The organism is Xanthomonas sp. BRIP62411 (genome assembly GCF_003993525.1).
Lineage (GTDB): Bacteria > Pseudomonadota > Gammaproteobacteria > Xanthomonadales > Xanthomonadaceae > Xanthomonas > Xanthomonas euroxanthea.
The window spans coordinates 1-50,329 of record NZ_QEZI01000004.1 but is presented as its reverse complement, the minus strand read 5'-3'; the positions used below and the strand labels follow the sequence as shown (position 1 = coordinate 50,329).

Annotated in this window: 40 protein-coding genes; 12 read left to right on the top strand and 28 right to left on the bottom strand. The window is 67.4% G+C overall.

Going from position 1 to position 50,329, the window contains the following annotated elements:
• Positions 1-192: 192 nt before the first annotated feature.
• The 3 genes from EO139_RS01915 to EO139_RS01900 form a co-directional block, all read right to left on the bottom strand.
• Positions 193-1,194 (bottom strand): arabinogalactan endo-1,4-beta-galactosidase, encoded by a 1,002-nt coding sequence (locus EO139_RS01915; protein ID WP_126969162.1) that lies wholly within the window; start codon positions 1,192-1,194, stop codon positions 193-195.
• Positions 1,195-2,229: 1,035 nt separating this feature from the next.
• Positions 2,230-3,552, bottom strand: coding sequence for an XVIPCD domain-containing protein (locus EO139_RS01905; RefSeq protein ID WP_126969160.1), 1,323 nt, complete (start codon positions 3,550-3,552; stop codon positions 2,230-2,232).
• Positions 3,549-4,148, bottom strand: a complete 600-nt coding sequence (locus EO139_RS01900; RefSeq protein WP_164739677.1) for a hypothetical protein — start codon at positions 4,146-4,148, stop codon at positions 3,549-3,551. The genes EO139_RS01905 and EO139_RS01900 overlap by 4 nt, the downstream gene beginning before the upstream one ends.
• 296 nt (positions 4,149-4,444) lie before the next feature.
• Here EO139_RS01900 and EO139_RS01895 point away from each other — a divergent pair, with 296 nt between their 5' ends.
• The 4 genes from EO139_RS01895 (at position 4,445) to EO139_RS01880 (ending at position 8,100) form a co-directional block, all read left to right on the top strand.
• Positions 4,445-6,397: a SpoIIE family protein phosphatase gene (locus EO139_RS01895; protein WP_208415359.1), complete on the top strand. Its 1,953-nt coding sequence runs from the start codon at positions 4,445-4,447 to the stop codon at positions 6,395-6,397.
• Complete coding sequence (locus EO139_RS01890) at positions 6,394-6,825, top strand: ATP-binding protein (RefSeq protein WP_104649290.1); 432 nt, start codon at positions 6,394-6,396, stop codon at positions 6,823-6,825. Before EO139_RS01895 ends, EO139_RS01890 begins: the two co-directional genes overlap by 4 nt.
• Entirely contained in the window at positions 6,822-7,241 is a 420-nt protein-coding gene (locus EO139_RS01885; protein WP_005923815.1) for an STAS domain-containing protein, read from the top strand. Before EO139_RS01890 ends, EO139_RS01885 begins: the two co-directional genes overlap by 4 nt.
• Before the next feature lie 238 nt (positions 7,242-7,479).
• Entirely contained in the window at positions 7,480-8,100 is a 621-nt protein-coding gene (locus EO139_RS01880; protein WP_126969158.1) for an HAD hydrolase-like protein, read from the top strand.
• 166 nt (positions 8,101-8,266) lie between these two features.
• Here the strand turns inward: EO139_RS01880 and EO139_RS01875 are convergent, their stop codons facing one another.
• The 9 genes from EO139_RS01875 to mdcA all read right to left on the bottom strand — a co-directional run bounded on the left by EO139_RS01875 (position 8,267) and on the right by mdcA (position 17,489).
• On the bottom strand, positions 8,267-8,986 hold the full coding sequence (locus tag EO139_RS01875; protein ID WP_126969157.1) for a GntR family transcriptional regulator: 720 nt from the start codon (positions 8,984-8,986) through the stop codon (positions 8,267-8,269).
• A 79-nt stretch (positions 8,987-9,065) separates the two neighbouring features.
• Complete coding sequence (locus tag EO139_RS01870; RefSeq protein ID WP_039523211.1) at positions 9,066-10,421, bottom strand: SLC13 family permease; 1,356 nt, start codon at positions 10,419-10,421, stop codon at positions 9,066-9,068.
• A 154-nt stretch (positions 10,422-10,575) separates the two neighbouring features.
• Entirely contained in the window at positions 10,576-11,496 is a 921-nt protein-coding gene (gene mdcH / locus EO139_RS01865; RefSeq protein WP_126969156.1) for a malonate decarboxylase subunit epsilon, read from the bottom strand.
• A gap of 178 nt (positions 11,497-11,674) precedes the next feature.
• Positions 11,675-12,487: a triphosphoribosyl-dephospho-CoA synthase MdcB gene (mdcB, locus tag EO139_RS01860; RefSeq protein WP_241235890.1), complete on the bottom strand. Its 813-nt coding sequence runs from the start codon at positions 12,485-12,487 to the stop codon at positions 11,675-11,677.
• A 362-nt stretch (positions 12,488-12,849) separates the two neighbouring features.
• Positions 12,850-13,491, bottom strand: coding sequence for a malonate decarboxylase holo-[acyl-carrier-protein] synthase (mdcG, locus tag EO139_RS01855; RefSeq protein WP_126969154.1), 642 nt, complete (start codon positions 13,489-13,491; stop codon positions 12,850-12,852).
• 2 nt (positions 13,492-13,493) lie between these two features.
• On the bottom strand, positions 13,494-14,198 hold the full coding sequence (mdcE, locus tag EO139_RS01850) for a biotin-independent malonate decarboxylase subunit gamma (RefSeq protein ID WP_126969153.1): 705 nt from the start codon (positions 14,196-14,198) through the stop codon (positions 13,494-13,496).
• Positions 14,189-15,109 (bottom strand): biotin-independent malonate decarboxylase subunit beta, encoded by a 921-nt coding sequence (locus EO139_RS01845; RefSeq protein WP_126969152.1) that lies wholly within the window; start codon positions 15,107-15,109, stop codon positions 14,189-14,191. The genes mdcE and EO139_RS01845 overlap by 10 nt, the downstream gene beginning before the upstream one ends.
• Before the next feature lie 406 nt (positions 15,110-15,515).
• Positions 15,516-15,833 (bottom strand): malonate decarboxylase acyl carrier protein, encoded by a 318-nt coding sequence (gene mdcC / locus EO139_RS01840; protein ID WP_104649296.1) that lies wholly within the window; start codon positions 15,831-15,833, stop codon positions 15,516-15,518.
• A 9-nt stretch (positions 15,834-15,842) separates the two neighbouring features.
• Positions 15,843-17,489, bottom strand: coding sequence for a malonate decarboxylase subunit alpha (gene mdcA, locus EO139_RS01835; RefSeq protein ID WP_126944791.1), 1,647 nt, complete (start codon positions 17,487-17,489; stop codon positions 15,843-15,845).
• A gap of 190 nt (positions 17,490-17,679) precedes the next feature.
• Between mdcA and EO139_RS01830 the strand changes: the two genes are divergently transcribed.
• Positions 17,680-18,222: a PadR family transcriptional regulator gene (locus EO139_RS01830; RefSeq protein ID WP_126969163.1), complete on the top strand. Its 543-nt coding sequence runs from the start codon at positions 17,680-17,682 to the stop codon at positions 18,220-18,222.
• Between the two features lie 358 nt (positions 18,223-18,580).
• Positions 18,581-19,369, top strand: a complete 789-nt coding sequence (locus EO139_RS01825; protein WP_126969151.1) for a siderophore-interacting protein — start codon at positions 18,581-18,583, stop codon at positions 19,367-19,369.
• A 233-nt stretch (positions 19,370-19,602) separates the two neighbouring features.
• On the opposite strand, the gene EO139_RS01820 is transcribed toward EO139_RS01825, so the two are convergent.
• Both EO139_RS01820 and EO139_RS01815 read right to left on the bottom strand, forming a co-directional pair.
• Complete coding sequence (locus EO139_RS01820) at positions 19,603-20,331, bottom strand: YceI family protein (RefSeq protein ID WP_104583572.1); 729 nt, start codon at positions 20,329-20,331, stop codon at positions 19,603-19,605.
• 231 nt (positions 20,332-20,562) lie between these two features.
• A complete protein-coding gene (locus EO139_RS01815) occupies positions 20,563-21,153 on the bottom strand; it encodes a malonic semialdehyde reductase (protein ID WP_126944795.1) in 591 nt (196 codons plus the stop codon).
• A 136-nt stretch (positions 21,154-21,289) separates the two neighbouring features.
• Here EO139_RS01815 and EO139_RS01810 point away from each other — a divergent pair, with 136 nt between their 5' ends.
• From EO139_RS01810 to EO139_RS01790, 5 genes are all read left to right on the top strand, one after another.
• The gene (locus EO139_RS01810) at positions 21,290-22,237 is read left to right on the top strand and encodes an ELM1/GtrOC1 family putative glycosyltransferase (RefSeq protein WP_126969150.1); all 948 of its coding nucleotides are present in this window, start codon (positions 21,290-21,292) and stop codon (positions 22,235-22,237) included.
• Positions 22,238-22,286: 49 nt separating this feature from the next.
• Positions 22,287-23,150 carry a DUF2145 domain-containing protein gene (locus EO139_RS01805; RefSeq protein WP_126969149.1) on the top strand — a complete coding sequence of 288 codons (864 nt, stop codon included), beginning with the start codon at positions 22,287-22,289 and terminating at the stop codon, positions 23,148-23,150.
• Positions 23,147-23,650, top strand: coding sequence for a hypothetical protein (locus EO139_RS01800; RefSeq protein WP_126969148.1), 504 nt, complete (start codon positions 23,147-23,149; stop codon positions 23,648-23,650). The genes EO139_RS01805 and EO139_RS01800 overlap by 4 nt, the downstream gene beginning before the upstream one ends.
• A gap of 134 nt (positions 23,651-23,784) precedes the next feature.
• Positions 23,785-24,060 (top strand): hypothetical protein, encoded by a 276-nt coding sequence (locus EO139_RS01795; RefSeq protein ID WP_126969147.1) that lies wholly within the window; start codon positions 23,785-23,787, stop codon positions 24,058-24,060.
• 118 nt (positions 24,061-24,178) lie between these two features.
• A complete protein-coding gene (locus EO139_RS01790; protein WP_119130455.1) occupies positions 24,179-24,736 on the top strand; it encodes a VUT family protein in 558 nt (185 codons plus the stop codon).
• A gap of 144 nt (positions 24,737-24,880) precedes the next feature.
• Here the strand turns inward: EO139_RS01790 and glnE are convergent, their stop codons facing one another.
• The 9 genes from glnE to EO139_RS01740 all read right to left on the bottom strand — a co-directional run bounded on the left by glnE (position 24,881) and on the right by EO139_RS01740 (position 39,878).
• Positions 24,881-27,712 (bottom strand): bifunctional [glutamate--ammonia ligase]-adenylyl-L-tyrosine phosphorylase/[glutamate--ammonia-ligase] adenylyltransferase, encoded by a 2,832-nt coding sequence (gene glnE / locus EO139_RS01785; RefSeq protein ID WP_126969146.1) that lies wholly within the window; start codon positions 27,710-27,712, stop codon positions 24,881-24,883.
• Positions 27,713-28,132: 420 nt separating this feature from the next.
• The gene (locus EO139_RS01775) at positions 28,133-28,483 is read right to left on the bottom strand and encodes a DUF3325 domain-containing protein (RefSeq protein ID WP_126969145.1); all 351 of its coding nucleotides are present in this window, start codon (positions 28,481-28,483) and stop codon (positions 28,133-28,135) included.
• Positions 28,471-28,794 (bottom strand): hypothetical protein, encoded by a 324-nt coding sequence (locus tag EO139_RS01770; RefSeq protein WP_115675858.1) that lies wholly within the window; start codon positions 28,792-28,794, stop codon positions 28,471-28,473. Before EO139_RS01770 ends, EO139_RS01775 begins: the two co-directional genes overlap by 13 nt.
• Entirely contained in the window at positions 28,791-30,413 is a 1,623-nt protein-coding gene (locus EO139_RS01765) for a PepSY-associated TM helix domain-containing protein (protein ID WP_126969144.1), read from the bottom strand. The genes EO139_RS01770 and EO139_RS01765 overlap by 4 nt, the downstream gene beginning before the upstream one ends.
• A gap of 40 nt (positions 30,414-30,453) precedes the next feature.
• Positions 30,454-32,973, bottom strand: a complete 2,520-nt coding sequence (locus EO139_RS01760) for a TonB-dependent siderophore receptor (RefSeq protein ID WP_126969143.1) — start codon at positions 32,971-32,973, stop codon at positions 30,454-30,456.
• Between the two features lie 118 nt (positions 32,974-33,091).
• Positions 33,092-34,141 (bottom strand): FecR domain-containing protein, encoded by a 1,050-nt coding sequence (locus tag EO139_RS01755; protein ID WP_126969142.1) that lies wholly within the window; start codon positions 34,139-34,141, stop codon positions 33,092-33,094.
• A gap of 9 nt (positions 34,142-34,150) precedes the next feature.
• Entirely contained in the window at positions 34,151-34,660 is a 510-nt protein-coding gene (locus tag EO139_RS01750) for a sigma-70 family RNA polymerase sigma factor (protein ID WP_104534532.1), read from the bottom strand.
• 419 nt (positions 34,661-35,079) lie between these two features.
• Positions 35,080-37,494 carry a hypothetical protein gene (locus EO139_RS01745; protein WP_126969141.1) on the bottom strand — a complete coding sequence of 805 codons (2,415 nt, stop codon included), beginning with the start codon at positions 37,492-37,494 and terminating at the stop codon, positions 35,080-35,082.
• A 206-nt stretch (positions 37,495-37,700) separates the two neighbouring features.
• A complete protein-coding gene (locus EO139_RS01740; protein ID WP_126969140.1) occupies positions 37,701-39,878 on the bottom strand; it encodes a hypothetical protein in 2,178 nt (725 codons plus the stop codon).
• A 387-nt stretch (positions 39,879-40,265) separates the two neighbouring features.
• On the opposite strand from EO139_RS01740, the gene EO139_RS01735 reads away from it, so the two are divergent.
• The gene (locus tag EO139_RS01735; RefSeq protein WP_104583558.1) at positions 40,266-41,780 is read left to right on the top strand and encodes an acetyl-CoA hydrolase/transferase family protein; all 1,515 of its coding nucleotides are present in this window, start codon (positions 40,266-40,268) and stop codon (positions 41,778-41,780) included.
• Here EO139_RS01735 and EO139_RS01730 read toward each other — a convergent pair.
• From EO139_RS01730 to EO139_RS01710, 5 genes are all read right to left on the bottom strand, one after another.
• Positions 41,744-41,923 carry a hypothetical protein gene (locus tag EO139_RS01730; RefSeq protein WP_126969139.1) on the bottom strand — a complete coding sequence of 60 codons (180 nt, stop codon included), beginning with the start codon at positions 41,921-41,923 and terminating at the stop codon, positions 41,744-41,746. The genes EO139_RS01735 and EO139_RS01730 overlap by 37 nt on opposite strands.
• Before the next feature lie 701 nt (positions 41,924-42,624).
• Positions 42,625-43,698 (bottom strand): 3-deoxy-7-phosphoheptulonate synthase, encoded by a 1,074-nt coding sequence (locus EO139_RS01725; protein ID WP_104583556.1) that lies wholly within the window; start codon positions 43,696-43,698, stop codon positions 42,625-42,627.
• A gap of 733 nt (positions 43,699-44,431) precedes the next feature.
• Positions 44,432-47,323 (bottom strand): TonB-dependent receptor, encoded by a 2,892-nt coding sequence (locus EO139_RS01720; RefSeq protein WP_126969138.1) that lies wholly within the window; start codon positions 47,321-47,323, stop codon positions 44,432-44,434.
• Positions 47,324-47,855: 532 nt separating this feature from the next.
• Positions 47,856-49,496 carry a chaperonin GroEL gene (groL, locus tag EO139_RS01715; protein ID WP_011035771.1) on the bottom strand — a complete coding sequence of 547 codons (1,641 nt, stop codon included), beginning with the start codon at positions 49,494-49,496 and terminating at the stop codon, positions 47,856-47,858.
• 147 nt (positions 49,497-49,643) lie between these two features.
• Complete coding sequence (locus EO139_RS01710) at positions 49,644-49,931, bottom strand: co-chaperone GroES (protein ID WP_003483210.1); 288 nt, start codon at positions 49,929-49,931, stop codon at positions 49,644-49,646.
• Positions 49,932-50,329: the final 398 nt, after the last annotated feature.

Sequence of the window (50,329 nt, the reverse complement as noted above, 5' to 3'; positions counted from 1 at the left end):
GGGGGGGGGCGGCCGGCGGTCTCTGGCAGGGCATCCGGCCATCCGCGCTGGCGGGCAGGTGCCGTCGAGGTAGCGATTGCGCGGCCAGGTGGCATTTCTGCACGCCCAACCGTAGGAGCGCACCGGGGCGCGACGGGCTTTCCCGGTAACGCCCGTCGCGCCCAGGTGCGCTCCTACGAGTTGGCGGGTTGGTCAGAACGCCTGCAGGGCTTCGGTCAGCTGGCCGTTGGTATTAACTGCGCCCATGGTGTAGCCCTGCCAGCCGGGGTAGGCGTTGGGCTCCCAATAGAACACGCCGAGCACGCGCGCGCCGATGGCATTGCTGCGGCTGAGCAGGTTGGTGAGCATGGCGCGGGTGGTGGCGGCCTGCTGCCAGTCCATGCCGACCTCGGCCACGATCACGTCGCTGCCGTAGCGGGAGATCATGTCGCGCATGTTGGTGTCCAGGCGGGTGTTGTAGTCCTGCCAGCTGCCCACCGGCGGGTAATGCGACATGCCGATGACGTCCCACTTGCCGCCGGCCGAGCGCAGGTTGTCGAAGAACCAGCGGAAGTTGGCGTTGTCGTAGCCGTTGGCCAGATGCACGATGACCTTGGCGTTGGGGTACACCGCCTTGGTGGCGTTGTAGCCGCTATTGATGAACTGGCCCAGCGTGGCGAAGTTGGGCGTCTTGCCCTCGTTCCACAGCATGCCGCTGTTGATCTCGTTGCCCACCTGCACCCAGCTGACGGTGATGCCGTTGTCCTTGAGGTATTTGAGGATGCCCTGGGTGTGGCTGTAGACATCGGTATTGAGCTGGGCGACGGAGTGGCCCGTCCAGGCGGCCGGCTTGGTCTGCTTGCCGGGGTCGGCCCAGCTGTCGCTGTAGTGGAAGTCGATCATGATGCGCATGCCCTGCGCGGCGGCGCGCTTGGCCTTGTCCAGGGTGTCGCGGCCATCGTTCCAGCCGCCGGACGGGTTGACCCACACGCGCAGGCGGATGGCGTTGCCGCCCACGTCCTTGAACAGCTTGATGAAGTCGGTGGTGTTGCCGGCCGCATCGCGAAACACCTGCGGCGGGCTGGCCGCGGCCTGCTGGTTGAGCCAACTGACATCGGCGCCCTTGGCGATGCCCTGCGCGCCAGCGCCGGTGCTGAGGCCACCCAGCAACAGCACCAGCAGCAAACGGTGGTACCCCTTGCGAAAAACGTGCATGAACCCTCTCCCTTGATCGATGGATGTCGCGCCACGTGGCGCCCTGCCTAATCCCCCTGAATCTCACTGCGCGTTGTGCGGCGATGCGGGCAATGCCGCGATGCCACGCACGCTGCAAGACGGTGGCGATTCCAGCACGGCGGCGCAATGCGGTCGCGCTCGCTATAGCTGCTGCGTGATTGCGGCATATCTCGCGCCGGCCAACGCCTTGCGCCAGCGCACTGGCGGTATTTTCACCAGCGCGTTGTTGTGCGGCTGCAACAGAGAAACGGCGCGGTAGTGCGCAGCGGGTCTGTCACTGGCGATCGGTCGCTGAGGTGGCAGGCGTGGTCGACTGTTAGGGCAGCACAAGCAGACCTGGGCTCGATGCGATGCGGCGCGATGACGCGCTACCAGCTTCCTGGCACCGGGGCGCTTTGCTGGAAGCGCACGCCCTCGCCGTACATAGGCCGCTCACCGCGCGCTGTAGCTGTAGCTGTAGCTGCGGCTGTGCTCGGCTACGGCTACGGCTACGGCTACGGCTACGGCTATGGCTGTGGCTACGGCTATGGCTGTGGCTGTGGCTATGGCTGTGGCTGTGGCTGACAGCTGATTCTGTAACGACCACCCTGGCTCGATCACCCCGGCGCTACGCGGCAAGCTGCGATTCCAGCTCGACAGCAGCAGCCCAACGGGTGAAGGCCGCCTCGCCTTCCAGCTGCCCTGCCCGCTCGGCGCGCTCGACAAGCTCGCATCCGTGGATCGGCAGCAACCGAAACGAAAAACGCCGGACAAGCCGGCGTTTTTCCTGTGCACTATTCGATGGCGGCAGTTGGCAGATCGAAGCGTCGCCGCGTCAGCCCTGCGAGTCGGACGCAGTCACCGCATCAAGCGCGACTCCCAGCGCGTAGCGAGCGGCCATCAGATGGTGCGGCTGGCGCGCTCAGCACCGCAATGCATGCGTTGTCCACGCCGTTTCCGAGGAGCAGCCGCGCCCACCTGACGCTGCGCAACAGTTTTGTCGGCCGCTCCGCGCCCGTGCATGCATGAGCGCACTCAGCCCAGCGCGCGTGCGCCCTGCTGTTGTTGCTGGGTCTGCGTTTGCTGCTGCTCCAGCGCCACCGACTGGCGGGCGGCGTTGTCGGCCACACGCTGGCTGCTCTGTTCCAGCGGCGTATTCATCGCGGTCATGGTCTCCACGCTGACCCGCAGCTGCGCGGGGTCGTCCACGCGGCCCTGCACGGCGAAGGTGCGGGCGGCATCGGGGCTCATCATCACCGCGTCGATGCGCTGGCCGCCGGCGGCGTGCATTTCCGAGGCGAGCGAGCCGGACAACTGGGCACTCTGGTGGTCGGGCGTGCGCCCTGCGCGCGCGTCCTGTGCCTGCACGCCGCGCTGCGCGTCCTGGAACAAGGCATTGCCCACATGCCCCGGCTGGTCGATACGCAGCGAGGTGTGCTCGTTGCCGTGCTCGCGCGCGTCGCGCTTGGCCGGCTCGCCCGGGGCGAGCGGGCCGCGAATGGCGTCGATGGCGTCCTGGCCGAGTCCGCGCGCGCTGCGCGTCAGGATGGTGGTGCCGGTGCGCAGCCCGTCCACATCGCTGCGGTATTCGTCGATCATGCGCGCGTTCTTTTCGGCAAGCGGACGCGCGCTGGGATCTGTAAGCGCCGAATGTTCGCCCAGGAAGTTGCCCAGCTTGTGCGCGCCCAGCGAACCGCCGGCCGCCACCAGCGGGTAGTCGGGAATCAGGAAATTGGCCTTGCTGTTGCTGTAGCCGGCGCCGGTCAACGTGGCGATCTCGTCCGGCTTGGCGTAGATGCGCACCTGCCCGAAATGCGGCGAGGCCGCGCTGACCGGGTCCGACGCCATCACGTGGTTGATCACGCTGTTGCCGCCTTCGGGAATGCGGTAACTCAGGCTGGCTGCACCGTAGGCGTTGAAGGTTTCGCCCTTGAGGTCGTAATGGTGCGCGGAGACCTGCGCAAGCGCACCGCCCAGGGAGTGGCCGGTGACGGTGACTTCGGGAGTGCGCCCCTCTTCCTTACCAAGCTCCTTTGCGTAGCCCAATGCGTTCTTGGTCAGCGCCAACGCATCGGCCGCTTGCGGGTTGGTCCGCGAGGTGACCATCTTCGCATCGGTGAGAACATCATTGACTGCGCCTTCGGTGCCTCGATGCGCAACTACAATCTCGCCACTGCCTTCGCGGCGATAGATGGTGCCTTGATAGCCATTGGACTTGTTGTTGACGTGCTCGAGAACGGCGTAACGCTGCCCTTCAATCGTGACGACTTCTTCCTGGCCAGGCGCGCGCCGACCTACCGCGCGATCCTTATAAACATCCTCCGACAAGCCAGCGTACTGTTGAGATGGGACGGTCATGGCGCAACTTCCTTGGCAGCCAACGTGATGGTGAAGAGCTTGTCGCGAATTTCTGGCTTGAATTCTTCAGCGTTGTGCTTCCCCATGTCCGGGAAATCACTCATCTCTGAACGCGGATAACGCTCGCTCCAGTAATACTCAGTAGACGCCTGCTGCGCCTGCACCGTCTTGCCTTCGATAAACGACAGGAAGCGGGTCTCTTCCTCTGCACCGGTGGCCTTCAGCAGCACGCTGGCGCCGCTGAATTCCCAGTGGCAGACGCCGCGACCGTAATAGTCCTCGTCCTGCATCAGGTCCAGATAGACGGTGCCGCGGTACTCGGTGTCGGAGATCTTCTTGAGCGCGAAGTCTTCCTGGCTGGTGATGCGCCCGGCGGTGCCGGTTTCGGGCTGGATCTTGCCGCATTCGGCTTCGTTGCTGACGTCGTACTGCGCCGCGCCCTGCACCAGGCCGAAGGCGCCGGGCGCCTTGTCCAGGGTCAGGGTGACCTCGAACGCCTTGCGCGGGCTGGGATTCAACTTGGCAAGGCCGCGACCGCCCGCCTCCACGTCGGCTTCTGCGGCGGCCTCGGTTGCGGGGGATTGGGTCTGGGTCATGCTGGTCTCCGGGGCGTTACAGGCCGTAAGCAAAAGGGCCAGCAGGCTCGGGGTCAGAATCTGGCGCAAGGCCGGCCTCCATGGCGATAGGGGGAGTCAATCTAGTTCGCTGACCCGCCGGGGTCAATTTACGGCAGCTGAGGATGAGGCCCCCGTGAGCCAGTTGCCGGCGGGCGGAAAACTGCCATGATCGGGGCCATCCGCTGCCAGGGAAGCGCGTCATCGCCACCGGTCCCACATCGCCAGCCGACGGCGTGGCCGTCCCCCCGCGGGTGCACTGGCGGCACAGCCTGCGCATGCGGGTGTTGCTGGCCGCCACCGCGGTGCTGGTGGTGTTGCTGGCGGTGCTGGGCACGGTGTTCTACCTGGGCGCACGCGCCGAGCTGGTGGAGGCGGCGCGCACCGAGGTGGATGGCCTGACCGAGCAGACCGCGCGCAGCCTGGCGGCGATGCTGGATTCGGTGCAGGTGAGCGGCCGCACGCTGGCCGCCAGCAGCAGTGCGGTGGGGCTGCAGCCGTTCAATCTGCGCGCCCTGCTGCTGGCCACGCTCAGCGGCGACCCGGATATCGGCGCGGCGCGCCTGATCATCGAGCCGCGCACGCAGAAGGCCCGCGACACCGGGTTTGTCTGGTACGTGCATCGCGACGGCACGCGCGTACTGGAAAAATCTGTGCAGGAGCTGGGATACGACTACCGCGCGATGCCGTGGTACCTGCGCACCCAGCGCGAAGGGCGCGCGTGGTGGTCCGAGCCGTATCTCAATCCCAATGGCGGCAGCGCGCTGTACACCAGCTACAACCTGCCGTTGCGCCGCCCGGGCGATGCGGTGGATGCCGCTCCGGTGGGCATGGTCAGCGTGGACCTGCCGCTGCAGCACCTGCGCGAGATCATCGACCAGCTGCCGCGCGACATCAGCATCCAGCCGATGCTGCTCTCGCCCGAAGGCATGCTGGTGTTCAGCCCCGACCCGGCGCTCAACCTGCGCTACACGCTGGAGCGCTATGTTGCGCATGCGCGGCCGGACCTGCTGCCGCTGCAGCGCGCGGTGGCGGCCGGCCAGCCGATCTCGTTCGCGCACACCGCCCCCGACGGCGAGCGCTTTCTGACCCATAGCGCGGCGGTGGGGCGCAGCGGCTGGACCTTTGTGCTGTCTGCCTCGGAAGGCTATGTGCTGGCGGGGCTGAACTGGCTGGCCGCGTGGGTGGCGCTGGCGGCAGTGCTGGGCGCGGTGGTGTGGTGGTGGTTAATGGGGCGGATCACCCGCAAGCTGACGCGGCCGATCGAGGAGTTGACCGATACCGCCGAGCACTTTCGCCGCGGCGAATTCGACTACCCGTTGCCGCACATCGAACGCCGCGACGAGGTGGGCGTGATGGCGCGTGCGTTCGACAGCGCGCGCGATGCGATCCGCGACCACATCGCGCAGATCGGCGAGATGACCGCCGCGCGCGAGCGCATGCACAGCGAGCTGCAGATCGCGCGCGAGATCCAGCAGGCGATGCTCCCCTCCGGGCGCACCTTCGACCGCGCCAATTCGCACCTGGAAACCTGCGCCTGGCTGGAGCCGGCCAAGGCGGTGGGCGGCGACTTCTATCACTTCGTGGAGACCGAGCCGGGGCTGCTGTGGTTCGTGGTGGGCGATGTGTCCGACAAGGGCGTGCCGGCGGCCCTGTTCATGGCGCGCGCGGTGAGCGTGCTGGAAATCGCCGCGCGCCGGCATACGCGTCCGGACAGCATCCTGATCGCCGCCTCCACGCGGCTGGCCGACAACAACGACACCTGCATGTTCGCCACGGTGCTGTGCGGGGTGATCAACGTGGTCAGCGGCGACTACTGGCTGGCCAGCGCCGGCCACGAGCCGCCGGTGCTGATCGACATCGACGGCACCGCGCGGCCGTTGCCGCTGGAGACCGGCGCGCCGCTGGGGATCGAGCCGCAGGTCGCCTACCCGGTGCTGCAGGGCCGCATGAGCGCCGGGCAGACGCTGCTGGGATACACCGACGGCGTGACCGAGGCGATGGACGAGCGTGGCGCCAGCTACGGGCTGGAGCGCCTGCTCGGCGCGTTGCGGCCACGCCGCAGCGCGGCGGCGCAGTGCAAGGCGGTGATCGCCAACATCGCCCACTTCACCGGCCAGGCCGACCCGTACGACGACATCACCCTGCTGGCGATCCGGCTGCGCCAGGAGCATGCTGGGCGGGTCGCAGACGCTGGCCGGGACGCACCCGGAAAGGCAACGACCCGATGAAGCTCGATCTGGCCATCGCGCCCTCGCTGGCCCAGCTGGCCGGCGCCAACGACGCGCTGGAACACTCGCTCACGCTGGAAGGCCTGCATGCCGAGCGCATCGGCCAGGTGCGGCTGATCGTGGAAGAGCTCGGCTGCAATGCGCTCACCCACGGCCAGTGCGCCGAACAGCCGCTGCGCCTGCAACTGCAGCTGGACCCGCAGGCGCTGGTGCTGGAGATGCACGACCCCGGCAGCGCGTTCGATCCCAGCGCCGCAGTGACGCCGGACCTGACTGCCGAGCTCGACGATCGCGAGATCGGCGGGCTGGGGCTGTTTCTGGTGCATCAGTTCGCCGATCACATCGACTACCGCCGCGATGGTGCATACAACGTGGTGCGCGTCACCCTGCTCCATCCGTACGCCCCTGTCCCCGAGGCACTGTCATGACCACGCTCGCCATCCAGATCGACCCGCCGCAGGACACCCGTCAACGCGTCATCCTGACCGGGCGCCTGGACACCCACACCTACCAGGACCTGGACGCGGCGCTGTCGCCGCTGCTGGGCACGCTGATCACCACGCTGGTGCTGGACCTGACCGCGCTGGAATACATCTCCAGCGCCGGCATCCGCTGCATCTTCAAGGCGCGCAAGGCGCTGGCCACGCGCCAGGGCAAGGTGCTGGTGACCAACCCGCAGCCGCAGATCCGCAAGGTCTTCGACATGGTCAAGGCGGTGCCGCTGAGCGATGTGTTCGCCTCCACCGAAGAACTGGATGCCTACCTGGCGGCGATGCAGCGCAAGGTCATCGAACAGCATGCGCAAGGCGATACGCCGATCGTGCCGCATTTTGCCGAGGCGTGAGGGTCCCTGACGACGAGTAGCCAACGGGCATGGATGGATGCGCGTGCACCTGGTAGAAGTGCACGTGTGGTACGTGTCGATTCCCGGCATCGGACGCGCGCCCACCTGGCGATGATTGCAGTGGGTGTGCCGATCGCCTTGCGGTGTCGCCTCGCCTGCGCGCACACATATGGGTGTGCCTGCGCGCGGCATGTGCACGGCAGTGGTTAGGCTATGCCGCCCTGATCCCTGCGTTGCGATGCCCAAGCTGATCATCTTCGATTTCGATGGCACCCTGGCCGATTCGTTCGGTTTCTTTCTGAGCACGCAGCGCGTGCTGGCCGAGCGGCACGGCTTCCGCGCCGCGCAGGCGCATGAAGTGGACGCCGCGCGCCGCCTGAGCACCCGCGCGCTGCTCAAGCAATCGGGCCTGAGCAGCTGGCGCATCCCGCTGGTGGCCGCCGACTTCATCCGGCTGATGCGTGCCGCCCCGCCGATGGCCTTGTTCGACGGCATTGCCGCGGTGCTACAGACCCTGCACGCGCGCGGCACCTGCCTGGCGTTGGTGTCGTCCAACTCGGTGGAGAATGTGCAACGCGCCCTGGGCAAGGAGCTGAGCGCGATGTTCGCCGTCATCGACGGTGGTGCGCACCTGCTCGGCAAACAGCGCGCGTTGCGCCGGGTGCTGCGCAGCACCCGGCATACCGCAGCGCAGGCGGTGTACGTGGGCGACCAGGTCGCCGACTGGGAAGCGGCGCAGACGGTGGGGTTGCCGTTTGCCGCGGTGGCCTGGGGCTATGCGCATCCGGAGGTGTTTGCGGGATTGGCGGGGACGCAGCTGATCGAACGCGTGGATGCGTTGCTCGGGTTGGCGGAGTAGCCCGTTTTTTTCCGGCTGGTATTGGGGATTGGGGATTCGCTGGAGCGAGAAGCTTGCCGGTGCTGCGCGCGCGTGCCCTCATCCGCCCTTCGGGCACCTTCTCCCGGAGGGAGAAGGGAAGCGTATGGCGTGCACTGAATGGTCGCCGGGAGCCACGCGCCGACGTCTAGACCCCGCCCATGCGCGGTAATGGCGCCGGCACATTCAACATGCCCCCGGCTGCCACATACGCCGCCAAGGCCTGGCCCTGACTCAGCAGATGCCCGTGCATCGTGCGCTCGGCGCCTTCGGCGTCGCGGCGGCGTACGCATGCCATCAGCTCGCGATGCTCGGCCAGCGACTGCGCCATGCGCCCGGGCGTCAGCAACTGCCGGCCGCGGTGCATCTTGAGGATGCGGTGCAGGTCGTGGGTGACGCGGATCAACCACGGGTTGCCGGCGTACTGCTGCACGGTTTCGTGGATCAGGTAATTGTTGCGGTAGTACTCGGCCAGGTCGCCAGCGGTGGCGGCGGCTTCCATCGCCGCGTGCAGCTCTTCCAGGCGTTGCACGCCGGCCGCGTCGATACGCTTGACCGCATCGTGGGCGCAACGGCCTTCCAGCATGGCCATCACCGGGAACAACTGGTTGAGGTCTTCCAGCGTCAGCCGCGTGACCCGGCTGCCACGGCCGGCGTCCAGTTGCACCAGGCCTTCGGCAGCGAGCAGCTTGAGGCTTTCGCGCAACGGTGTACGGCTGATGCCGAGCTCCTCGGCCAGCGCCGGTTCGTCGATCCATTCGCCCGGCGGCAGTGCGTAGTCGTAGATCTTCTGGCGCAGGCGCTCGGCCACTTCCTCGTACAGCGGTACGCGCTTCTTGGCGCTGCGCGAATCAGGGGCGAGGGTCATGGCAGGCGGGTCGTCGATGCGGGCGTGGGGGCGCCCATTCTACGGGGGCGCCCCGATACCCTGCCGAACGCGGGCCGGGTCACAGCCAGCCCGGCACCACGAACAGCAGCCAGGCCACCAACGGCCCCAGCAGCACCACCAGCCCGCTGTAGACCAGGAAGCGACGGAACAGCGCGTCGCGCTCTTCCTTGGCGGCCGAGGCCACCACCAGCGCACCGTTGGTGGAGAACGGGCTGACATCGACGATGGTGGACGACACCGCCAGCGCGCAGATCACCCCGGCAGCGCCGAGCTGGCCCTGCATCAGGAACGGCACCGCCAGCGGAATGGTGGCGCCCAGCACCGCTGCCGACGAGGCGAACGCGGACACGATGCCGCCGACATAGCAGACCAGCAACGCGCCCAGCAACGGCATGCCGATATGCGATACGCCGGTGCCGATGTAGTCCACCGCGCCGGCCTTTTCCAGCACCGCCACGTAGGTCACCACGCCGCTGATCAACAGCACCGTGGACCAGCTGATGCCGTCCACCGCGCCCTTCTGCGCGCTGGGCGAGATCAGCGCCAGCGCCACTGCCACGGTGATCGAGACCAGGCCGACATTGAGGTTGTAGACCAGCGCGGCGACGCCCAGGCCGAGCAGGCCGACCAGCGTGATCACCCGATCGCGCGTGATGGCCACCGCCTCCAGCGCCAGCGGATTGGTCGACAAGGTGCCGCCACCGGCGGCCACCAGGGAGCCATGCCCTTCGATCGCGAACGGGCGCTTGGAGGCCTGGTCGTCGGCCACCGCTACATACTGCGCATCGGCCAGCGACACCTCCTGCCGCCGCATCAGCTTGAGCCCGCCGAAGGCGCAGAAGCAGATGATCGCCATCATCAGGTTGAAGCCCAGGCTGGTGAGGAACACCGCCATCTCGGTGACGTCCAGCCCGGCCTTTTCCACCACCTTGTTGGTGATGCCGCCATACACGCTGATTGGCGAAAAGCCGCCGCCCTGCGCGCCATGGATCACCAGCAGGCCCATCATCAGGGGATTGATGCGGTATTGCTTGGCAAAGCGCAGCGCCACCGGGCCGATGATGGCCACCGCCGCCGGCCCGAGCGCACCGAAGGCGGTGAGCAGGCCGGTGATGACGAACATCACCCAGGGAATGGCGACGATGCGCCCGCGCACCGCACGCACCGCCCAGTGCACCAGCAGATCGATGGTGCCGTTCTTCTGTGCGATGGCGAACAGATAGGTGATGCCGACCAGGGTGAGGAACAGGTCGCCGGGGAAGCCGGCCAGCACCTCCTTGCCGTCCAGCCCCACCCACACGCCGCCGATGATGAAGGCCAGCGCGAAGGCCACCGCCCCCATGTTGATGGGCAATGCGGTGGCGACGATGAACATGATCACCAAGCCAAGAATCGTTGCAATTTGCGGGGTCATGCGCCCTCCCAGACACCTGATACGCGTACAGCACGGATGGCCACCCGCCACCCAAGGGTCACACCTCGTCAGACGCAGGGCGGCTGACAGAAATAAGGGGCAGCTGCCGGGCGGTTGCCTGCGCCACGCCCACATTGCCGCTCCTGGCGTTACTTCATGCCGCGCGCTCGCACGCGGCGTGGACCCACTCCACCACGCCCTGCGTGCTGTGGAAGTCCTCCACCGATCGCGCTTCGCAGCCCGGCACGATGTCGCGTGCCATGCGCGCCAATGCGCTGCCTGGCCCCAGTTCGAGAAACACGCGCGCGCCGCGTTCGGCGGCCTGCACCAGCACGTCGTACCAGCGCACCGTCTGCGCGACCTGTGCAGCCAGCGTGTCCACCACCAGGGCCTGCGTGGTGACGGCACGTGCATCGATGCCGGCCAGCACGCGCAGCCTGGGCGCGTGCACGGCCGCGTTGTTCAATTCGACCGCGAAGGCATCGGCCGCCGCACGCAACCAGGGCGTATGTGCCGGCACGCGCACCGGCAACTGCGTGATGCGTGCGCCCTGCGCCTGCGCTGCATCGCCCAGTGCCTGCAGCGCAGCGTGCGGGCCACCGAGCACGGCATGGTCGTCGCCATTGACGATGGCGATGGCCGCGCCATGCGTCTGGCACAGCGCTTCGAGCACACGCAGCGGCAGGCCGGCCACCGCCATCAATCCGGCGTGGTCCGGGCTGGCCGCGTCCATCAGGCGTGCGCGGGTGGCGGCCAGCTGCAGGCAGGTGTCGATCTCCATGCTGCCGGCTACCGCATGCGCGGCCAGCTCGCCGACGCTGTAGCCGAGCACCAGCACCGGCGTGGGCAGCTGCGCACGCAGCAGCTGCCAGTGCGCCAGGGTGCCGGCGCAGACCAGCGGCTGCGCAATGGCATTGGTGTAGCGGGCGTCGTCTGCGGCAAGCGTGTGTGCCGAGGCGCCGAGCACCTTGCTTGCGGCAGCGATTACCTCGGCCGCGGCCGGCGCATCGGCAACACGCGCGAACATTGCCGCATGCTGCCCACCCTGGCCGGGACAGAGCACGGCCAGGCTCATGCGGTGGCCTGCTGGCAGGTAACGCCGTGCGCCGTGCGAGTGGAGTCCTGATCCGCCCTGCAGGCCACGTCTCCAGGGACAGCGAGAAGGATGCCGTGTCCTGCTGCACTGAAACGGGCAGCGCGACTGCACGCGCGTGCGCGCACTGCCTTCGCGGCTGCCAGTGGCCAGTGTGTGCTCATGCGCTCTCCTGACACTGCAGGAACCAGGCACAAGCCAGCAGGTCGGCGCTGCCGCCCGGGCTCAGACGCCGCGCGACGAACTGCCTGCCAATGGCGTGCAAGCGCGCGCGCCACTGCGGTTGTGCGATGCCGCCTTCGGCGAGAAATCCACGCGCCTGCGTCTTTGCGTAAGCCAGCCCTTCCTGCCCGCCGCGATGCAACAGGTTGAGGTCATCGACCTCGGCAACCAGGTGCATCAAGGTCTGCGCCAGTGCCGCCTCGCGCGTGGCGCCGTTGTGCATTGCGCTGCGCAGAGACGGCAACGCGATCTCGCGCAGCAAGGGATAACCGTCCGCGGCCTGCTCGCGCACGCCGCCGATCTGAAACCGTGCACGCGCACGCTGGCCATTGCTGCGTGGATCCAGCGGCGCGGCGCGCAAGACCTCGCGCCACTCCTGCACCGCGTTGCAGACGGCTTCGCCAACCGGGCGGCTCCCGTGCAGGCCACGCAGGCGCGCGGCCTGCGCAGTGAGCAAGCCGAGGCTGAAGATCGCACCGCGGTGGGTATTGATGCCACCGGTGGCGCGCAGCATCGCCGCTTCGGCCGCGATGCCGAGCTGGCGCACATGCTCGAACGGGGCATTGTCGATACCCGCCTGTGCAATCGCGACGAAATAGCCGCGCAGGGCAAACAGGCTGCGCAGGAATGTCGTGGCATCCATGTCGGCATGGCTGCCGCTGTCGAATGGCGTGACCAGGCCGGGCTTGGGCGCGCAGCGCAGTTCCGCGTGCAGGGCGGCGACCGCGAGCCGCCCCAGACGGTGCGCCAGCGCGCTGGCGGTGCCGGCTTCGGCATGCCATGTGGCTTGTAGCGCGACGTTGTCTTGCACATCGCCATGCGTGCGTGCAGCACGCGACGGCGCGTAAACGAGATCCGAACCATCGCCTGCTGGAGCAAGGCGCAGTCTTGGCTGCTGGGATGCTTCTGGCGGTGCTGCCTGTGCCAGTGCCGAGGGGATGTCCGCAGCAACCAAGCGCGTCGATAGGCTGTCTGCACCAGGCCGGGACGGCGCGATGCCCGCTTCTTTTGATGTTGTCGCCGGTTTTGATGCTGTCACTAGCAGCTGCCGCTCGGCGGCAGCGCACTGCGTCCCCGAGAGCCTGGCATCGGCAACGCGTTCGACCAATGTACTCATGCCGCGCTCCACACCGGAAACAGCGCGCTGCGCGGCAACAAGCGGCAGCCATTGGTGGACTTCACCAACACCTGCTGCGCGCTGCCGGCGTACTCGCGCCAGTTCACCGCGCTGTCGTCGGCCAGCAACAGCTCGCCGTCTGCGCGCAACCCGTGGCGGTGTTCCCAGCGCTGCAGCAGCGTCACCACTGCCTGCGCCTGTTCGGGCGTGGCGATGGACCACAACAGATCCAGGTCCGATTGCGCATGCACATACGCAAGCCCGGTCAGGGCCTGCCATGCGAAGCTGCCGAAGACGCGCGGCTGCAGGGCACTGGCATTGGCCTGCGTCCGCAAGGCCTGCAGTGCAGGCTGCAGCGTGGCGGGTGCGGCTGCGATCACCGCGTCCAGCGCCAGCGGCGCGGTGCTGCGCACGATAGCGTCCAGGCCGGCACTCAACGCCAGCCGCTGTTTGCCTTCGTTTGGCGGCAATGGCACGCCGAGCGGCACGCGGCCGGGGCCCTGGCTGCCATCGCCACGCGCCACCACCGCCGGCAACCCCGCGGCGAACCACTGCTGCAGCCGTGGCTGCGCACCTGGCGTCAGCACTTGCCAGCGCGCGTCCGGATGCAGCCACACCAGTGCATGGCGGGCGGGCATGCTCAGGCCTCGCCTGCGGCCACGGCGGCGGCGACATCGCGCGCCAGGGTGCGCCCGCCACGTTGCGCGCCAAGTGCCCGGCGTTGATCGCCATCGCCGGGCGCAGCCAGGGCGTCGAGCAGCGCCTGCGCCAGGTCGCCGTCCCAGAGCGACTCCACCGCGCCCATGCGCACGTAGTTCTCCACGCCCGGCGCGAACACCGGCGAGCTCTTGCTCAGCGCCTGCAAGGTGTCCACGCTCTGCTTGGTCACGCGCGCCATCGCGCGCAGATCCATCACCCGGATCTGCGCATCCGGCAACGCGTGGATATGGTCGGCCATCAGGCCGAACGACAGGAAGCCGCCGCTGACCGATTCGCCATACACCAGTGTGACCAGCCGCGCGCCGCGCTTGCGCGCCAGATCCAGCGTGCGTGCCAGATGCGCGAAATAGCCGTTGATGCCAAGCAGTTCGTCGCGGCGCGTGAGCCGTTGCCCGGCGGTGTCGGCCAGCATCACGATCGGCTGCTGCGGATGCGCACGCGTGCTCGCCAATACGGTCGCCGCCAATGCCAGCGCATGGTCCACGCCGACTTCCAGGTTGTTGGCGGTGCCGATCACGGTGACGGCGCCCGCGGCCGTGGTGGCGCTGCCGGTGAGCACATCGTCGTTGCAAGCGATGGCGTGGCCGAGAGGAAACAGCTGGTCCAGCAGTTGGCTCAGTTCCATGGCGTGCTCCGGTCGGCGGTGGCGGCAAGGAAGGCGTCGGTGTCCAGCAACGGCAGCCGCTGCGCATCGACGATGCCCTGGCGTTGCCAGATCTCCAGCCCATCGCGGCAATCGCCATAGGCGTCAATGCGCTTGGACAATTGTTGATGCGCCACTTCCAATGCCTGCAGCGCGGCATCGCCCGCCGGCTCGGCCAGGGTGTCCAGCGCCTGCACGGCAGCATCGGCGAATGCAGCGATGCGGTCGGCCACCAGCGTCTGCGCCTCGCCCAGCAGATAGCGGTGCTTGCCGCCGGTGACGCGCCACACCAGGGCACGATCGCGCGCGTCGAACTCCTCCACACCGCGCACGGTTTCGATCACGTCCGGGCCGGACAGCGACAGGCGGCCTTCTTCGGACATGATCACCGCGCTGCAGCAGCGCGCCACGATGCCCATGCCGCCGAAGGCGCCGTTGCCGCTGCCGATCAAGGCCAGCACCGGCACGCCGGCGGCACGCGTGTTCAAGGTGGCGCGCATGATTTCGGAGATGCCGATCAGGCCGGCGTTGGCTTCGTGCAGACGCACGCCGCCGGTGTCGAGCAGCAGCAGCACTGCGTCCGGGTGGGTGGCGGTGGCGCGTTCGAGCAGGCCGGTGAGCTTGGCGCCGTGCACTTCGCCGACGCCGCCGCCCATGAAGGCGCCTTGCTGCGCGGCGATCAGCACGGTGCGCCCACGCAACGTGCCTTCGCCGACGACGATGCCGTCATCGAAGGCGCCGGGCGTATCCAGTTGCGCCAAATGCGGGCTGATCAGGCGGCGACGTGGGCCGACGAATTCGCGAAAGCTGCCGGCATCCAGCACGCCGTCGATGCGCTGGCGCGCGTCAGCCTCGTAATAGCTGCGCTCGGCCACGGGAATGGTGGTGCTCATACAAGTCTCCCGACGACATGCGTAGGAGCGCACCTGGGCGCGACTGAAGCGTTACCGGGAAAGCCCGTCGCGCCCGGGTGCGCTCCTACGGGATGACTGCGGTGTGCCGGTGCGTCGTCCCTGCACTCGGCCATGGAGATGGTGGTGCCTAAGTGATTCCGGATGACTGGCGTAGGAGCGCACCCGGGCGCGACCGGGGCATTACCGGGAACGCCCGTCGCGCCCGGGTGCGCTCCTACGGGATGACCGCGAAGTACCGGTGCGTCGTCCCTGCACTCGGCCACGGAGATGGTGGTGCCTAAGTGATTCCGGATGACTGGCGTAGGAGCGCACCCGGGCGCGACCGGGGCGTGACCGGGAAAGCCCGTCGCGCCCTGGTGCGCTCCTACGGGGTGACTGCGGCGGTTCATGCGGTAGCTCCCTGCAGGACGTCCACCGCCTGCTCCAGGCGCAGGCTCACCACCGCCGGCGTGGCGCCGACATCGTTGATGCTGATGCGCACATCGCGCAGCGGATGGCGCGCGGCAAAATCGTCCAGCACGGCCTGCCAGATCGCGCCGAAACCGCGCGCGGCGGTGAGGATCTCGATCTCCATCGCGCCGTCCAGCGGCACGCGCTCGACCAGCACTTCCAGGTTGCCGGAGGCGACCACGCCGACCAGCGCATGGTCCAGCCCGGCGCGCGCGCCGTGCTGGCCATCGAAGCGATACCGCAGGGTTTCCATGCCGTGCCCCTACCAGTTGCGAAAACGTTTCGGTGGGTCGTACAACCCACCGGACCAGCGCACCAGGTCCTTGACAGTGCGCGCGGCGAGCAGGTCGCGCGTGGCATCGCGTGGACGGATGCCCAAGTCTTCCGGTCGCTTGATGACGCCGCGATCGCGCAGGTTCTCGACCGCGCGTTTGTCGCGGCCCAGGCCGACGGCGGTATACCCGGACACGCCACGGATGGCCTGTTCGCGTTCTTCGGCGCTGCGGCACAGCAACAGGTTGGCGATGCCTTCTTCGGTGAGCACATGGCTGACGTCGTCGCCGTAGATCATCACCGGCGGCAGCGGCATGTTGGCGCGCTCGGCCAGCTCCCAGGCATCGAGCCTGTCGACGAAGGCCGGTGCCATGTGTTCGCGGAAGGTTTCCACCATCTGCACCACCAGCTTGCGCCCGCGCGGCATCTCGCCGGGGCGCGCCGCCTCGCGCCCGGCCTTGAGCCAGGCGTCGCTGGCGTGCCGGCGGCCGCGCGCATCCGAGCCCATGTTGGGCGCGCCGCCGAAACCGGCAATGCGGTCGCGCGTGGCGGTGGAGCTGTTGCCCTGCAGATCGATCTGCAGGGTGGAGCCGATGAACATGTCGCAGGCGTACAAGCCGGCGGTCTGCGACAACGCGCGGTTGGAGCGCATGCTGCCGTCGGCACCGGTAAAGAAGATGTCCGGGCGCGCGGCGATGTAGGCCTCCATGCCCAGTTCCGAGCCGAACGAATGCACCGAGTGCACGAAGCCCGATTCGATCGCAGGAATCAGCGCAGGATGCGGGTTGAGCGCCCAGTGTCGGCAGATCTTGCCCTTGAGCCCCAGCGACTCGGCGTAGGTAGGCAGCAGCAATTCGATCGCCGCGGTGTCGAAACCGATGCCGTGATTGAGCCGGTCCACGCCGTATTCGGCGTAGATGCCCTTGATCGCCATCATCGCCATCAGCACCTGGATCTCGGAGATCTGCGCCGGGTCGCGGGTGAACAGCGGTTCGATGTAGTTGGGCTTGGGCGCCTGGGTAACGAAGTCCACCCAGTCGGCCGGGATGTCCACGCGCGGCAGGGTATCGACGATCTCGTTGACCTGCGCGATGACGATGCCGCCCTTGAACGCCGTGGCCTCCACGATCACCGGGGTGTCCTCGGTGTTGGGGCCGGTGTAGAGATTGCCGTGGCGGTCGGCGGCCTGCGCGGTGACCAGCGCGATGCGCGGGGTCAGGTCGATGAAATAGCGGCCGAACAATTCCAGGTAGGTGTGGATGGCACCGATCTCGATGCGGCCCTCGCCGACCAGCCCGGCCAGGCGCGCGGCTTGCGGGCCGGAGAACGAGAAATCCAGCCGCTTGGCGATGCCGCGCTCGAACACGTCCAGATGCGCCGGCAGCGACAATACCGATTGCACCATGTGCAGGTCATGCACGCGCGCCGGGTCCACCTCGGTGAGGCAGCGCGCCAGGAAGTCGGCCTGCTTCTGGTTGTTGCCTTCCAGGCAGACGCGATCGCCCGGCTCGATCACCGCCTCCAGCAGCGCCACCACGTCGTCGGCCGCCACCACGCGCCCCTGCGGCGCCAGCGCGGCGGCCCGCTGCAGGCGCTGGCGCCGGCTCTCGGCCTGGGTGTCCCACTGTCGACTCATGCGTCTGCCTCACCGGGCCAAGCCCGTAATGTCGAAGTAATTACATCGTAATTATGGAGGCCAGCTTTGTCTAGCCGCGTTGCAGCATGAGCGGGGATAGCCATGTTGGTCAGCCGGGCGACAGGCCGGTGCTTGCAGGACAACCTACTTCGATATATCTTTTCAGCATGATTCGATATATCGAATGACAATGCGCTCCCACCGCGACGACCTGCCGAGCGAGCTCGATCCATCCGTGGCGCCTAGTGCCACGCGCCGTGGTGGCGCCGGGCGCGCGCGGCCGCTGGAACATGGCGACCTGCGCCTGCTGCTGCTGGCGCTGATCGAGCAACAGCCACGCCATGGCTATGAATTGATGCGGCAGATCACCGCGCTGTTCAAAGGCCTCTACACGCCCAGCGCAGGCGCCATCTATCCGGCACTGGCGCAGCTCGAAGCCGATGGCTGGGTGCAGACCGCGCTGGACGAGGGCCGCAAGCGCTACCAGGTCACCGCCTCCGGCCGTATGCACGTGGCACAGCAGCGCGATGCACTCGATGCCGCATTGGCCCGCACCCATCGCCGCGCGCGCGAGCTGATCAAGGCACAGACCCCGGCGCCGATTCGCGAGGCCATTCACCGCATCAAGCACGGCCTGTTTGCGCGGCATGGGCAATGGACGGATGCAGAAACCACACGCATTGCCGCGCTACTCAACGCCGCCGCTGACGGCATGGAGCGCGACGACGGCTGAGTGCGTCCATCGCTGTGGTCCGAAGCCAACCGATGCCGGTTTGAATGCGCCTTGCGGCAGTGACGCGTCATCGCGGTGGTTGCGTTGCGCGGCGTCAGTGGCATGCATGCATTGCTGTCCCTGCGCTGTTCTGCGATTTGATCAGCGTGTCGCTGCAAGACATCGACCTCGCTTGTTTGGCAGATGCGCGAGGCGTCGCCCGTACCCGCATCCGCCCCTGCGGGGCACCTCCTCCCGATGGGAGAAGGCTGAGCAACAACCGCTGTTTTTCGCCAGTTGTCTGGCTAGATCGTCACATCACCGTATGCAGTCACTCCCCCGCCGCGCAGCTGCGCGCCACCTCCAGGAATCGCACCACATGGCCATCCACACCCACACCCAACTCCGCCGCGACCCGCGCCTGCGCTCCGTGCAGGTGCTGCGTTGCGAATCGCTGACGCCGCAGATGCGCCGCATCGTGTTCGGCGGCAGCGAGCTTGCCGGCTTTCAGAGCGAGGCACCGGACGATCACGTCAAGCTGTTCTTCCCCAATGCCGATGGCGCCTTCGTGCTGCCGACGATGACACCGGACGGCCCACGCTATGCCGAAGGCGCCCTGCCCTCGCCCGGCCGCGATTACACGCCGCGCTATTTCGATCCGCAGAGTGGCGAGTTGAGCATCGACTTCGTGCTGCACGGTGACGGCGTGGCCTCCAGCTGGGCGGCGCAGGCACAGCCCGGCGACACGCTGACGATCGGCGGCCCGCGCGGCTCGTTCCTGGTTGCCGACGACTACGACCACTACGTGCTGATCGGCGATGAAACCGCCTTGCCGGCAATCGGCCGCTGGCTGGAAGCCATGCCCGCCGACATGCATGCAGAGGTCTTTATCGAAATCGCCGATGCGGCCGAGCGCCAGGAGCTGCTCAGCGCCGCCGAGGTGGACGTGTACTGGCTGGAACGCAACGGCTTCGATGCCGCCAGCAGCACCCTGCTGGAAGACAGCCTGCGCGATTACGAGCCGCACGACGGCGACACGTTCTACTGGATCGGCACCGAATCCATGCGCGCGCGTGCGATGCGCAAGTTTCTCGAAGAGCACATGGGCGTGGATAAGGATTCAGTGCGCGCGAAGGGCTACTGGAAGGCGAATCCGGCGGCGGAGTGAGGGTGGGCACGCGCGTGGTGCCGGGCTGAGGGTAGAACCCTCGCGGCCAGGGCCGCTCCTACAAAGGTCGGATGCTCATGCGTTGTGGTGGGGCTGAGGGTGGATCCCTCGTGGCCTGGGCCGCTCCTACGAAGAGCTGGTAGGCGCCCAAGCAAAAGCCCGCCGATCGGCGGGCTTTTGCGTTACACGCATCGGTGCGATTGCTCGCACCGATGCATCCACTGCGCTGCGACTTACTTGGCAGCGGCAGCGTCACCGGCCTTGGCCTGCAGGGCTTCGGTGGTGATGCGGATCTTCACTTCGTCGCTGACGTTCGGGGCGTACTGGCCCACGCCGAAGTCGGTGCGCTTGATGGTGGTGGTGGCGTCGAAACCGGCTGCCGGCACCTTCTTCATCGGGTGCTCGCCGGCACCGTTGAGGGTGACGTCCAGCACGACCGGCTTGGTCTGATCCTTGATGGTCAGATCGCCAGTGACGGTCAGCTTGTTGGGGCCGGCCGCTTCGACCTTGGTGCTCTTGAAGGTGGCGGTCGGGAACTTGGCCGCGTCGAAGAAGTCACCGCTCTTCAGGTGCTCGTCGAACTTGGCGGTGAAGCTGTTCAGACCCGACAGCGGCAGGGTGACCTGCACGGTGGACTTGGTCACGTCGGCCGCGTCGTACACCAGGGTGCCGTCGACATTGCCGAAGTGGGCGGTCGGGTTGGAGAAGCCGAAGTGGCTCCACTGCGCCAGCACGTCGGTGTGGCTCGGGTCCAGGGTGTAGGTGCCCGAGGCCACTTCCACGGCCGGCGCGGTCGAGGCGGCCGGTTCGGCGGCGGCAGGTGCCGTTGCAGCGGCATCGGCCGGGGCGGTGGCGGCCGGGGTTTCGGCAGCAGGCGCGGCGGCGTTGTCGGCCGGCTTGGAGCAGGCGGCGATGGCCAGGGTCAGGGCGAGCGGCAGCAGCAGTTTGTGGGTGGTCTTCATTGAAACTCCTTGAGGATGAGGGACCGCATTGGATCAACGCGGATGGAACGGACGCAGACGGACGAGGACTGCAGGAAAGCGGAAAACATGCGCCTGGGGCCGATGGCACAGGGCGCACGCTCGTCGGGTGGTGCGGGGGGCGCTCCGAAGCCGGAGTGTACGTCGCTCCCCGCCTGGCGGCGCGCCGGCTGCGCCCGCCTGACGGTGTGCGCAGCCGGTGTCTCGCCGCCGTTATTCGATGCGTGCGGCTTCGTCGAAGCTCAGGCGCGGCAGCCGCGGGAACAGCCCGGCCGGATCGCCGTAACCAAGATTGACCAGGAAGTTGGACTTGATCGGCGTGCCGGCAAAGAACGCCGCATCCACCTTGTCATTGTCGAAGCCGGACATCGGGCCGGCATCCAGACCCAGCGCACGTGCGGCCAGGATCAGGTAGGCGCCCTGCAGCGAGCTGTTACGGAACGCGCCGGTTGCGCGCATCTCGCGCGAGCCTTCGAACCAGCTCTTGGCGTCGGCATGCGGGAACAGGTACGGCAGCTTTTCGTGGAACTCCTCATCGGAGCCGACGATCACCGTGACCGGCGCGGCCAGCGTCTTGGCGGCATTGGCCTCGGACAGCGCCGGCTTGAGCTTCTGCTTGCCCTCGGGCGTGGTCACGAACACGAAACGCGCCGGCGACCCGTTGGCCGCGGTCGGGCCCCACTTCAGCAGATCGTAGAGCTCGCGCAGCTGCGCTTCGCTCACCGGCTTGTCGAGAAAGGCGTTTTGCGTGCGGGCGGTACGAAACAGCTGATCCAGCGCGGCAGCGTCGAGCAAGTCGGACATGGAGACTCCGGGAAGCAAGGGAATGGGCGACAGTAGGGTGCAACACCGGCGCCAGCGTGAAGACCCGCAGTGTAGAGTGGCGCGATTGCTGCAACACACGCTCAATCTGAAACAAATCTATGTCGGATCTGAAACGATGGCGCTGACCTGGGCCGTGAGCGACGGCCGCGCCGGCAATGCCCGCCAGGCCGAGGCCTTGGCGCAGGCGCTGCACTCCACACCGGTCACCGCACTGCATCTGCAGGCCCGCGCGCCGTGGCGTTGGGCCGCACCGCGCCTGTTGCCGGGGGCGCAGGCCGCATTTGGCGCGGAATTCGCGCGGCAATTGCAGCAGCCGCCGACGCTGGCGATCGGCTGCGGGCGCCAGGCCGCCTTGGCCACCCGGCTGCTGCGCGCGCGCGGCAGCCAGGCGGTGCAGATCCTGGACCCGCGGCTGGACCCGCCCCACTGGGATCTGTTGATCGTGCCCGAGCACGATGCGCTGCGTGGCGCGAACGTGATCACATTACTCGGCAGCTTGAACCCGGTGGACGATGCCTGGCTGGCCGCCGGGCGCGCCGCCTTCGCACCGCTCGGCGCGCTGCCCGGCCCACGCGTGGCGCTGTTGATCGGCGGCCCGACCGCGCAGGTGCCCTGGACCACCCAGGCGCTTGCGGCGCTGTGCATGCAGCTCCGCGCGCAGGTGCTTGCGGCCGGCGGCAGCCTGCTGGTCACCACCTCCCGGCGCACCCCGCCCGAGGCGATCGCGACGCTGCGCAATGCGCGTGCAGGCCTGCCAGGCCTGCTGTGGTGCGACGAGGGTGATGGGCCGAACCCGTACGCCGGCCTGCTGGGGTGGGCCGATGCGACCGTGGCCAGCGCCGACTCGGTCAACCTGCTCTCCGAAGCCTGCGCCACGCCGGTGCCGGTAGTAGCGGCGTTTGCCGAACAGGCGCAAGGACGGGTGGCGACGTATCTGCGGGCACTGCAGGCGCATGGCCGTCTAGGCGATGCACGGGATGTCTTCGCAACGCCGTTGCAGCTGCGACCACTGCGCGAAACCCAGCGCATCGCCGCACTGGTGCGCGAGCGCCTGCACGTATGATGGTGCCGCCGTGGATGCCACGGGGCAGCCACACGGACGATCAATCCCCATGCAATGCGAACACACACGGCGCAGCTGGCCTGCAACAACGGCGTTGCTCATCGCCCTGACCTGCGCATTGCCTGCCATTGCCGCGCCGGTCTGCACGCCGCACTATCCAACGCCCGCCACGCTGGCGGCGATGTTCGACATGGCCAGGTCCACCCAGCAGGCGCTGGACGCAGTGGACGGTGCGCAGGTGGTGCTGCTGGCACGCGGCGGCCAGGATCTGAGCCGCTATGGGCTGAAACACAGCCACCTGGCCTTCGCGCTGCGCGAGGACGACGGCACCTGGCGGGTCAAGCACCTGCTCAATCACTGCAAGTCGGACACCTCGGCGCTGTATCACGAAGGTCTGAGCAACTTCATCGGCGAAACTGCCCTCACTGCCGATCTGCGCGTCGGCGTGCCGGCACCGGCGCTGCAGCAGCAACTGCGCACGTTGCTGCAGGATCCGGCCACGCTGGCACATGCGCTGCACGAGGCGCGCTACAGCATGATCGCCTACCCGTTCTCCACCGATTATCAGAATTCCAACCAGTGGGTGCTCGAAGTGCTGGCGGCGGCATTGGCGGCGACCCACACAGCAGATGCGACATCTGCACCGGTGAGCGATCGACGCAGCGCGCAAGCCTGGCTCAAGCGCAATGGCTACCAACCTACGCGCCTGCACCTGGACCTGAGCAAGCGCATCGGCGCCCGTTTCTTCGTCGCCAATGCCGCAGTGACCGACCATCCCGCCAGCGAGCGCATCTCCGGCAATTATTCGGTGATCACGGTCGAGTCGGTGTTCGATTTCCTGCAGCAGCAACACATGCTGCTGCAGGATGATTCCATTCCCCACAGCGTTGCCACGCACGGAGCATCTCCATGAACATCCCTCTTCGATCTGCCGGCCTCGGGTTGTTGCTGGCCATCGCGTTCGGCCAGCCGCTGCCGGCCACTGCAGGGTTGACCACGATCACCCGCGGCGATGCCTCAGCGATGTCGGCGATCCTGGTGATCTCCGCGCCCTACTTCGTGTCGTTGGCGCTGGGCCACAGCGCGGTGGCAGGTTCGGAAGCCCTCGGCGACGCATCGCACAAGGCCTCCGCAGGGCCGTTGCCGCCGATGCGGGTCAAGTCGGTGGAGAAAGCCACCGACGGCGGCTGCGAAGTGCAGTTGCAGGATCCGGCAAACGCCGACAACACCGCCTTGCTGCGCTGGCCGGCACGCCAGGACGACCCGACTGCGGGCTTTCGTGTTGGCGAGACGGTGACCTTCCAGCCGAGCCCGGCCGGTGCCGGCTGGACGGTGCAGTCGCCCCAAGGCCAGGCGCTGGCGTTCGTACCGACCGCAGAATCCGCTGCGCAAAACAGCAGCACGACCTGGTGACGCCGGCAAGCTCCTGACCGACGCACCAGGTCACGATGGGGCGTTGCTGACACACTGTTTGCGGACACGGCGGGACGCGCGGGACGCGCAGAGGCATTTTCCGCAGCCTGCCGAACTGCCTGCGCGACGGTTTGTTGATCGTCACCGACGCGCATAGCCGCGTGCAGTTGCAGAGCCTTGGCGCACCGATGCCTGGCACGCACGCAATTGCCAGCATGCTACGGGTCGCGCCGCCCGCGGCAACGGTGTACATGCGGATTGGCGATGTCTTCGGAGGCATGTACGTGCTGCACGCCGGCATGCGCTCAAACAGCAGCGCAGCAGCACGCTGGATCGATAAGGCACCGCGGCCACGCGAACACAAGCAATCCGCACGGCGTCACTCCACCATGCCTGCCGCCATCCGTTGACCAAGACACTGTTCCACCGGCAGCACGCCGCCGTGTTTGCCATGCACGGCCGATGCGCACTGGCCCGCATGCGCCAACGCGCGGATAATCCGCGCTGCCCTGTCACTGCCGCACCGTCATGTCCAGCCGCTCGCCGACGCCGTTCACCCCCCTCACCGCGCGCGCATTGGCGTGGGCGGTCCTGGCCATGGGCGCGGTGGTGCTGTTGTCCAACATCCTGGTGCAATATCCAATCAACGACTGGCTGACCTGGGGCGCGTTCTCGTATCCGCTGGCGTTCCTGGTGAGCAACTTGATCAATCGCCGCTTCGGCCCGCGCGCGGCGCGCAAGGTCGCCTGGTGCGGCTTTGCGCTCGCGGTGGCGTTGTCGCTGTGGCTGGCCACCCCGCGCATCGCAGCGGCCTCCTGCACCGCCTTCATCGCCGCGCAGTTGCTGGATATCAGCGTGTTCGACCGGCTGCGCAGTGGCAATTGGTGGCGCGCGCCGATCGTGGCCACCACCTGCAGTGCCACGCTGGATACGGCGATCTTCTGGAGCATCGCCTTTGCCGGTGTCGGCCTGCCGTGGATCAGCTGGGCGGCCGGCGACCTGGCGGTGAAGCTGGGCATGGGCGTGTTCCTGCTCGGCCCGTTCCGCGCGCTGCTGTGGCGCAGTGCGCCGCGACCGCAGGGCTGACCGCAGCGCCTGCGTACAGGCAATCAGGCCAACAACAGACGCGGTGGTTGGATGCGATTCCAACGCAGCTGCACTTTGCCAACCCGCTCTGCATGCCGCACTCGCCTCATAGCGCAAGCAACGCAACGCCCGGATACCGGCCGATCAAGGCGATGGCGCTGCCACATCCTTGCCGGCCGGAAACGCCAGTCCTTGTGCATGCGCGGTGGTGAAGATGCTGTGCCGTGCTTGCTGGATGGCCGGGGTCGGTGCGATCAGCCGCGGCCGGCGATCCAGCGTGCAACTCAGGCCCGCTTCCACCAGCGTGGCATGGGCCTGGTGCAGCGCTGCTGCACTTTCGGCCGGCAGCCATTGCACCTGCACCAGCGCATCGATCAAGGCGGGCGTGGCGCAGGCCAGCAGCAGCGCGGGATGGTGTGCGGCCTGCCCGAGCACGCCGGCCTGCAGGACGAATTCCAGATCGACCAGGCCGCCGGCGCCCTGCTTGAGATCCAGTCGCCCCGCATCGCTGCGATCCAGCTCGCTGCGCATGCGCGCGCGCATCTTGCGCACGTCCTCGTGCAGCACGGCGGTGTCGCGCACGCGTGTCAGCGTGTCGGCACGCACCTGCGCGAAGGCCGCGCACAGCGCCGCATCGCCGGCCACCGCACGTGCACGCACCAGCGCCTGATGTTCCCAGGTCCAGGCGCGCTCGCGCTGGTAGTCGCGGTAACTGGCCAGCGAGGACACCAATGCGCCCTTGCCGCCGTCCGGGCGCAGCCGCACGTCGATCTCGTAGAGACGGCCGGCGCCGGTTTCGGCAGCCAGCAAGGTCATCACCTTCTGCGCCAGCCGCGCAAACCAGCGCCCGGCGTCCAACGGTCGCTTGCCATCGGAAGCCTCCACCTGCCGCGGGTGGTCGTAGAGAAACACCAGATCCAGGTCCGAGCCGAAGCCCAGCTCCAGGCCACCCAGGCTGCCGTAGCCGATGATGGCGAACGCCCCGCCCGGCACCTGCCCGTGCGCGGCGATCAGTTCGCGGCGCGCCAGCTGCAGCACCGTCTGCACCACTGCTTCGGCCAGCCAGGCCAGTTGCTCGGTGCTGTCCACCGCCTGCTGGCGGCCATCGAGCGTGGCCAGTGCAATGCGGAAGCTCAAGGCGAGCCGGCGCTCGTTGAGTTCGCGCAGCGCCGCTTCGGTATCCTCGATCTGCAGGGTGCCCAGGCACGCAGCCTGCAACGCATCGCGGTCGGGCAACGGACCGCTGATGCGGGTGTCGAGCAGTTCGTCCAGCAACAGCGGATGCGCAGCCAGGCGTTCGGCCAGCAGGGCGCTGCGCGAGAGCACATCGACCAGGCGTGCGAGTGCGCTGGGCTGTTCGTCCAGCAGGGCCAGGTAGCTGGTGCGGCGCAAGGTGGATTGCAACAGGCCGAGCATGCGGCGCACGGCGGCATCGGGCTGGCTGGCGCGGGTGGCCGCATGCAGCAGCGCCGGCATGACACGGTCCAGGCGCGCGCTTGCGGTATCGGAGAGCGCACGCACGCCGGAGGACTGCGCAAAATCGGCCAGCACCTGATGCGCGCCGCCTGGGTCGTGCAAGCCAATGCCGGCCAACGGCGCGGCATCGCCTTCGGGCAAGGCGCGCCAGTAATCGGCAAGCGCATCGGGTGCGCTGGTGCGGACACGTGGTGCCAGCAGCTCGGCAAATTCGGCGGCAACGCGCGCGCGTTGCGGAGCGAGTGCCTGCAACAAGGCCGGCCAATCCGCGTGGCCCAGGCCCAGCGCGATGCGTTCGCGATCCAGCGGCGCCTGCGGCAAGGCATGCGTCTGTGCGTCGCGCAACATCTGCAGACGATTCTCCAGCCGGCGCAGGAAGCGATACGCCTCGGTCAATGCGCGCCCGTTGTCCGCATCGATCTGCCCTGCGTCCACCAACGCCTGCAAGGCCGGCAGCAGGCGGCGCTCGCGCAGGCTCGGTTCGCGTCCGCCGCGAATCAGCTGCAGCGATTGCGCCAGGAACTCGATCTCGCGAATGCCGCCCGGCCCGCGCTTGATGTCGTCCAGGCGATCGTGCCGGGCGACTTCGGCAGTGATCGCCGCCTTCATCTCGCGCAAGCCGTCCAGCGCGGTGAAGTCCAGATACCGCCGGTAGACGAAGGGGCGTAGCGTCTCCAGCCAGGCTTCGCCGGCATCGATATCGCCGGCCACCGCGCGCGCCTTGAGCCAGGCATAGCGCTCCCAGTCGCGCCCTTCGCGCTGGAAGTACTGGTCCATGCCGGTGAACGACAAGGCCACCCGCCCGGCCGTGCCGAACGGACGCAGGCGCAGGTCCACACGATGGCTGAATCCATCGGCGGTGGTTTCGTCGAGCAGCTTGGCCAGCTGCTGGCCCAGGCGTGCGAAATATTCCTCCGCCGCCAGCGGACGGGCACCATCGGATTGGCCGCCCTGCGGATACGCGTAGACCAGATCCACATCCGAGGAAAAATTCAGCTCGCCCCCACCGAGCTTGCCCAGCCCGAACACCACCAGCCGCTGCACACTGCCGTCTTCGGCAATCACCTGGCCGTGGCGGTCGCGAAATTGCTGCTCCAATGCCTGCAGCCCACATTGCAGGCAGGTTTCGGCCAGGCGGGTGGCACCGGCCAGGGTGGCATCGACACTATCCAGACCGAGCACATCGCGCCAGACCAGGCGCGTGGATTCGGCGCTGCGATAACGCCGCAGCTGCGCTGGCCAGGCCTGGGGCTGTGCGGGCTCCAGCACCGGCAGCGGCAACGGCGGTGGATCCGGCTGCGCCAGGTGCTGCAGCAAGGCCGGCTGGCGCGCCAGGGTATCGAGCGCGAACTCGCTGGCGAGCGCAACCTGTGCAAGCTGCCGATCGACGTCATCGCCCGGCCAGGGCTGGTCGGCCGGCACGGCATGACGAACACGCGCCACGGCCCGCTCGATCAGGGCGGTGAGCGCAGGAGACATGGATGGGGTAGGCGGCGACATGCGCCGATTCTGGCATCCCTGCGCGATGGCGGCATATGTCTACGGGTGATCCAGCGGTGTCGAGGGTCAGCAATGCAACTACCGGGTCTACCGCCGCGCTGCGTGTAGTCCCATCAGCACGCGGCCATGTCGGCGGGTGTGATGTCCTCACTGGTTGCGGGCTCCTTGGCGGCTTGTTCGATGTCTCTTTTTTTAGGCGTTGTGCCCCGAAGGGGCCTCAGCGTGTGGATAGCTCAGTTGCGGAGCAATTGAGGTGCGACTTGGCTGCAGGGCCCTTGCCCGCCCACCATCGCAGGACACGCCGCAAGTACGTCCCTGTAGGCTCTTACGCGGCATCCATGCCGCGTAAGGTCCCGCGACGGTGGGCGGGCAAGGACCAGACGGGATGGTCGGTGTGTGTGGTCTTCAAACGACAGCAAGCTACAGCACGTGCCAAGCCATCACTGCGCATGCCGCGCCGCCCAGCAGCACTGCCAGCCCTGCACTCCAGCGCGGCGCGTAGGCCAGGCCCAGCGCCACCCACAGCGCGGCTACGCTGACAAACCCCAGCCACAACAAGGTGCCCACCGCTCCGCCCCAGACCAGCACGCACAGCACCAGCGCGGCGATCAACAGACAGACAGCCATCGCACGCAGCAACCAACGCTGCATGACCGGCGCAGTGCGGCGGCCGGTGAGCTGCTCGTAATGGCGATGCATCGCCACGGCCAGGGCCATCATTGCGACATGGCAGAGCGCGGTGCCCAGCAGCGCGGTAATCAGCCCATCCATGGCGGATGTCCCAGCAACCAGCTCGCGCCGCCCAGCGCAGCGATACCCACGCCCAGCCAGCCCCACATGCGCAATGCACTGCGCGCACGAAACATCCACAGCACGACGACCGTGTAGATGGCGAAACTCAGCAAGGTCGTGCTCAGCACCGAGACCGCAGGCGACACGCCGGCAAACCGCGACAGCAGCTGCGCCAGCACGCTGCAGCCGGTGGAGGTCAGCGCATAGCCGCCGACGCTGGCAGCGAGTACGCGACCGGCAACCGACCAGCGGTAGCAAGTCACCGACGCGGCGCTCGAAGAACGCTTCACAACACATCCATCACAGCAGCGGTGCCGCGCCTGGCGCGTGTCGGCAGCGGTCGCACGGCGCTGCGGTGCGCCCGATACGCCGCATAGGCGAAAGCAACGCCGAAGGCGAGCGAGACCAACTCGACCCCGGCGCGCTGCAGGTCGTCGGCAGCCAGATACACACCCAGGTGCTGTCCGGTGGTGACCGCATTGAGCAGCGGCAAGCCCAGGCACAGCAACGCGGTCATCGCCAGTTGTTCCACCCAGGCACGGGCGGGCCGGCGCAGCAGCGCATGAAGCAGCGTGGCCGCCCACGCCCACAGGAATGCGTGGATTTCGATCTGGCTGCGCGCGGCCTGCGCAGCCGGCACCAGGCGGTTGGCATAGAAATACGCAATGCTGGCCAACGCGGTTCCTGCGAGCGCGGCGGCATTGAGCGCTTCCACCACCCGATAGATGCCGGCCGTGGCCGCGCCGAACTCCTGCTCGCTACGCCGACGCCGCTTGATCGAAAACAGCACCGTGCCGGTGGCCATCATCAAGGTGCCGGCCAGGCCGCAGATGAAGTACAGCCACTTGCTGGTCCAGCCGCCGAAACCGGCCACGTGCAAGGTCTTGACGGCCTCCTCCACGTCCTGTGCGTGCATGTCCGTCCGTGCGGCATCCGCATGCTGCTCCAGCACCACGCCGCTGTTCGCATCGAACACCACGCTGTTGGCAGGATTGAGCAGGCGCCGCGAACGGCCGGTATCGGCCACGCGCGCGATCACAAGCAGCCTGCTGTCAGGGCGATCGGGCCGCTCGATCACCAGTGTCTGCGCAGGCGCACCATTGCGCACCGCTGCACGCTGCACCAGTTCCGGCAAATAGGCGGGCACGCTGTTGACCGCGATTTCACCTGCGTCGGCCGCAGGCGCTGCCGGCGTCAGCGCATCGGCATACCGCGTGTACGCCTCCTCGTCGCTGCCATACAGCGCCTGCAATGGCCCGGGCATGTAGCTGGTGGCGAAATACGCCAGGCCGGTGTAGACGATCATCAGCAGGAACGGAAGCGTCAGCACCGCCGTGGCGTTGTGCGCGTCCAGCCACGAGCGCTGGCCCTTGCCCGGGCGGAAGGTGAAGACATCCAGAAAGATCCGCTTGTGCACGATCACCCCGGACACCAGCGCGATCAGCCCGCACATGGACACCCAACCCACCAGCCAATAGCCGGGAATGCCGCCGTGCAAGGTGTAGTGGAAGCTCATGAAATGCCGGCCGCCTTCGGTCTGCCGGCCCCATGGCGATGGCAGCAGCTCGCCGCTGCCGGGATCCAGCGCTGCCTGGCCCTGGCCATCGGATGTCCGCCAGATAAGCGTGAGCGCCTCGCCCGGATGCTTGGGCAGGCCGATCCGCCACATGCGCGCCTGCGGCGCAAGCTGGCGCAGTTGCGCCAGTGCACGCGGCACCAGCGCGTCTTCCGACAGGACCGTGTGCATGCGCGCGCTCGGCAGGGCCGGTGTGGCCTGCATCCAGCTGGTGATCGGATCGCGAAACACGCTGAGCGTGCCGGTCAGGAAGATCGCGCACAGCAGCCAGCCGCAGCTCAGGCCGCACCAGGTGTGCAGCCAGGCCATGCTTTGGCGAAAGCCTTCTTTCATCCGGCATGCACCAGGCACCACCGCAGCACGCGTGTACGCATCACAGCGCGCCGCGCAGGGTCACCATCACATTGCGCGGTTCGCCGTAATAGCGCCCGTTAACGAAGCTCGACAAGGTGGTGTAGTAGTGCTTGTCGAACACGTTGTTGAGATTGACCGCCACCGACCACTGCCGGTTGAACTGATACCGCGCCAATGCGTTCCAGACCGCGCGCCCCTGGATCGGCGCGGTGGCGGTGCCGATCTGCCGGTACGCCGCGCTCTGCGCGCTGACACCGCCGCCGACGGTGACATCCTGCAGCACGCCCGGCAGCCGGTACGTGGTCCATACCCGCAGCAAGTGCTTGGGCGTGTAGCTGTTGAAGGTCTGGCCCTGGCTGCTGACATCCTGCAGGTAGGTGGTGCGGTTGAAGGTGTAGCCGGCAAACACGTTCCAGTCGTGCAGCACCTCGCCGCTGACTTCGGCATCGAAGCCACGGCTGCGCACCTTGCCGCTGTCGATGTAGCAGAAATCGTTGTTGCGGCAGGTGGGGCTGGTGCTCAGGTCGGCCTGGGCGCGGTTTTTCTGCTCGATCTGGAACAGCGCAAACGCGCTATTGATGCGCCCGTCCAGCCACTCGCCCTTGAGGCCCAGCTCGTAGTTGGCCCCGGTCATCGGCTTGAGCATCTCGCCGGCTTCGGTCTGCGCATTCTGCGGCTGGAAGATGTCCGCGTAACTGGCATAGGCCGACCAGGTCGGGCTCAAGGCGTACAACAGGCCGGCGTACGGCGTGACCTGCCCGGTCTCGCGGGTGTGCTCGATCGATTGCGACGGCGACAGCCCGGTGGTGGTGGTGTTCCAGCGGGTGTCGTGCCAGCTCACGCGGGTGCCGACGATGGCCCTCAACGGATCGCTCAGCTGCCAGCGCAATGCGCCATACATGCCGAATTCGCGCGAGGTGCCATGCCGGGCCTCGCGCGCATTGGCGAAGATTTCTTCGTCGCTGATCGCCCGCACGTTGCGCTGCAGAGCGAACACATTGAAGGTCTGGAAGTTGTTCTTGTTGCCGTAAACGGTATCGACCGTGTTCTCGGCAAAATTACTGCCCAGTACCACCTCATGCCTGCGGCCCAGTGCATTGAAATGCCCGATCACATTGGCATCGAAGCCGAACGCATCCGCATCGGAAATGGTGCGCGCCGCCAACAAGGCGCCGGTGCCGTTGGCCGGATTGATCGCGCGGCTGGAGCTGGCGTATTTCAGATCGTGCAGCTCGCGCACCTGCACCGCACTGAGCTTGAACACCCAATCGGCCGTGAAGCGATGGTCCAGGTCCAGATACAGCCCGCGATTGGACGAGGACTGCCGGTTCCATGCCGCACCCAGATTGGTCTGGCGCGGCAGGCCGATATCGCGGCCATCGCTGAAACTGGGCAGACCGCCGAAGAACGGCCGGCCTTCCACTTGTTCGTAGCTCACGCCCAGGCTGAGCTGGGTCTGCGGCGAAAACGCGTAGTCGAGCGTGCCGTAATAGGTAGGCGTGCGGCGCGTGACCCCATCGACGAATGAGCGCTGGTCCTGGTAATCGATCACCCCGCGCGCGCGCAAGGCGCCATCGGCGCTCAGGTTGGCGCTGGCATCGATCAGCGCGCCGTAGCGATCCCAGCTGCCGCCCTGCACCATCACGCTCACGCCCGGCACGTCCAGCGGGCGCTTGCGCACCAGGTTCACCGCGCCGCCCGGGTTGCCCGCGCCCTGCAGCAGGCCGGCCGCACCGCGCAGCACTTCGGCGCGATCGTAGATGCCCATGTTGGCGCTGTAGTTGCTCGCCCGGCCGTACATGCCGCGATTGAGCGGCACGCCGTCGTACTGCACCGTGGTGATGTCGAAGCCACGCGAATAGATGTACTTGCCGCCCTGCGGGCTCTGCACGATGGTGATGCCGGTGGTGCTGGCCAGCGCGTCGTAGACCGAGGTGATGTTCTGCTCGTCCATCAACTGGCGGGTGACCACGCTGATCGACTGCGGAATGTCCTTGAGCGACTGCTCGCCGCGGCCGATGCTGACCGCCCGCGCGGTATAGCTGCCGGTGCCGCTGGTGGCCGCACTGCGGTTGGCCTGCGCGGTCACCTTGACGGTGGGCAGCAGCCACGCATCCACCTCGCTCCTGGTCGCGCTGGGCTGCGGCGCGGCGCGCAGCACGTAGCCGCCGGTCTGCAACGGCACGGCCTGCAGGCCGCTGCCGGCCAGCAGCGCAGCCAGGGCGGCCGGTGCGGTATAGCTGCCCTCCAGCCCGGCAGTGGTCTTGCCGTCGGTCTGCGTGGCGGTGAAGCTCAGCAACAGGTTGGCCGAACCGGCCAGTTCACGCAGTGCAGGTGCCAACGGGCCGGCGGGGATGCGATACGCCTGGCGGGCATCCTGCGCGGCAGGCGCGGTCTGGGCGATGGCATCGGGCATGCCGGCGCACAGTGCCAGGCTGCACAGCGCAAGCGCCACGGCCGTGCCGAGCGGCCGCTGCACGGCGCTGCGCTGAGACGAGGAAGAAGAAAGTTGGCCGCGGCGGCGGGCAGTGATCGACATGCTGTTCCCACAAAGGTTTGGTGTCGCACTGACACCGTCATTGGGGAGGTGCCACAACGGCGGCGATCGGGCAGCCCGGATGCATCTTATTTTTTGGCGACGTGCCGGCTGGCGCGCCTCAGCCCTGCCCGGCCGCCTGCACCGTCACCCAGTAACGGCTGCGCCGGCTCACCCGCACCGGCAGCACGCTGGGCAGCATCGCCAGGATGCGGTCGGTGTCGTCCAGCGGGAACACGCCGGAGACGCGCAGGCCGCCTACCAGCGGGTCGCAGCGCAACAGCCCGGAGCGATAACGGCCCAGTTCGGCGACAAACGCATCCAGGCGCCACTCGTCGGCAATCAGCTGCCCGCGCACCCAGGCCGCGGCCTGCACATCGACCGGCGCGATGGCGCCGAGCGCGTCGGCGGTAAAACGGCACTGTTCCCCCGCCTGCACGCGCCCGACGGCCTGCGCGGCCGCATGTGGCCGTACCTCCACCGCGCTTTCCAGCACGCTCAGCCGGGTGTCGTGTTCGTCCTGGCGCACGCAAAAGCACGTGCCCAATGCGCGGATATCGCCCTGCGCGGTGCGCACGACCAAGGGCCGCGCATCGTGGCCCGCGCCCAGCGCCTGCGCAGTGGTCACCATGATCTCGCCGGCCAGCAACTGCAGCAGCCGCCGTTGCGCGTCGAACCGCACATCGATGGCGCTGCGGGTGTTGAGGGTGATGCGGCTGCCATCCTGCAACTGCACCTCGCGGCGCTGCCCCGTCGCAGTGGCGTAATCGGCGGTGGCGCGCTGCCAGCGTTCGGTGCGCGAGGCCAGCACGCCGGTGGCTCCGGCCACCCCACCCCACAGCAGCAGGTTCAGCGCCTTGCGCCGGCCCGGCGATGCCTGGCCGTTGCTGCCGGCATACGGCGACAGGCTGCGATAGGCCGCCTGCGGGGTCAGCGTCTTCAGCCGCCCGGTCACCGCCTCGATATGCGCCCACGCCCGCGCATGGTCCGGATGCGCATCGCGCCATTGTTGCCAGCGCTGCAGCTGCGCCTGGCTCGCGGTGCCGGACATCAGCACCGTCAGCCACTCGGCAGCCTGATCGGCGACCTGCGCACTGATCGGTTGCCCGCCGGCCAGCGGTGCTCGCTGGTCATCGGCGGCGCGCGCGCGGCGTGAGGCGGCATCAGCCATCCGTGCGGCTCACGCCGACAGGGCGAACAGGCAATGCCGGTTGGCACGCGTGAGATATTGCTTGACCGAGCTGCTGGACACGCCCAGCCGCTGCGCGATCTGCGCGTAGCTCAGCTCCTGCAGATGCGCCAGCAGAAAGGCTTCCTTCACCTTGGGCGGCAGCCCATCCAGCGCCTGGTCCACCTGCTGCACCGCTTCCAGCGCCAGCAATTGCAGCTCCGGCGACGGCGCCAGTTCTTCCGGCAGCGCAGCCAGCAGTTCCAGGTAGCTGGTTTCCAGCAACTTGCGCCGCTGCCGGTGCGCCATCAAGCGGCGCGCGATGGTGGCCAGGAACGGGCGCGGTTCGCGGATCTGGTCGGCCGCCCCTGCGCTGATCACGCTGATGAAGGTGTCCTGCGCCAGGTCGGCAGCCACGAACGCATCGCCCAGCTTGCGCCGCAGCCAGCCCTGCAGCCAGCCGTGGTGGTCGGTGTACAGGCGCTCCACCTGTTGATGAAGCGCGCCTTGCGTGACCGACACGATGACCTCCTGAACGGCTGGTCCGGACGGCAAGGCGTCCGGCGACAAATGAGAATTGATCTCATTCTAGCGGAAGCCGGCCGAGCCTGCAGCCGCAGCCACCGGCCGATCCGTCACGCGGGTTGGGCGACGTGTGGGCAATTGGCGCCCCTGCCTGAGCCGGCAGTGGCCTGGCCAACCCTTCGACAGCTGGGCGTTTGGCAGGCGAGCGGCGGTGCGGTGGCTTGACTCGCCAGGCGTCGGGCAATAAAAAAGCCCGCTTGCAGCGAACTGCCAGCGGGCTTTGCTCCCTCCCCCACGTCGGGATGCAGGATCATAGTGCGCGCCCCGAACGCCACTTGCACGCTGCACTGCAAAACAACACCAGGCAGTACAGAACTGGCGCTTTTTTCTTCACGTCGCGTTTGCGCGCGGCAGCCTCAGCGCAGCAGATCGGGCTGGGCCTGATACCACTCCGGCGCACGCAGCAGATGCCATTGCGGGGTCTGGCCGCGCAGCCCCACCGCTGCGCTCAACATGCCCCAGCGCGCGAGCAGGCTGCCGCTGCGCTGGCTGCCCTGCAAGCGCAGGCGTGCATCCACCTGGAAGCGTTCGTTGCGTGCCTGCAGCCGGTCGACGATGACGGTGTCACCCTGCCAATGCACACGCCCGGTCACCTGCGCCTGGCCTGCATCCACCAGCCGCAGCATCCAGTTCGGAATCGAACGGTCGCGCGCGTATAGCGACATCAGGAATGCCAGGTCACGCACCTGGATGCGCACGCGTCCATCCACACCGACCGGCTGGCGCCATTGCATGCGGGTGTCTTCCAGTGCGATGCGCGCCCACCAGCCATCGCGGCGCTGGCCATCGGGCCCGGTGAATCCGACATTGCGCAGCTGGATGGTGCTGGCATCGAGGCGGAAGTTTTCTGCACGCAGATCGCCGCGCTGCAGGCGCAGGTCCGCATCCACGTCGCCACGCAGTGCCAGGCCGGCAAACTGCAGCCGCGCCGCACGTGCGCCGATCCGCAGGCCGCCCTTGCCGATGCGGCCGCCGGGTTCGATCTGCAGATCGCCGCTCAATACACCGTTGCCGCCATCGAAGCGCAACTGCTGCTGCGGCAGATAGCGGTTGTAGGCCCGCAGATCCGGCACGCGCGCGTTGGCGAACCGCAGGTGCGCGCGCGTGGCGTCGCGCAACGTGGCCAGGTTGCGCGCGTCGGCGCGCGTCTGCAGCTCCAGATGCAGGTCGCGGCCCTGCACGAACGGGCGCGTGGGCGCCTCGTCGTGCGCAATCGAGAACTGCTGCATCTGCAAGGCAAGTGCCGGCAGCAGCTGTCCGCGCGCATCGGCGCTCACACGCAGATCGGCACTGGCCTGGCCATCGATCGCATGCCCCATCACGCCGACATGCGCACGCACGTGCGGCACCTGCAGGCGGCTGCCGGCGCCGAGCTGGCCGCGATCGATGCGCAGATCCGCATCCACCAGGCCCTCGCCTTCCAGCGTCAGCCAGTCCACATCGGGAAACAGCGCCGGAATCCAGCTCAGCGAAGACAGTTGCCAATGCAGGCGCGCATGCCCGGAGGTGCGCGGCAGCAGGCTGCGCATCGATTGCAACGGCAGTTGCCGGCCTTGCACGCGCAGATCCGCATCCAGGGTCAGCCCGGCATCGGCCGGCTCGGGCATGCTGACTTGCAGACGCATGTCCTGATCCACCTGCAGTTGCGCTGCAAGCTCGCCCAGCAGGGCAGCCGGCGTGCGCGTGCCATCGTGCAGTGGTGCGCGCCATTGCAGTTGGCTGCCGGGCTGCAGGCTGCCACGCGTCCAGCGCAACTGCCCATCCGCACGCCCCTTGCCGGCACGTGTGGCGAGCGTATGGCGTCCTTGCGCATTGCGTGTGACATCCAGTGCTGCGGTGTCGCCATGCACGGTCAGCTGCGCATCGGCAAGCTGCAGCATCGCCAGCCCGCGCGCCTGCTCCGGCGCATGCCGCGCGATGCTGGCGTCGATGCGCAGCTGCCCGTTGCGCAGCACCTCGCTACCACCCCAGCGCATCCGTGCATTGTCGAAGCGCGCCCGCGAGGGAAACAGTTCCATCGGCCCGCCGCGCAATTGCTTGAACAGGCCCAGCTCCAACTGACCATCGCCTTCGATCTGCAGCTGACGCAGCGTCACTGCCTGCACCTGGTCGGCGACGATGCGGTCGAATTGCAGGGTCCAGGCCGGAGCGGTCGATGCGGGACCTGCGGGTACGCCAGCGGTCTTGGCGCCCCCGGCGGATTGCGGCACACCGGTGGATGCGCCGGTCGTGCGGGCGGGCGGCGGCGTGCTCGCCGCGACGTCTGGGGTGCGTGTGGGTGGCTTGTCCTGCGCGGTCGTTGGCGTCGTCGTACTGGCTACGTCAGCCGATGGCGCGGCAGCCACCTGCGTGTTCGGCGCTGTCGCCGGTGCTGGCATCGCCACGGTACCGGCTGTGGGCACAGCCGCCTGCATGCCGCCACGCACCCCGTGCGCATGCACCTCCGGCACCAGCAACTGCCGGTGCAGCAACGGCAGCAGCTGTACCTGCCCGCTCATGCGCTGCGCGCTGACGTTCCAGCGGGTGCGTGCCGAGCGGCCTTGCAACTCCACCCTCCACAGCGTCAGCCGGCCTGGCCACCAGGTCGCTGCCGGGCCCCAGTGCATGGTGAACCTGTCCGGCTTGCGATTGAGTGCGGCCGGCCCGAGTGGCGTGTTGAGCAACAGGTTGCCGAGCAGCAGATAGCTTGCGTACACCACCAGTAACGCCAGCAACGGCCAACGCACCAGGCGGGGCAATCTTTGCCAGCGGGCGCGAACAGGCATCGTCATGACGGCAAGGCTCCTGAAGACCGCGCACGCGGCATGACGCAGTGTGCCAAGGAAACCGTGAGCGCGGTGCGCAGCGGCGAGTGCGGCTGGGCACCGGCAGGTTGCCCGGTGTGCAGTCGATGTCCTGCACGCGCGGCAATGTGCGCACTACCTCTTCGAAGACGGCAAAGCTGGCCGCGCTACCCAAGCCTCAAACAAGGAACCGCTTACTTCGCCTTCGACACCGCCGGCAGCAATCCCGGCTGCGCGTCGTACCATTCGCGTGCACCGGCCAGGTGCCACTGGCGTTGCTTGCCATCGAGTTCGATCCCGGCGCCCAGCACGCCCCAGCGCAGATACAGGTCGCCGCGCCGCTGCTCGTCGTTCAAGGCCAGCCGCGCACGCAGCGACAGGCGTGCATTCTCCGCATGCAGGTCGTCGACCAGCAGTTGCTGCTTGCGCCAACGCACCCTGCCGGTGGCGTCGAGTTCGCCCGAATCCAGCAAGCCCAATACCCAACGCGGGTAGTCGGCGCGTTGCGCAAACACCGACAGCAGCGGCGCGATATCGCGCATGCGGATCGCCGCGTCGGCATCCACCTGGAACGGTGCGCTGGCCTGGATGGTGCCGGCACCGACCTGCATCTGCCCCCACCAGTTGGCATCGGCGCTGTCCTCGCCCACCCGCATATTGCGCAGGCGCACGCGCGTGCCGCTGAGGTCGAAGAACTTGTTCTTGAAATCGGCGCGCTGCAGCTGCGCCTGCAATTCGGCATCGCCGCGCATCTGCACGCCGGCCAGCGCCAGATGCGCGCCCTGCCCACGCAGGTTGGCGTGGCCGCTGCCCACATCGCCGGCGGCATTGAGCGCCACATCGCCGGTCAGGCTGCCGCTGCCGCCGAGCAGGCGCACGTTGTTGCCCGGCAGGTAACGGTTGTAGACGGTGAGATCGGGCACGCGGGCATCGCTGAAACGCAGCTGCGCCTTGAGCGTGTCGCGCAGGCGCGCCAGTTCGGCGTCGCCATGCATGGCCAGCTGCAGATCGCGGCCGTCCAGCAGGATCTGTTTGGGTGCAGCGCGCGGCGCGGCCTTGAAGACGGGGATGCTCACGTCCAGATGCGCCTGCGGCGTGGCGGCATCGTCGATGCGTCCATGCGCCTTGGCGACACCGGCCAGCCGCGTGTCGAACACCTGCGCCACTGCCTCCACCCGCGGAATCTCCAGGCTGCTGCCGCTGGCGAGCCGGCCTTGCGCCAGGCGCAGATCGGCCTCGACCAGGCCACCGCCTTCGAGCTGGAACCAGGGCTTGCGCACGAACAGCTCGGCAATCCAGTTCAGCGATTCGAACTGCCAGCGCCCACGCACCTGCCCGGACAGGCGCGGCAGCACCTGCGCAGGATCCTGGAAGGGGATGCTGCGTCCGGCAACGCGCAGATCGGCCTGCAGCTCGCTGCCCGTCTTTGCGTCGCGCGGCAGCCGTGCCTGCACGCGGATGTCGCGCGCCACGTCCAGCTGCAGCGCCAGCATGCCGCGGTCGGTCGCCCCGACGCCGGCCATCAACGGCAGGCGCCAGACCGCATGGCTGCCTTCCTGCAGCGTGCCGCGGTCCAGCGTGATGTCGGCCTCCACCCGCGCCGCCGACGGCCCGCTGCGGATGTCCACATGCGGCGCACCGGTGTCGATCTTCAACGCCACCGTAGCGGCCTTCAGCTGCAGCCGCGCGTGGGTGATGCCGAGCTTGCGCAGGCCCGGCGCTTCATCGCGGTAGTGACGCGGAAACTGGAATTGCGCATCCAGCTGCGCGCCATTGAACACCTGCACCCCGTCATAGCTGACCACCGCATCGCTGAAGCCTGCCTCGGAGGGAAACAGCTCCGACGGGCCACCCTTGAGCTGCTTGAGGAAGCCGACGCTGCCATGGCCCTGCCCGGCGATCAGCAGCTTGCCCAGGCGCGCGCTGCGGATGCTGTTGCTGGTGATCGCATCGAAGCGCAGCGTCCAGCCCTGGTCGCCGCGTGGCGGTGGCGGAATCGGGGTGTCGGAGGTTTCCACCTCCGCGCTCAGCCCGGTGGCGTGCAACCACGGCAGGCGTACCTCGCGTCGCAACAGTGCCAGCAAGGCCACGCGCGCATTGGCGCGATCGGCATGAAACACGTACACGGTGCGGTTGGCCTGCCCGCGCATGCGCACGTTCCAGGCCATCACCTGCCCCGGAAACACCGTCAGTGCCGGGCCGGTCTGCATGGTGAATTTATGCGGCTGCCGATTGGTGACGGCATCGAACAACGGCGTGTTGAGAAACAGGTTGCCGGCCAGCAGATACAGCGCATACAGCGCCACCAGCACGACCACTGCGATGCGCCATGGCCGGGGCCAGCGCTGGAAGCGGTCGCGAAGAGAGGGCATGGGCGCAGGCACAAGTCGAGTCTGCCGCCACTATCGCGGTTGCGCTGGCGGCGAAGCGTGAACGTGGGCGATGGTCCATTACCGCACACGCTGCGCGCCAGCTGGGGCTGCATGGCGGCCGGCTGCAGCGCGGGTGGTGCGCGAGACGGCCGGCCAGGTCCGCCAGGTGACCGCACGCCGGCCAGCGGCGACACCAACGCTGCATACGGGAGCGTCCCAGAAGCGCAACGGGAGTGGATGAAGCCTCGCCCGTGCCGTGCTCCTGCCACGCAACAGGTCGCTTCGCACGCCTCCGACGCGGCCCGCGAGGCGCATTGCACCATGGTCGCAGCGCGGCCGACGCACGCAGCGGCGATAATGGGACGTCTCCTGACTGCTGTGCCGCCCATGTCCGACGAACGCATCCTGTACGCGCCGCTGCGCGAGCGCCTGGTTTCTGCCGAGGCCGCTGCCGCATTGATCCAGCCCGGCGAGACCGTGGCGATGAGCGGCTTCACCGGCTCCGGTTACCCCAAGGCGGTGCCGATGGCGCTGGCGCAGCGCATCGAAGCGGCGCATCTGCAGGGCCAGCCGTTCCAGATCAAGTTGATGACCGGCGCGTCCACCGCGCCGGAACTGGACGGCGCACTGGCCAAGGCCGACGGCATCGCCATGCGCATGCCGTTCCAGTCCGACCCGGACGCGCGCCAACGCATCAACGCCGGCACGCTGGACTATATCGACATCCATCTCAGCCACGTCGCCCAGCATGTCTGGTTCGGTTTCTACGGGCAGATCGACACCGCCGTGGTGGAGGTCTCGGCGATCCGCGCCGACGGCAGCCTGGTGCCGTCCACCTCGATCGGCAACAACAAGACCTGGCTGGACCTGGCCAGCAAGGTGATCATCGAGGTCAACGACTGGCAGCCGGCCGGCCTGGATGGCATGCACGATGTCTACTACGGCACCGCGCTGCCGCCGCAGCGCAAGCCGATTCCGCTGATCCACGGCGACGACCGCATCGGCGAGCCCAGCCTGCGCTGCGATCCGGACAAGATCGTGGCAGTGGTGCGCACGCATGGCCCGGACCGCAACAGCCCGTTCGCCGCTGCCGACGCCAGCAGCGAACGCATCGCCGAACACTTGATCGCGTTCCTGCGCCATGAAGTAAGCAAGGGCCGGCTACCGGCCAGCCTGCTGCCGCTGCAATCGGGCGTGGGCAATATTCCCAATGCGGTGCTGGCCGGGCTTGCACGCAGCGGCTTCCGCGATCTGGAAGCATTCACCGAAGTGATCCAGGACGGCATGCTCGCGCTGCTGCGCGATGGCGTGCTGCGCTACGCCTCGTGTACCGGCTTTGCGCTCAGCCCGGAGGGCAACGAGGAATTCAAGCGCAATATCGATTTCTACCGGCAGCGCATCATCATGCGCACGCAGGAGATTTCCAATCACCCGGAACTGGTGCGCCGGCTCGGCTGCATCGGCATGAACGGCATGATCGAGGCCGACCTGTACGGCAACGTCAATTCCACCCACGTGATGGGCAGCCGCATCATGAACGGCATCGGTGGCTCCGGCGACTTCGCGCGCAACGGCTTCCTGTCGATCTTCCTGAGCCCCAGCATCGCCAAGGCCGGCAGCATCTCGTCGATCGTGCCGATGGTCAGCCATGTCGACCACACCGAACACGACGTCTCGGTGATCGTCACCGAGCAAGGCCTGGCCGATCTGCGCGGCCTCACGCCCAAGCAACGCGCACGCCAGTTGCTCGATCACTGCGTGCACCCGCGCTACCGCGATGCGCTGGAAGATTACGTGGCGCGCGCCAATCGCGACAGCTATGGCAAGCACACCCCGCATCTGCTGACCGAGGCGCTGTCGTGGCATCAGCGCTGGTTGGAGACCGGGGATATGTTGGGGTGAGTCGGGAATCGGGAATCGGGAATCGGGAATCGGCGGTTGTAGCCCAGCGTGGCGGCGCGATAGGTGTAGTGGAAGAACGTCGACGCCCGATGGTGCTTTGCCTTGGGCAACTTGCAACGCTGCTGCCATGGGAGGGAAGTCATGGTGCAGTTGTCATGCTGGCGTTTGACGCTGGCCGAACTGCATTGCCGGTGCCGACCTGCGTGACATCGCCACGTCATGCAGGTGGCGGATAACGTTCCTGCCCGCTCGCATTCGGCGGCAGGACGGCTCTCTCCCCCTCCTGCCGCTGGGCGCGACGGGTCATTACCGGGTGGTGCCAAATCCGCCAGGCGGCTCCGTGCAGCGGCCCGGCGTTCGTGTTCTGGAGCGGCCATCAACACGACTGTGTGCATCGCCAGGCTGCTCGACCGGCGTGTTGACCGCTTGCCGCCCAAGCGCGCGCTGTTTGGGATGTGCGGCGTGCTGGACGCTTTGCACTTGGGTATGCGAAGCACCGGATGGAATCTGCGGCGCGTCAAGGTGCTGCGCGTTGAGATACTGCAGTCCGGATGAGATGGGCTTTGTATTTATGCCCTTGCGCGCCGGCGAGTGCGCCGCATCGTTTGTGGGCATGCAGTCTCAGATCGCTGTCATCCGCCGTACGCGCATCCCCCCGCTCCGCGACCCGGCCCGTGCTGGCAGCGCGCGCGTGCCAACACACGCGCGCCAGTGACGCGCACGCTGTACCTTGGCGCGCCGCAGGGAGCAGGGCTTATCCCTTCTCCCTGCGGGAGAAGGTGGCGCGCAGCGCCGGATGAGGGTGCGGGCGAAGCCGCGTCCCCTCACCCGGCTGCCCCGACGATCACGCCGCTTCGGCAACCCGCCTGGCACGCCGCGCACGCACGGCCGTCGCCAGGCGCTCCAGCACCTGCACCGAGGCGTCCCAGCCCAGGCAGCCGTCGGTGATGCTCTGGCCGTAGGTCAGTGCGCAGCCGGGCACCAGTTCCTGGCGTCCGCCGACCAGGTGGCTCTCCACCATGACGCCGACGATGCGCGTCTCGCCGCCTTCCAGCTGCGTGGCGATGTCGTCGATGACCTTGGGCTGGTTCTCGGGGTTCTTGCCGCTGTTGGCATGGCTGGCATCGATCATCAGGCGCGCCGGCAACCCGGATTTGTTGAGCACCTGGCTGGCCGCTTCCACATTGGCCGCGTCGAAGTTGGGCTGCTTGCCGCCGCGCAGGATCACATGGCAATCCGGATTGCCTGCGGTTGCGGCCACCGCGGTGTGGCCGTCCTTGGTCACGGCCAGGAAATGATGCGGGTGCGAGGCCGCGCCCACCGCATCCACCGCGATCTTGACGTCGCCACCGGTGCCGTTCTTGAAGCCCACCGGGCACGACAGGCCCGAGGCCATTTCGCGGTGCACCTGGCTTTCGGTGGTGCGTGCGCCGATCGCGCCCCAGGCCACCAGGTCGGCGATGTACTGCGGCGAGATGATGTCGAGGAATTCCACACCGGCCGGCAGGCCGAGGTTGTTGATGTCGCGCAGCAGACCGCGCGCCACCCGCAGGCCCTTGTTGATCTGGAAGCTGCCATCCAGATCCGGGTCGTTGATCAGGCCCTTCCAGCCGATGGTGGTGCGCGGCTTTTCGAAGTACACCCGCATCACGATCTCCAGCGCATCACCGAACTGCTCGCGCAGCGGGCGCAGGCGGTGCGCATAGTCCATCGCCGCGACCGGATCGTGGATCGAGCAGGGCCCGATCACCACCGCCAGGCGGTCGTCGTGGCCATGCAGGATGGCGTGCAGCGCGGCGCGCGAGTTGGTCACGGTCTCGGAGGCGCGCTCGTCGCAGGGCAGCAGCGACAGCAGCTGCGAAGGCGGGGCAAGGGCTTCGATCTTGCGGATACGCAGGTCATCGGTCACAGGCGGCATAACAGTGTCTCGGTGGGCGGTGTTGCATCAGGGGGCCAAGCGCGGCGGCAACAAAAAAAGCCGCCAGTGTGCGCTGGCGGCTTTTCGGGAATGCTGCTGAAGATTTCTTCAGGGTGAGCGCAATCCGTCCTCCGCCAGCGGCATCGGAAAACCGTAGTACCAAAAGTAAAACTGGCTGCGGGGTGCGTTCATTGAGTGCATTGATACCACGCACGTTTCGGCCGTGCCACTGTTTCATCGGCAACGGAACATTGCAGCGCGCTGCCGGCGCCATCCGGGTCGATGGCCTGATCCGCACTTCATCGTGTCCAACCCCTGCAATTGCAGCGTCCCAGACGCAACCTGCGCAGGGATGCAACGCCGATGCGCCGCGGGCATAAGCACGGCCGATCATGACGATGCGAACAATCGATCACCAACTCCGCGGAATTCGGGACTGGGCGCGGTACACCCGACCAGCCCTCTCTCCCCTACATGGCTTCAACCAGCGCCGGCTTCGATGTTGGGTCACTGCGCTGCGCACTTGGACAATGCACCCAGCGACAAGTAGCGGTGACTCCCGCAATGCCAAGATCCAGTCAGGCCCTGCGGCAGAAACGTTTCGTGTCGACCATCGTCGGCAACCACGCAACCCCACCTGCTGCAGGGTGGATGACAAACGGCGCGCCCGTTTTTGCCTGCACCACACGCCACGGCGCTATGCCGTGACGTGTGGTGCGGCCGCCACGCTCAATCAGAAGGTGAACACATATTCCGCCGCCACTTCACGGCCGATCGGGTTGAACAAGGTGGTGTTGTAGAAGCCGTAGCCGTAGAAGCGCTCCTTGTTCTCGTAGCCCACTTCGTTGAACACGTTGTTGACGTAGAAGTTGACCTTGGCGTGGTCGGTGATCTTGTAGCCGGTGCTGAGGTTCCAGTAGATCGCCGGGCCCACGCGGCCGAAGTAACGCTTGCTGCTCTCGCCCAGATGCACGTTGGCGGTGTCGGTGACCACGCATTCGTCGGCGGCACTGGGTTGGTAGCCATCGTCGAAACGCGCGCAGGTGCCCCAGTTGACCGCGCGCATGGAGCCGAGCCGGCGGAAGTACACCGTCCAGTCCCAGGCGCCGCCGTTATCCCAGTGCACGCTGCCGCGCACGCGGCTGCGCACGCGTTCGTCGCGGCGGTTTTCATCGCTGTCGGTGCGGTAGATCTGCTCGCGATAGGCCAGCAGGTTGTTGTAGTCCAGCGACAGCTGGAAGTTGCCCCAACTCGCGGTGGCAAGCCGGTATTTCAGCGAGGCGTCGATGCCGGAGGTTTCCATCTGCGCCAGGTTGATCGGGCCGCGCTCGATGCTGGCGATGGTGCCGTCGGCGTTGCGCGTCACCCGCGAGGTGATGGTGTCGCAATAGCCGGCACCGCCGGGATTGTTCCAGGCGCCGCCGCTGATGGTGGTGCCGGTGCGGCAGCCGGCTTCGGCCGACAGGATCTCGTCGCGGTCCAGATCCTTGATCATTTCCTCCAGCTGGATGCGGTAGTAATCCACGCTCAGCGACAGGCCTTGCGCGATGTCCCACACCACCCCGCCGGTGAACGAGCGGCCAGTTTCCGAGCGCAGATCCGGGGTGCCGCGACGGTTCACATCCACGGTGTAGTAGATGTTGCTGTTCTCGTCGTTGCAGCCGCCGGTCTGATACGCGCCAGAGGCGATGCAGCGGTACTGGTCGATCACGGTCTGGTTGGTGGAGCTGGGTTCGCCGAGCACGTAGTGCATGTCAGGCGCGCGGAAGCTGGTGGCCAGCGTGCTGCGCAGCAACAGGCTCTCGACCGGCCGCCATTCCAGACCCGCGCTCCAGGTGGTGTCGCTCTGGGTGCCGACATCGGTCGCAATCGCGGCCGAGGAACGGTAATTGCCGTAGCGATCGTAGCGACCGGCGATGTTGGCGCTCAACGTCGACAGCAGCGGGATCTGGAATTCCAGCCCGGCCGAACTGCGCAGGCGTTCGCCACCACCACTGTCCACCACGTCCACCGGGTAGCATTCGTTGGCGCAAGGGTCGGGCGACAGCTGGTAGCCCTGCTTGGCGACTTCGGCCACGGTGGCGAAGCGGATCGGCCCGGCCCAGCCCTGCACCAGATCGCCGCTGAGGCTGAAACTGGCCTGGTTCACCCACGAATAGGCCGAGTTGTGCGATTTGGCGACCAGGTCGTCGTACTCGCTCGAGGACAGCGGCGCATACAGCCGCGCCTGGTTGATTGCATGGATCGGCGTGCCATCGGCAGCGGTGCCGATGGGGCTGCCGAGGAAATACGCGGTGGCGCGCGCGGTATCCACGGTGCGCACATATTCGTCCACCGTGTAGCGCGAGCGGCCCACGCTCAGCTCCCAGTCGAAGCGGTCCGCCCACGCACCGCGCAAGCCGGCGCTCAGGTCCCAGGACTGCTCCCTGTTGTAGTTGGCCAGCCGGTCCCAGCCGCCGGCTTCGCGCCGGGTGAGCTGACGGATCAGGTTCAACGAGCGCCCGGTGTCGGCGTCCTGGAACGGGCTCAGATACGCGTACGGCGGGTCGTAGGTCCAGCGGCCGATGCTGCGGTTGGCCGACAGCGTGGCCCAGGCCTCGGTGTGCTCGCCGAATTTCCAGGTGCCGTAGAGATAGGCCGAATAATCCTCGCTGCCGGTGACCAGCCCCCAGTCGCCGTAGTCGCGCGCCACGCCGCAGTAATCGCCGGCATTGGTGACCACCCCGGTGTTCTGGTCGTAGCTCAGCCGTTGCCCGTCGATGAACTCGCCGCCGAAGCGCGCGCAGGTGCCGGCAGGTGGCGCCAGGCGTTCGCTGGTGTTGGCATCGACCAGGCTCAGGCCGGTGAACGGGTTGAAGCCGTAGCGGCGGTTCTGGCCGGTCCAGTTGGAATAGGACATGTCGTCGGAGTCGTCCATCTGCGGGCGATCGCGCCCGTTCAGCGGGTCGCGCCGGGTGGCCTGCAGCGCGTAGGTCAGGCTCCAGTTCTCGCCGGTGCGCCCGCCTGCCCACGACACGTCGAAACTGTCGCGGCCGCCTTCGGTCGCAGTGCCGCCGCGCAGGCGCACCTGGTCGCCCTGGTAGTCGCGCTTGAGGATCACGTTGACCACGCCGGCCACCGCGTCCGAGCCGTAGATGGCCGAGGCGCCGCCGGTCAGGATGTCGATGCGCTCCACCGCTGCGGAGGGGATGTTGCTGTAGTTGGAAAAGTTGCTTTCGCCGCCGTACGGCAGCGGGTAATCGGCCACGCGGTGCCCGTTGACCAGCAGCAGCGTGCGGCCCGGCCCCAGGTCGCGCAGGTTGATCGGCGAGGCATTGGGCGTGTGCGAGCCCCATTGCGTATCGGCCTCCACCGAGCCCTGCTGGTTCATGCTGTTGAGCACGTCGTAGACGGTGGCAAAGCCCTCCTGCTGGATCTGCTGCGCGGAGATGGTGACCACCGGCTGCGCGCCTTCGACCTGCGCGCGCTTGATGCGCGAGCCGGTGACGCTGACCGCGTCCAGCGTGGAGGTGGCACGCGGTTGATCCGCCTCGGCCTGCTGGGCAGTGGCCGACGGTGCGACGGCCGCGGTCAGGGCAAGGGACAAGGAAATCGACAAGGCAAGGCGATGACTGCGGCAGTTCATAAGATCCCCGGGAGAGGCCGGCATGGCCGGCGTGGCGTTCCACTGCAACGACGCCTGCGAGCGATGCACCGCATCGCCGCCCCCTGTCCGATGGCCCCCCGACCGTTCGGCGCAAGCGCCTGCCCAGCGACGCTAGGGTTGCGATGACATCGGTGTCAACACCTTGTCATGCAAGTGTGATTGACGTCGCGATCTGCGCGGTTTTGCGATGGTGCACACGGTTGGGGCCGCGAGCCGGTTGCGCGGGCTGGTGGCGCATCGGCGCGGCGTAGGAGCGCACCCGGGCGCGACCGGGGCATTCCCGGTAAACGCCTCGTCGCGCCCAGGTGCGCTCCTACGGGGTCATCGGGTCATCGGGTCATCGGGTCATCGGGTCATCGGGTCATGGGGTCATGGGGTCGTGGCTCATGGGGGTTGCGTGGACCAGGCACGACCAATCGACGATCGCCTCTTGCGGCATCCACGACCGGCCACAAAAAAACCCCGCCTTTCGGCGGGGTCCTTTTTTGCTGCAACAACCGGTGGGGCTGGATCAGAAATCCATGCCGCCCATGCCGCCCATGCCACCGCCGGCCGGCATCGCCGGCTCGTCCTTCTTCGGTGCATCGGCCACCATGGCTTCGGTGGTGATCATCAGGCCGGCGATCGAGGCTGCGTTCTGCAGCGCCGAACGGGTGACCTTGGTCGGATCCAGGATGCCGAACTCGACCATGTCGCCGAACTCGCCGTTGGCGGCGTTGTAACCGTAGTTGCCGGTGCCTTCCTTGACCTTGTTCAGGATCACGGACGGCTCTTCGCCGGCATTGGCCACGATCTCGCGCAGCGGGGCTTCCATCGCGCGCAGGGCGATCTGGATGCCGTGGGTCTGGTCTTCGTTGGCACCGGTCAGGTTACCGACGGCCACCAGCGCACGCACCAGGGCCACACCGCCGCCCGGAACCACGCCTTCTTCGACGGCTGCACGGGTGGCGTGCAGGGCATCTTCGACGCGGGCCTTCTTTTCCTTCATTTCGATTTCGGTCGAGGCGCCGACCTTGATCACTGCAACGCCACCGGCCAGCTTGGCCACGCGCTCCTGCAGCTTCTCGCGGTCGTAATCGGACGAGGTGTCCTCGATCTGGGTCTTGATCTGGCCAACGCGGGCTTCGATCGTGGCCGAGTCGCCGGCGCCGTCGATGATGGTGGTGTTCTCCTTGGAGACCTGCACCTTCTTCGCACGGCCCAGGTCCTTGATCGTGGCCTTCTCCAGCGCCAGACCCACTTCCTCGGAGATCACGGTACCGCCGGTCAGCACGGCCATGTCTTCCAGCATCGCCTTGCGACGGTCGCCGAAGCCCGGTGCCTTGACGGCCACGACCTTGACGATGCCACGGATGGTGTTGACCACCAGGGTCGCCAGCGCTTCGCCTTCGACTTCTTCAGCCACGATCAGCAGCGGCTTGCCGGCCTTGGCCACGCCTTCCAGCACGGGCAGCAGGTCGCGCACGTTGGAGATCTTCTTGTCGTGCAGCAGGATGAACGGGTCGTCCAGGTCGGCCGACTGGCTCTGCTGGTTGTTGATGAAGTACGGGGACAGGTAGCCGCGATCGAACTGCATGCCCTCGACCACGTCCAGCTCGTTTTCCAGGCCCGAGCCTTCTTCAACGGTGATCACGCCTTCCTTGCCGACCTTCTGCATCGCTTCGGCAATGATGTTGCCGATCGACTCGTCCGAGTTGGCCGAGATGGTGCCGACCTGGGCAATCGCCTTGTCGTCGGTGGTGGGCTTGGAGATGTTCTTCAGCTCGATGACGGCGGCCTTGACGGCCTGGTCGATACCGCGCTTGAGGTCCATCGGGTTCATGCCGGCGGCCACGGCCTTGGCGCCTTCGCGGATCAGGGCCTGGGCCAGCACGGTGGCGGTGGTGGTGCCGTCGCCGGCGTTGTCGTTGGTCTTGGAAGCGACTTCCTTGACCATCTGCGCGCCCATGTTCTCGAACTTGTCAGCCAGTTCGATTTCCTTGGCGACGGACACGCCGTCCTTGGTGATGGTCGGCGCGCCGAAGCTCTTCTCGAGCACGACGTTGCGGCCCTTCGGGCCCAGGGTGGCCTTGACGGCATTGGCAAGCACGTTGACGCCACGGACCATGCGGGTACGTGCGTCTTCACCGAAACGAATGTCTTTAGCAGCCATTGGTATGTAACTCCGGAAATGGGGAATAGGGAATGGGGAATCGGTAGATCAACAGCGTGAATCGGGCCTGGGTGGGATGGCGAAGGGCGCTAGCCGCTTTGCCTATTCCCGATTCCCAACTCCCGATTCCCGGCGCATAGCGCCTGATCAGCCGATGACCGCCAGGATGTCGTCTTCGCGCAGCACCTTGTACTCGACGCCTTCGGACTTGTAGCTGCTGCCGGCGTACTGGCCGTAGATGACCTTGTCGCCGACCTTGACCACCGGCGCACGCAGGCTGCCGTTGTCCAGGGGCTTGCCGGCGCCGATGGCGACGACTTCACCCTTGGTGGACTTTTCCTTGGCGGAGTCCGGGATCACGATGCCGCCGGCGGAAACTTCGTCGGCTTCGATCGGCTTGACTACAACGCGGTCGTGAAGCGGCTTGATGCTCATAGAGAAAGACCCTCTTAAGTGATTGATTGGTCTGGAAATTATCGGCGATGTTAGCACTCGCATGTGACGACTGCCAGCACAGCGCGCGGAAAAAACCCGACAGAGCGGGTGCGGGCCAGAGATTGTGCTGTGTGGGCAGCTTTCAAGGGCTGGGGGCAAAAATTTTTTCGCCGGGCAGTCCCGGTCCACAGGTGGCAGGGCCGCTGGCGGGAGCCGGCGGGCAGTTCGCCAGGTGGCTGCGACCAGGCGGGTTTGCCACCGGACTGCGCAACCGGCTGCGGCGCCTGGCGCCTGGCGCCACTTGCGCACTGCACTGGCACTTAGCACTTGGCACTGGGCACTGGGCACTGGGCACTGGGCACTGGGCACTGGGCGGTGAGCGGTGGGCGGTGGGCGGT

Excerpts from the sequence above, each read along its gene's own strand:
- EO139_RS01915 (WP_126969162.1), bottom strand. The coding sequence starts at position 1,194 with ATGCACGTTTTTCGCAAGGGGTACCACCGTTTGCTGCTGGTGCTGTTG.
- EO139_RS01905 (WP_126969160.1), bottom strand. The coding sequence starts at position 3,552 with ATGACCGTCCCATCTCAACAGTACGCTGGCTTGTCGGAGGATGTTTAT.
- EO139_RS01900 (WP_164739677.1), bottom strand. The coding sequence starts at position 4,148 with ATGACCCAGACCCAATCCCCCGCAACCGAGGCCGCCGCAGAAGCCGAC.
- EO139_RS01895 (WP_208415359.1), top strand. The coding sequence starts at position 4,445 with ATGCGGGTGTTGCTGGCCGCCACCGCGGTGCTGGTGGTGTTGCTGGCG.
- EO139_RS01890 (WP_104649290.1), top strand. The coding sequence starts at position 6,394 with ATGAAGCTCGATCTGGCCATCGCGCCCTCGCTGGCCCAGCTGGCCGGC.
- EO139_RS01885 (WP_005923815.1), top strand. The coding sequence starts at position 6,822 with ATGACCACGCTCGCCATCCAGATCGACCCGCCGCAGGACACCCGTCAA.
- EO139_RS01880 (WP_126969158.1), top strand. The coding sequence starts at position 7,480 with ATGCCCAAGCTGATCATCTTCGATTTCGATGGCACCCTGGCCGATTCG.
- EO139_RS01875 (WP_126969157.1), bottom strand. The coding sequence starts at position 8,986 with ATGACCCTCGCCCCTGATTCGCGCAGCGCCAAGAAGCGCGTACCGCTG.
- EO139_RS01870 (WP_039523211.1), bottom strand. The coding sequence starts at position 10,421 with ATGACCCCGCAAATTGCAACGATTCTTGGCTTGGTGATCATGTTCATC.
- mdcH (WP_126969156.1), bottom strand. The coding sequence starts at position 11,496 with ATGAGCCTGGCCGTGCTCTGTCCCGGCCAGGGTGGGCAGCATGCGGCA.
- mdcG (WP_126969154.1), bottom strand. The coding sequence starts at position 13,491 with ATGCCCGCCCGCCATGCACTGGTGTGGCTGCATCCGGACGCGCGCTGG.
- mdcE (WP_126969153.1), bottom strand. The coding sequence starts at position 14,198 with ATGGAACTGAGCCAACTGCTGGACCAGCTGTTTCCTCTCGGCCACGCC.
- EO139_RS01845 (WP_126969152.1), bottom strand. The coding sequence starts at position 15,109 with ATGAGCACCACCATTCCCGTGGCCGAGCGCAGCTATTACGAGGCTGAC.
- mdcC (WP_104649296.1), bottom strand. The coding sequence starts at position 15,833 with ATGGAAACCCTGCGGTATCGCTTCGATGGCCAGCACGGCGCGCGCGCC.
- mdcA (WP_126944791.1), bottom strand. The coding sequence starts at position 17,489 with ATGAGTCGACAGTGGGACACCCAGGCCGAGAGCCGGCGCCAGCGCCTG.
- EO139_RS01830 (WP_126969163.1), top strand. The coding sequence starts at position 17,680 with ATGCGCTCCCACCGCGACGACCTGCCGAGCGAGCTCGATCCATCCGTG.
- EO139_RS01825 (WP_126969151.1), top strand. The coding sequence starts at position 18,581 with ATGGCCATCCACACCCACACCCAACTCCGCCGCGACCCGCGCCTGCGC.
- EO139_RS01820 (WP_104583572.1), bottom strand. The coding sequence starts at position 20,331 with ATGAAGACCACCCACAAACTGCTGCTGCCGCTCGCCCTGACCCTGGCC.
- EO139_RS01815 (WP_126944795.1), bottom strand. The coding sequence starts at position 21,153 with ATGTCCGACTTGCTCGACGCTGCCGCGCTGGATCAGCTGTTTCGTACC.
- EO139_RS01810 (WP_126969150.1), top strand. The coding sequence starts at position 21,290 with ATGGCGCTGACCTGGGCCGTGAGCGACGGCCGCGCCGGCAATGCCCGC.
- EO139_RS01805 (WP_126969149.1), top strand. The coding sequence starts at position 22,287 with ATGCAATGCGAACACACACGGCGCAGCTGGCCTGCAACAACGGCGTTG.
- EO139_RS01800 (WP_126969148.1), top strand. The coding sequence starts at position 23,147 with ATGAACATCCCTCTTCGATCTGCCGGCCTCGGGTTGTTGCTGGCCATC.
- EO139_RS01790 (WP_119130455.1), top strand. The coding sequence starts at position 24,179 with ATGTCCAGCCGCTCGCCGACGCCGTTCACCCCCCTCACCGCGCGCGCA.
- glnE (WP_126969146.1), bottom strand. The coding sequence starts at position 27,712 with ATGTCGCCGCCTACCCCATCCATGTCTCCTGCGCTCACCGCCCTGATC.
- EO139_RS01775 (WP_126969145.1), bottom strand. The coding sequence starts at position 28,483 with ATGGATGGGCTGATTACCGCGCTGCTGGGCACCGCGCTCTGCCATGTC.
- EO139_RS01765 (WP_126969144.1), bottom strand. The coding sequence starts at position 30,413 with ATGAAAGAAGGCTTTCGCCAAAGCATGGCCTGGCTGCACACCTGGTGC.
- EO139_RS01760 (WP_126969143.1), bottom strand. The coding sequence starts at position 32,973 with ATGTCGATCACTGCCCGCCGCCGCGGCCAACTTTCTTCTTCCTCGTCT.
- EO139_RS01755 (WP_126969142.1), bottom strand. The coding sequence starts at position 34,141 with ATGGCTGATGCCGCCTCACGCCGCGCGCGCGCCGCCGATGACCAGCGA.
- EO139_RS01745 (WP_126969141.1), bottom strand. The coding sequence starts at position 37,494 with ATGACGATGCCTGTTCGCGCCCGCTGGCAAAGATTGCCCCGCCTGGTG.
- EO139_RS01740 (WP_126969140.1), bottom strand. The coding sequence starts at position 39,878 with ATGCCCTCTCTTCGCGACCGCTTCCAGCGCTGGCCCCGGCCATGGCGC.
- EO139_RS01735 (WP_104583558.1), top strand. The coding sequence starts at position 40,266 with ATGTCCGACGAACGCATCCTGTACGCGCCGCTGCGCGAGCGCCTGGTT.
- EO139_RS01730 (WP_126969139.1), bottom strand. The coding sequence starts at position 41,923 with ATGACTTCCCTCCCATGGCAGCAGCGTTGCAAGTTGCCCAAGGCAAAG.
- EO139_RS01725 (WP_104583556.1), bottom strand. The coding sequence starts at position 43,698 with ATGCCGCCTGTGACCGATGACCTGCGTATCCGCAAGATCGAAGCCCTT.
- EO139_RS01720 (WP_126969138.1), bottom strand. The coding sequence starts at position 47,323 with ATGAACTGCCGCAGTCATCGCCTTGCCTTGTCGATTTCCTTGTCCCTT.
- groL (WP_011035771.1), bottom strand. The coding sequence starts at position 49,496 with ATGGCTGCTAAAGACATTCGTTTCGGTGAAGACGCACGTACCCGCATG.
- EO139_RS01710 (WP_003483210.1), bottom strand. The coding sequence starts at position 49,931 with ATGAGCATCAAGCCGCTTCACGACCGCGTTGTAGTCAAGCCGATCGAA.